Origin of the sequence: Halopseudomonas pachastrellae (assembly GCF_900114765.1) — a bacterium.
GTDB classification, from domain to species: domain Bacteria; phylum Pseudomonadota; class Gammaproteobacteria; order Pseudomonadales; family Pseudomonadaceae; genus Halopseudomonas; species Halopseudomonas pachastrellae.
Genome location: NZ_FOUD01000010.1, coordinates 1 through 55,751 on the forward strand (window position 1 = coordinate 1; position 55,751 = coordinate 55,751).

53 protein-coding genes, 4 tRNA genes and 1 pseudogene (1 of these 58 running past the window's edge) are annotated in these 55,751 nt (G+C 60.3%); 33 read left to right on the top strand and 25 right to left on the bottom strand.

Annotated elements, in window-relative coordinates:
* Window positions 1–201 (top strand): annotated as a pseudogene (locus BM116_RS09135) (hypothetical protein); the annotation flags it as partial.
* Window positions 202–591: 390 nt separating this feature from the next.
* Here the strand turns inward: BM116_RS09135 and BM116_RS09145 are convergent.
* The 4 genes from BM116_RS09145 to BM116_RS09160 all read right to left on the bottom strand — a co-directional run bounded on the left by BM116_RS09145 (window position 592) and on the right by BM116_RS09160 (window position 6,206).
* Entirely contained in the window at window positions 592–1,578 is a 987-nt protein-coding gene (locus BM116_RS09145) for an alpha/beta fold hydrolase (protein WP_083724103.1), read from the bottom strand.
* 98 nt (window positions 1,579–1,676) lie between these two features.
* Window positions 1,677–2,078, bottom strand: a complete 402-nt coding sequence (locus BM116_RS09150) for a PA2817 family protein (protein ID WP_083724105.1) — start codon at window positions 2,076–2,078, stop codon at window positions 1,677–1,679.
* A 102-nt stretch (window positions 2,079–2,180) separates the two neighbouring features.
* Complete coding sequence (locus tag BM116_RS09155) at window positions 2,181–4,649, bottom strand: acyl-CoA dehydrogenase (RefSeq protein ID WP_083724337.1); 2,469 nt, start codon at window positions 4,647–4,649, stop codon at window positions 2,181–2,183.
* Window positions 4,650–4,895: 246 nt separating this feature from the next.
* Window positions 4,896–6,206, bottom strand: coding sequence for a spinster family MFS transporter (locus BM116_RS09160; protein ID WP_083724107.1), 1,311 nt, complete (start codon window positions 6,204–6,206; stop codon window positions 4,896–4,898).
* A 228-nt stretch (window positions 6,207–6,434) separates the two neighbouring features.
* On the opposite strand from BM116_RS09160, the gene BM116_RS09165 reads away from it, so the two are divergent.
* From BM116_RS09165 to queF, 3 genes are read left to right on the top strand one after another with little or no spacing between them, the layout of a single operon-like run.
* The gene (locus tag BM116_RS09165; RefSeq protein ID WP_083724109.1) at window positions 6,435–7,367 is read left to right on the top strand and encodes an ABC transporter ATP-binding protein; all 933 of its coding nucleotides are present in this window, start codon (window positions 6,435–6,437) and stop codon (window positions 7,365–7,367) included.
* 1 nt (window position 7,368) lies between these two features.
* The gene (locus BM116_RS09170; protein ID WP_083724111.1) at window positions 7,369–8,145 is read left to right on the top strand and encodes an ABC transporter permease; all 777 of its coding nucleotides are present in this window, start codon (window positions 7,369–7,371) and stop codon (window positions 8,143–8,145) included.
* A 50-nt stretch (window positions 8,146–8,195) separates the two neighbouring features.
* Window positions 8,196–9,032 (top strand): NADPH-dependent 7-cyano-7-deazaguanine reductase QueF, encoded by an 837-nt coding sequence (gene queF / locus BM116_RS09175; protein ID WP_083724113.1) that lies wholly within the window; start codon window positions 8,196–8,198, stop codon window positions 9,030–9,032.
* Window positions 9,033–9,078: 46 nt separating this feature from the next.
* Here queF and BM116_RS09180 read toward each other — a convergent pair whose 3' ends face one another.
* The 3 genes from BM116_RS09180 to BM116_RS09190 all read right to left on the bottom strand — a co-directional run bounded on the left by BM116_RS09180 (window position 9,079) and on the right by BM116_RS09190 (window position 10,537).
* Window positions 9,079–9,357: a DUF4404 family protein gene (locus BM116_RS09180; protein WP_083724115.1), complete on the bottom strand. Its 279-nt coding sequence runs from the start codon at window positions 9,355–9,357 to the stop codon at window positions 9,079–9,081.
* 65 nt (window positions 9,358–9,422) lie between these two features.
* Window positions 9,423–9,986 carry a hypothetical protein gene (locus tag BM116_RS09185; RefSeq protein ID WP_083724117.1) on the bottom strand — a complete coding sequence of 188 codons (564 nt, stop codon included), beginning with the start codon at window positions 9,984–9,986 and terminating at the stop codon, window positions 9,423–9,425.
* A 122-nt stretch (window positions 9,987–10,108) separates the two neighbouring features.
* Entirely contained in the window at window positions 10,109–10,537 is a 429-nt protein-coding gene (locus BM116_RS09190; RefSeq protein ID WP_083724119.1) for an acyl-CoA thioesterase, read from the bottom strand.
* 103 nt (window positions 10,538–10,640) lie between these two features.
* On the opposite strand from BM116_RS09190, the gene BM116_RS09195 reads away from it, so the two are divergent.
* On the top strand, window positions 10,641–11,369 hold the full coding sequence (locus BM116_RS09195) for an MlaA family lipoprotein (RefSeq protein ID WP_083724121.1): 729 nt from the start codon (window positions 10,641–10,643) through the stop codon (window positions 11,367–11,369).
* 76 nt (window positions 11,370–11,445) lie between these two features.
* Here the strand turns inward: BM116_RS09195 and BM116_RS09200 are convergent, their stop codons facing one another.
* The gene (locus BM116_RS09200; RefSeq protein WP_083724123.1) at window positions 11,446–11,745 is read right to left on the bottom strand and encodes a PilZ domain-containing protein; all 300 of its coding nucleotides are present in this window, start codon (window positions 11,743–11,745) and stop codon (window positions 11,446–11,448) included.
* Window positions 11,746–11,973: 228 nt separating this feature from the next.
* Between BM116_RS09200 and BM116_RS09205 the strand changes: the two genes are divergently transcribed.
* Both BM116_RS09205 and rssC read left to right on the top strand, forming a co-directional pair.
* On the top strand, window positions 11,974–13,170 hold the full coding sequence (locus BM116_RS09205; protein ID WP_083724125.1) for a PP2C family protein-serine/threonine phosphatase: 1,197 nt from the start codon (window positions 11,974–11,976) through the stop codon (window positions 13,168–13,170).
* Window positions 13,170–13,655, top strand: a complete 486-nt coding sequence (gene rssC, locus BM116_RS09210) for an anti-sigma factor antagonist RssC (RefSeq protein ID WP_083724339.1) — start codon at window positions 13,170–13,172, stop codon at window positions 13,653–13,655. The genes BM116_RS09205 and rssC overlap by 1 nt, the downstream gene beginning before the upstream one ends.
* On the opposite strand, the gene tal is transcribed toward rssC, so the two are convergent.
* Together tal and dusA are read right to left on the bottom strand one after the other, a co-directional pair.
* Window positions 13,644–14,585: a transaldolase gene (gene tal / locus BM116_RS09215; protein WP_083724127.1), complete on the bottom strand. Its 942-nt coding sequence runs from the start codon at window positions 14,583–14,585 to the stop codon at window positions 13,644–13,646. The two genes, rssC and tal, sit on opposite strands and share 12 nt — an antisense overlap.
* A 75-nt stretch (window positions 14,586–14,660) precedes the next feature.
* Entirely contained in the window at window positions 14,661–15,683 is a 1,023-nt protein-coding gene (gene dusA, locus BM116_RS09220) for a tRNA dihydrouridine(20/20a) synthase DusA (RefSeq protein WP_083724129.1), read from the bottom strand.
* Between the two features lie 374 nt (window positions 15,684–16,057).
* Here dusA and BM116_RS09225 point away from each other — a divergent pair, with 374 nt between their 5' ends.
* The 3 genes from BM116_RS09225 (at window position 16,058) to BM116_RS09235 (ending at window position 18,077) form a co-directional block, all read left to right on the top strand.
* On the top strand, window positions 16,058–17,011 hold the full coding sequence (locus BM116_RS09225; RefSeq protein WP_083724131.1) for an endonuclease: 954 nt from the start codon (window positions 16,058–16,060) through the stop codon (window positions 17,009–17,011).
* 317 nt (window positions 17,012–17,328) lie between these two features.
* Complete coding sequence (locus tag BM116_RS09230; protein ID WP_083724133.1) at window positions 17,329–17,679, top strand: DUF7079 family protein; 351 nt, start codon at window positions 17,329–17,331, stop codon at window positions 17,677–17,679.
* Between the two features lie 35 nt (window positions 17,680–17,714).
* Window positions 17,715–18,077, top strand: a complete 363-nt coding sequence (locus tag BM116_RS09235) for a glyoxalase superfamily protein (protein WP_083724135.1) — start codon at window positions 17,715–17,717, stop codon at window positions 18,075–18,077.
* Window positions 18,078–18,095: 18 nt separating this feature from the next.
* Here the strand turns inward: BM116_RS09235 and BM116_RS09240 are convergent, their stop codons facing one another.
* Window positions 18,096–19,187, bottom strand: a complete 1,092-nt coding sequence (locus tag BM116_RS09240; RefSeq protein ID WP_407920311.1) for an NAD(P)H-dependent flavin oxidoreductase — start codon at window positions 19,185–19,187, stop codon at window positions 18,096–18,098.
* Between the two features lie 53 nt (window positions 19,188–19,240).
* Between BM116_RS09240 and BM116_RS09245 the strand changes: the two genes are divergently transcribed.
* Entirely contained in the window at window positions 19,241–20,128 is an 888-nt protein-coding gene (locus tag BM116_RS09245) for a LysR substrate-binding domain-containing protein (RefSeq protein ID WP_083724139.1), read from the top strand.
* Window positions 20,112–21,242, top strand: a complete 1,131-nt coding sequence (locus BM116_RS09250; RefSeq protein ID WP_083724141.1) for a YbfB/YjiJ family MFS transporter — start codon at window positions 20,112–20,114, stop codon at window positions 21,240–21,242. Before BM116_RS09245 ends, BM116_RS09250 begins: the two co-directional genes overlap by 17 nt.
* A gap of 13 nt (window positions 21,243–21,255) precedes the next feature.
* On the opposite strand, the gene BM116_RS19145 is transcribed toward BM116_RS09250, so the two are convergent.
* From BM116_RS19145 to BM116_RS19155, 3 genes are all read right to left on the bottom strand, one after another.
* Entirely contained in the window at window positions 21,256–21,465 is a 210-nt protein-coding gene (locus BM116_RS19145) for a hypothetical protein (RefSeq protein ID WP_235846724.1), read from the bottom strand.
* 15 nt (window positions 21,466–21,480) lie between these two features.
* Window positions 21,481–21,666 carry a hypothetical protein gene (locus BM116_RS19150; RefSeq protein ID WP_235846725.1) on the bottom strand — a complete coding sequence of 62 codons (186 nt, stop codon included), beginning with the start codon at window positions 21,664–21,666 and terminating at the stop codon, window positions 21,481–21,483.
* Between the two features lie 66 nt (window positions 21,667–21,732).
* Window positions 21,733–22,062, bottom strand: coding sequence for a hypothetical protein (locus tag BM116_RS19155; protein WP_235846726.1), 330 nt, complete (start codon window positions 22,060–22,062; stop codon window positions 21,733–21,735).
* A gap of 247 nt (window positions 22,063–22,309) precedes the next feature.
* On the opposite strand from BM116_RS19155, the gene BM116_RS09260 reads away from it, so the two are divergent.
* A complete protein-coding gene (locus BM116_RS09260) occupies window positions 22,310–23,668 on the top strand; it encodes a spinster family MFS transporter (protein WP_083724143.1) in 1,359 nt (452 codons plus the stop codon).
* Window positions 23,669–23,812: 144 nt separating this feature from the next.
* Here the strand turns inward: BM116_RS09260 and pabB are convergent, their stop codons facing one another.
* Genes pabB through rloB form a run of 3 tightly spaced genes read right to left on the bottom strand, consistent with a single transcriptional unit; the run spans window position 23,813 to window position 27,715 of the window.
* Window positions 23,813–25,153: an aminodeoxychorismate synthase component I gene (pabB, locus tag BM116_RS09265; RefSeq protein ID WP_083724145.1), complete on the bottom strand. Its 1,341-nt coding sequence runs from the start codon at window positions 25,151–25,153 to the stop codon at window positions 23,813–23,815.
* 15 nt (window positions 25,154–25,168) lie between these two features.
* Window positions 25,169–26,179 (bottom strand): alpha-L-glutamate ligase-like protein, encoded by a 1,011-nt coding sequence (locus BM116_RS09270; RefSeq protein WP_083724147.1) that lies wholly within the window; start codon window positions 26,177–26,179, stop codon window positions 25,169–25,171.
* Window positions 26,180–26,188: 9 nt separating this feature from the next.
* Window positions 26,189–27,715 carry an osmotic stress tolerance membrane protein RloB gene (gene rloB, locus BM116_RS09275; RefSeq protein WP_083724149.1) on the bottom strand — a complete coding sequence of 509 codons (1,527 nt, stop codon included), beginning with the start codon at window positions 27,713–27,715 and terminating at the stop codon, window positions 26,189–26,191.
* A gap of 303 nt (window positions 27,716–28,018) precedes the next feature.
* On the opposite strand from rloB, the gene BM116_RS09280 reads away from it, so the two are divergent.
* The 6 genes from BM116_RS09280 to BM116_RS09305 all read left to right on the top strand — a co-directional run bounded on the left by BM116_RS09280 (window position 28,019) and on the right by BM116_RS09305 (window position 35,555).
* Complete coding sequence (locus tag BM116_RS09280; protein WP_407920310.1) at window positions 28,019–28,726, top strand: GntR family transcriptional regulator; 708 nt, start codon at window positions 28,019–28,021, stop codon at window positions 28,724–28,726.
* Entirely contained in the window at window positions 28,726–29,610 is an 885-nt protein-coding gene (gene prpB, locus BM116_RS09285) for a methylisocitrate lyase (RefSeq protein WP_083724153.1), read from the top strand. Before BM116_RS09280 ends, prpB begins: the two co-directional genes overlap by 1 nt.
* Before the next feature lie 72 nt (window positions 29,611–29,682).
* Entirely contained in the window at window positions 29,683–30,840 is a 1,158-nt protein-coding gene (prpC, locus tag BM116_RS09290) for a bifunctional 2-methylcitrate synthase/citrate synthase (protein ID WP_083724155.1), read from the top strand.
* A gap of 2 nt (window positions 30,841–30,842) precedes the next feature.
* Complete coding sequence (acnD, locus tag BM116_RS09295; protein WP_083724157.1) at window positions 30,843–33,467, top strand: Fe/S-dependent 2-methylisocitrate dehydratase AcnD; 2,625 nt, start codon at window positions 30,843–30,845, stop codon at window positions 33,465–33,467.
* Between the two features lie 50 nt (window positions 33,468–33,517).
* Window positions 33,518–34,705, top strand: coding sequence for a 2-methylaconitate cis-trans isomerase PrpF (gene prpF, locus BM116_RS09300; protein ID WP_083724159.1), 1,188 nt, complete (start codon window positions 33,518–33,520; stop codon window positions 34,703–34,705).
* 61 nt (window positions 34,706–34,766) lie between these two features.
* Window positions 34,767–35,555: an SDR family oxidoreductase gene (locus tag BM116_RS09305; protein ID WP_083724161.1), complete on the top strand. Its 789-nt coding sequence runs from the start codon at window positions 34,767–34,769 to the stop codon at window positions 35,553–35,555.
* Window positions 35,556–35,617: 62 nt separating this feature from the next.
* Here BM116_RS09305 and folD read toward each other — a convergent pair whose 3' ends face one another.
* Window positions 35,618–36,472, bottom strand: a complete 855-nt coding sequence (gene folD / locus BM116_RS09310) for a bifunctional methylenetetrahydrofolate dehydrogenase/methenyltetrahydrofolate cyclohydrolase FolD (protein ID WP_083724163.1) — start codon at window positions 36,470–36,472, stop codon at window positions 35,618–35,620.
* Window positions 36,473–36,783: 311 nt separating this feature from the next.
* Between folD and BM116_RS09315 the strand changes: the two genes are divergently transcribed.
* The 9 genes from BM116_RS09315 (at window position 36,784) to BM116_RS09355 (ending at window position 45,992) form a co-directional block, all read left to right on the top strand.
* Window positions 36,784–36,860, top strand: a tRNA-Arg gene (locus BM116_RS09315).
* A 35-nt stretch (window positions 36,861–36,895) separates the two neighbouring features.
* Window positions 36,896–36,971 (top strand) — tRNA-His (locus tag BM116_RS09320).
* 54 nt (window positions 36,972–37,025) lie between these two features.
* A tRNA-Leu gene (locus BM116_RS09325) sits at window positions 37,026–37,110 on the top strand.
* A 194-nt stretch (window positions 37,111–37,304) separates the two neighbouring features.
* The gene (tig, locus tag BM116_RS09330; protein ID WP_083724165.1) at window positions 37,305–38,651 is read left to right on the top strand and encodes a trigger factor; all 1,347 of its coding nucleotides are present in this window, start codon (window positions 37,305–37,307) and stop codon (window positions 38,649–38,651) included.
* An 87-nt stretch (window positions 38,652–38,738) separates the two neighbouring features.
* Window positions 38,739–39,380 carry an ATP-dependent Clp endopeptidase proteolytic subunit ClpP gene (gene clpP, locus BM116_RS09335; protein ID WP_083724167.1) on the top strand — a complete coding sequence of 214 codons (642 nt, stop codon included), beginning with the start codon at window positions 38,739–38,741 and terminating at the stop codon, window positions 39,378–39,380.
* Between the two features lie 155 nt (window positions 39,381–39,535).
* A complete protein-coding gene (gene clpX / locus BM116_RS09340; protein WP_083724169.1) occupies window positions 39,536–40,819 on the top strand; it encodes an ATP-dependent Clp protease ATP-binding subunit ClpX in 1,284 nt (427 codons plus the stop codon).
* 176 nt (window positions 40,820–40,995) lie between these two features.
* Entirely contained in the window at window positions 40,996–43,395 is a 2,400-nt protein-coding gene (gene lon, locus BM116_RS09345) for an endopeptidase La (protein WP_083724171.1), read from the top strand.
* Window positions 43,396–43,607: 212 nt separating this feature from the next.
* On the top strand, window positions 43,608–43,880 hold the full coding sequence (hupB, locus tag BM116_RS09350) for a nucleoid-associated protein HU-beta (RefSeq protein WP_065336085.1): 273 nt from the start codon (window positions 43,608–43,610) through the stop codon (window positions 43,878–43,880).
* 222 nt (window positions 43,881–44,102) lie between these two features.
* A complete protein-coding gene (locus BM116_RS09355) occupies window positions 44,103–45,992 on the top strand; it encodes a SurA N-terminal domain-containing protein (protein WP_235846727.1) in 1,890 nt (629 codons plus the stop codon).
* Window positions 45,993–46,392: 400 nt separating this feature from the next.
* Here the strand turns inward: BM116_RS09355 and BM116_RS09360 are convergent, their stop codons facing one another.
* Window positions 46,393–47,610 carry an OprD family porin gene (locus tag BM116_RS09360; RefSeq protein WP_083724173.1) on the bottom strand — a complete coding sequence of 406 codons (1,218 nt, stop codon included), beginning with the start codon at window positions 47,608–47,610 and terminating at the stop codon, window positions 46,393–46,395.
* Window positions 47,611–47,830: 220 nt separating this feature from the next.
* Window positions 47,831–48,430 carry an NADPH-dependent FMN reductase gene (locus BM116_RS09365; RefSeq protein ID WP_083724175.1) on the bottom strand — a complete coding sequence of 200 codons (600 nt, stop codon included), beginning with the start codon at window positions 48,428–48,430 and terminating at the stop codon, window positions 47,831–47,833.
* Window positions 48,431–48,581: 151 nt separating this feature from the next.
* On the opposite strand from BM116_RS09365, the gene BM116_RS09370 reads away from it, so the two are divergent.
* Window positions 48,582–49,901, top strand: coding sequence for a Na+/H+ antiporter family protein (locus BM116_RS09370; protein ID WP_083724177.1), 1,320 nt, complete (start codon window positions 48,582–48,584; stop codon window positions 49,899–49,901).
* 67 nt (window positions 49,902–49,968) lie between these two features.
* On the opposite strand, the gene BM116_RS09375 is transcribed toward BM116_RS09370, so the two are convergent.
* Window positions 49,969–51,603 (bottom strand): methyl-accepting chemotaxis protein, encoded by a 1,635-nt coding sequence (locus BM116_RS09375; protein ID WP_083724179.1) that lies wholly within the window; start codon window positions 51,601–51,603, stop codon window positions 49,969–49,971.
* 300 nt (window positions 51,604–51,903) lie between these two features.
* Between BM116_RS09375 and rloA3 the strand changes: the two genes are divergently transcribed.
* A complete protein-coding gene (rloA3, locus tag BM116_RS09380) occupies window positions 51,904–52,509 on the top strand; it encodes a retropepsin-like aspartic peptidase RloA3 (protein WP_211276239.1) in 606 nt (201 codons plus the stop codon).
* Window positions 52,510–52,564: 55 nt separating this feature from the next.
* On the opposite strand, the gene BM116_RS09385 is transcribed toward rloA3, so the two are convergent.
* The 3 genes from BM116_RS09385 to BM116_RS09395 form a co-directional block, all read right to left on the bottom strand.
* Entirely contained in the window at window positions 52,565–53,092 is a 528-nt protein-coding gene (locus BM116_RS09385) for a DUF2058 domain-containing protein (RefSeq protein ID WP_083724181.1), read from the bottom strand.
* A 140-nt stretch (window positions 53,093–53,232) separates the two neighbouring features.
* Window positions 53,233–53,406 (bottom strand): DUF2897 family protein, encoded by a 174-nt coding sequence (locus tag BM116_RS09390; RefSeq protein ID WP_083724183.1) that lies wholly within the window; start codon window positions 53,404–53,406, stop codon window positions 53,233–53,235.
* Between the two features lie 87 nt (window positions 53,407–53,493).
* Window positions 53,494–54,126: a TetR/AcrR family transcriptional regulator gene (locus BM116_RS09395; RefSeq protein WP_083724185.1), complete on the bottom strand. Its 633-nt coding sequence runs from the start codon at window positions 54,124–54,126 to the stop codon at window positions 53,494–53,496.
* A gap of 104 nt (window positions 54,127–54,230) precedes the next feature.
* Here BM116_RS09395 and BM116_RS09400 point away from each other — a divergent pair, with 104 nt between their 5' ends.
* Window positions 54,231–54,788, top strand: a complete 558-nt coding sequence (locus BM116_RS09400; protein ID WP_217649001.1) for an efflux RND transporter permease subunit — start codon at window positions 54,231–54,233, stop codon at window positions 54,786–54,788.
* A gap of 108 nt (window positions 54,789–54,896) precedes the next feature.
* Window positions 54,897–54,973, top strand: a tRNA-Asp gene (locus tag BM116_RS09405).
* Window positions 54,974–55,032: 59 nt separating this feature from the next.
* Here the strand turns inward: BM116_RS09405 and BM116_RS09410 are convergent.
* Window positions 55,033–55,380 carry a DUF5064 family protein gene (locus BM116_RS09410; protein WP_083724189.1) on the bottom strand — a complete coding sequence of 116 codons (348 nt, stop codon included), beginning with the start codon at window positions 55,378–55,380 and terminating at the stop codon, window positions 55,033–55,035.
* 105 nt (window positions 55,381–55,485) lie between these two features.
* Here BM116_RS09410 and BM116_RS09415 point away from each other — a divergent pair, with 105 nt between their 5' ends.
* A protein-coding gene (locus BM116_RS09415; RefSeq protein ID WP_083724191.1) for a nitrate regulatory protein crosses the window boundary here: on the top strand, window positions 55,486–55,751 show its 5' end (the start). 1,003 nt of this gene lie beyond the right edge of the window; only the first 266 of its 1,269 coding nucleotides appear in the window; the start codon lies at window positions 55,486–55,488; its stop codon lies beyond the right edge, outside the window.

Below are 55,751 nucleotides of genomic sequence, written 5' to 3' on the forward strand. Positions count from 1 at the left end.
GACGCCAAGGAGCTGCACGGGCACCGTTATGCCCGATTCCGTGGACTGCGCAAGGTAATGAAACAGTGCCTGCTGGCAGCCGCCTGCCAAAACATGAAGAAGATTGCCCGCCTGCTGGCGATGCTTTTACGCCTGCAATCCGGGATAAGACGCGGCACTTGGCTGCGAGGCTGGAAATGGAGCTGCTCGGACGGTTTTTAGCGGTTAACAGGCTAAATTACCCGACACCTGCAAAATCATTACAAACACCCCAGAAAAACGAAACCCCGCGAAAACACGGGGTTCGTCAGCAGTCTGAAACCGTCCTTGAGACGGTTTTTTTGTGCCCGGGTTTCGGGCGCAAAAGGAATAGCTCAGTTGGTAGAGCACGACTTTGCCGAGGTAGGGGCTGGGCGGGGAGCCTCGCGAGTTCGAGTCTCGTTTCCCGCTCCAGTCGTAACAAAGAAACCGCTCTTGAGGCGGTTTTTTTGTGCCCGAATTTTTGGGCGAATTGGCTCAACTTTCTTGTGGCTCCGAAACCGCAGCGATGGCGGCTTCGGAGCTTTTCATTTCAGCGTTAGTGGTTAAGGCGTTTGCGCGGTTGCCGCTGAATCAATCTGTGCTCAGTTCTTTCAGCAGCGCCTGGTGAAACTGCTCGGGCGCCTCTACCTGCGGTGAGTGACCCAGCTCGGGGAATTCCACCAGGGTCGCATTGGGGATGGCCTCTGCTGTCTTCTGGCCCAACTCCGGGTAGTTGCCAAGTCGCTGGGCGACAGCCTCTGGCGCGCGATTGGCGCCGGGCGCTGTGCGATCCTTGCCGCCAATCAATAGCAGGGTCGGTGCCTGAATGTTGCCGAACTCGTGCACCACCGGCTGGGTAAACAGCATCTCTGCGGTCTGCGCCTGGTTCCAGGCGACGATTTCCTTGCCGGGGCCGGCGTACATGCCGTAGCTCATATCCACCCAGCGGTCATACTCAGGTTTCCACTCGCCGTTGTAATAAAACTTCAGCTGGTAGTTCTTGATGCCTTCGCGGGTGGTCTTGAGCTGGGCCTGGTAAAGCTGGTCGATGGTGGCGTAGGGCACGCCCTCAGCCTGCCAGTCTTCCAGGCCAATGGGGTTGACCAGCACCAGCTGTTCTACTCGTTCCGGATGGCTGAGTGCATAGCGTGCGGCCAGCATACCGCCCATTGAATGGCCGATGATGGTGGCCTTGTCGATGTTCAGCGAGGCAAGCAAGGCGTCGGTATTGTCGGCCAACTGGCCAAAGCTGAACTGGTATCCGCGTGGCTTGCTTGAGCTGCAAAAGCCCACCTGATCGGGTGCAATGACGCGGTAGCCGGCGTTGCTGAGGACCTTGATTGTTGTCTCCCAGGTGGCGCCGCAGAAGTTTTTGCCGTGCAGCAGAACGGCTGTTTTGCCGTTGGCAGCCTCGCTGGGCGGCACGTCCAGATAGCCCATCTCGAGTGCTTGCTGTTGCGAGCTGAAGCTATAGGTCTGCAACGGGTAGGGGTAGTCGAAGCCTTCGAGTTGGGGGCCATATTCGGCCTGGGCGGTACAGGTGGCCAGCAGCGTGGCGGTGGCGAGGGTCTTTTTCACGGACAGCTCCTTTCACGTGGCGATGCCCGACTATAGCAAGTGCTGCTTGTGCAGGCGGCGGCAGTCCTTTGCCGGATGTGACCGTGCGGTTGGGCTGCTCAGTCGGCCTGTAGCAGTTGCCTTGCCTGCACCCAGTCGAACACTTCGCCACGCTCCTCGGCAGCGGCGCGGTGCTCATCCAGCAACTGGAACTGGGCAATTTCCTCGTCCGGCATGAAGTGCAGGCAGTCGCCGCCGAAGTACCACAGCAGATCGCGTGGAATCAGGTGGGCGATTTGCGGGTAGCGGGCGATGATTTGGCAAAGGATGTCCTGGCCCTGGTAGAGGCTGTCGTGATCACCTTGCTGCAGTTGGGTCAGCAGCTCGGAAAAACGCTCCATGAAGAGTTCGTTGCTTTCCTCGGGGACCTGATCGAGCAGGACGGTTTGCGCCTTGATGGTATCAAACAGGCTCTGCAGCAGGGCGAGGTGGTATTCGTGGTAGCTGGGCGGGGTAGACATGGAAACTCCTGATAGGCCGGGCGTGTAGCAAGTGCCGAAACCCGGCGAGTCTATCAGGTTGTGCGCGTCAGGCCAGCCATCTCTGGCTGGCCTGACGGCTGCTCAGGCGTCGTCGGCCTTGGCTTTGGCCTTGGTTCGACGAGGTTTGGCGGGCGTCATCTCTTCCTTGGAGAAGTCATCCACCTTGATCACCGCGCTCCGGGCCTGGCGTGCATTGCGCACCTGCTCGGCCTCGGCGGCGGTAATCAGATCGCTCTCAACCGCGGCGGTGAGCGGGTCTGCACCCTCTGGCTTGAGCTCGCCACTGCGCAGGGCTTTTTGCAGGCGTGCTTCAATCGGTGCACTTTGCAGTACGGCTTCCAGCGTGGTGTTGAGCAGGCCGGTGACGTCCTGCGGGTCGTCGCTCTGGTAGCAACCGGCGATCAGCCGATCGCGAGCCGCGCCCGGGCGCATCAGGATGCGTGCGATCTCGGTTTCCAGCTCATCACTCGGCGGCGTCAGGCGACGGCCCAGCGGGAAGACCGCAACGCGCAGCAGGCAACCCATGCTCGGGTTCGGGAAGTTGAGCAGGATTTCATGCAGGCTGTTTTCGATGCGATAGAGCAGGTCTTCCAAGCCCCACTGCACGAACGGCAGGTCCTCTTCCGGGCGACCTTGATCATCAAAGTGCTTGAGTGTGGCGCTGGCCAGATACAGGTTGCTCATCACATCGCCAAGCCGTGCCGACAGGCGCTCGCGGCGTTTCAGCTCGCCGCCCAGCATCAACATGGTGCAGTCGGTCAGGGTGGCGAAGGCGGCTGCCAGGCGCGACAGCTGGTGATAGTAGCGACGCGTCTGCGGGTAGTCCGGCACGTTGGCCAAGCGGCCACCGGTCAGGCCCAGCAGCAGGCTGCCAGCGGCATTGCTCAGCGAGAAGCCGATATGCTCGAACAGCAGGCGGTCAAATTGCTTGAGCGACTCGTTTTCGTCATCCAGCGCTGCGGCCTGCATCTCGCGCAGTACATACGGATGGCAGCGGATTGCACCCTGACCAAAGATCATCATGTTGCGGGTGAGGATGTTGGCGCCTTCCACGGTGATGGAGATCGGCACCGACTGGTAGGCACGGCCCAGGTAGTTGTTGGGCCCCATGCAGATGCCTTTGCCGCCGTGTACGTCCATGGCGTCGTTGACGCACTGGCGCATGCGCTCGGTCAGGTGGTACTTCACTACCGCAGACAGCACAGATGGTTTCTCGCCCAGGTCAACGGCTCCTGCGGTCATCGTGCGCGCGGCGTCCATGACGTAGGTGTTGCCGCCGATGCGTGCGAGCGCTTCCTGAATGCCTTCAAACTCGCCAATCGGCAGGTTGAACTGCTCGCGGATGCGGGCGTAGGCGCCGGTGGTCATGCTGGCCATCTTGGCTGCGCCGATGCTACCGGCCGGCAGCGAGATGGAGCGGCCAACCGAGAGACAGTTCATCAGCATGATCCAGCCCTGACCGATGCGCTCCTGGCCGCCGATCAGGTAGCTCATCGGGATGAACACATCCTTGCCGGAGTTGGGGCCATTCATGAAGGCGGCGTTGAGCGGGAAGTGGCGACGGCCGATCTCGACGCCTTCGGTGTCGGTCGGAATCAGCGCCAGGGTAATGCCCAGCGACTCTTCATCGCCCAGCAGGTGGTCCGGGTCATAGGCCTTGAAGGCCAGGCCGAGCACGGTGGCAACCGGGCCCAGGGTGATGTAGCGCTTCTCCCAAGTGACGCGCAGGCCCAGCACTTCTTCGCCATTGAACTGCCCTTTGCAAACGATGCCCTTGTCGGGCATGGCGCCGGCATCAGAGCCGGCATCCGGCGCAGTCAGGGCAAAGCAGGGGACGTCTTCGCCCCGCGCCAGGCGCGGCAGATAGTGCTGTTTCTGCTCATCGGTACCGTAATGCATCAGCAGCTCGGCGGGCCCCAGGGAATTGGGGACCATCACTGTGGTGCCCAGATCACCGCTGCGGCTGGCCAGTTTCATGGCTACCTGGGAGTGGGCATAGGCAGAGAAGCCCTTGCCGCCAAACTCCTTGGGAATGATCAGGCCGAAGAAACCGTTGTCACGAATGAACTGCCAGACGTCCGGCGGCAAGTCCTGCAGGTGGGTGGTCAGCTCCCATTCGTTGGTCATGCGGCAGAGTTCTTCCACCGGACCATCAAGGAAGGCTTGTTCTTCCGCACTCAGGTGAGGCGTCGGGAAGCTGTGCAGCTTGCCCCAGTCCGGGCGGCCGCTGAACAGTTCGCCATCCCACCACACGGTACCTGCATCAAGCGCCTGCTGCTCGGTATCGGAGAGCGGCGGTAGAACCTTGCGGAACCAGGTGAGCAGCGGGGCACTGATGCTGCGTTGGCGCCATTCGGGCAAATTGAGGGGGATGGCAATGCCGAGGAACAGTGCCCACAGCAGAAGATCGATCAACCAGTGGACCGGGCCCAGCAGGGTCATCACGGCCAGGTAGGCAGCCACACCGAGGGTGGCATTGAGTAAGCTCGTTCGAATATAGGCCAAACCGCAAATACACAGCAGCAGGCCAACCAGCCATAGCAGGGTCATCATGTCGCGCACTCCTTGTTCGTCACAGTACTCCTGACCGCGCATGACGCCGAATAATTCCCCACTCTTGTTTGGTGGGTGGTGCTGTTTCGCCGATTCTGCTGACAAAATGGGGGCGTCGCAGTGATGTGAGCGGTCGGAAAGCCGATGAGCATCGGCATGCACGACTAAGCATAGTCGTTTGTGGCGGCAATGGAGAAGGGAGGGAGGAACCCCGGGTACCCTTGGGCACCCGGGGTAGAGCGCTTAGTTGTCTACGTTGTCGAGGTCGTGACGCAGGGTACGGCCGGCAAAATAGTAGTGTGCGCAGGCCCAGATATTGAGGAAGGCCGCGCCGATCAGTGCGTAGCGCAGGCTGTCGGTGCCGAAGGTGCCGCTGACCATGTCGCTGACGATACCAATCAACTGCGGGCCCAGACCCAGGCCGACCAGGTTCAGTACCAGCAGCATGATCGCTGATGCCAGTGCGCGGCTACGCAGCGGCGTCAGGCTCTGGATCATGGCAAAGCTGGGGCCGAGGTAGAAGGCGCCCAGGAAGACGGCAGGGCAATAGACGACCAGCGCCCAGAAGGTGCTGTCGATCATGTAGAAGGCGACAATAAAGGGAATCGCTATCAGCTTGGCCAGGCCAACGATCCAAGCGTTCCAACTGGCGTCACGGGCTGCCAGCTTGTCGGCCAGCATACCGCCGATCCAGGCGCCCAGGCCGCCCACAATACCCATCAGCGGGCCCAGGAACAGGCCGACCTGGCCGGGCGTCAGGCCGTGGCTGCGAATCAGGAAGGCAGGGTTCCAGACGATGGTGCCGTAGCCGACCAGCGCTGTCAGGCTGACGCCCAGTACCACGTGGCGGGTGGTGCGTACACGCCACAGGACAGCAAAACCGGCTTTGATGTTGACCTTGCCCAATGGCGGCGGCTTGACCCCGTCAGCGAAGCCGCGCGGCGGCTCTACCATGGTAAAACGCACCAGCAGGGCAATCAGAATACCGGGCAGGCCGACGACAAAGAAGGCTGCTCGCCAGCCCCACCACTGAGCGACAAAGCCACCAACGATAAAGCCGATCATGATGCCGAGGTAGACGCCCAGGGCATAGATGGACATGGCGCTGGAGCGCTTTTCCTTAGGGTAGAGGTCAGCGATCATCGAGTGCGACGGCGGGCTGGAGCCTGCCTCGCCGATACCCACGCCGATACGTGCCAGGGCCAGTTGCCAGAAATTGTTGGCCATACCGCACAGGGCAGTCATGGCACTCCAGATGGCGATGGACCAGGCGATGATGTTACGACGGTTGGAGCGGTCGGCAAAGATCGCGATCGGGATGCCGAGGGTGGCGTAGAACAGGGCGAAGGCAATACCGGAGAGAAAGCCCAACTGGGTGTCTGACAGCAGCAGATCGGCTTTAAGCGGCTCGATCAGGATACCGACGATGTTGCGGTCAACGTGGCTGGACGTATACGCCAGTACCAGGATGAACAGGGCATAGCGGCGGTAGGCTGGGGTTATGCGATGACTGACGTCATTCGGGTCCGTCGCGGTGTCAGGCGTTTGAGCCATTAGTGTCTCCGGTGTTTGTTGTTTTGTCCGGAGAATACGTTGTCCCGTTAATAGTCACAATCGACCGGCTGGCTGCTTTTGTTGCAATTTTGTAAGCCCGTTGTTTCGCTGTGCGGTATTTTCATTCGCTATATTTGTGCGTTTCCAATGTTGCTTGGGGCCAGGGGTTGATTCTTGCGGATATGACCACATAGTTAGCCCTCAACTTTGCAAGGCGTGAGGCATGGCATGAGCGCAGCTATTCGTATTCGGGGCCTGGAAAAGACCTATGGCACCGGAATGCGCGCCCTCAAGGGCATTGATCTGGAGGTGCGCGAGGGCGACTTCTTCGCCCTGCTAGGGCCTAACGGCGCCGGCAAGTCCACCACCATTGGCATTCTCTCTTCGCTGGTCAACAAGTCTGCCGGCGAGGTCAGCATCTTCGGTCACGACATTGATCGGGAGCTTTTGGCCGCCAAGCGCTGTATTGGCGTCGTGCCGCAAGAATTCAATTTCAGCCAGTTTGAAAAGGTCATGGATATCCTGGTCAGCCAGGCGGGTTATTACGGTATTCCGCTGGCGCGGGCCAAGGAGCGCGCCGAGCATTACCTAAAGCGTCTCGGTTTGTGGGACAAGCGGGACGTACCCTCGCGCATGCTCTCAGGCGGCATGAAGCGCCGCCTGATGATTGCCCGTGCTCTGATTCACGAGCCCAGACTGCTGATCCTGGACGAGCCGACCGCCGGGGTCGATATCGAGATTCGCCGCTCGATGTGGCAGTTCCTGCAGGAGATCAACGCCCAGGGCATCACCATCGTGCTGACCACGCATTACCTGGAAGAGGCGGAGCAGTTGTGCAAGCACATCGCGATCATCGACCAGGGCCGCATCATTCATAACACCAGCATGCGCGAGCTGCTCAAGGAGCTGCATGTCGAGACCTTCTTGCTGGATGTTCGACAGACTCTGGTTGAGGCGCCGTCACTCGGTGACTACCCGTGCAAGCGCGTGGATGAGCACACCCTGGAAGTTCAGGTGGACAAGTCCCAGAGCCTCAATGCGCTTTTTGCGGCGCTGAGCGAGGCTGGGCTTGAGGTCGCGAGCTTGCGCAACAAGAGTAACCGGCTGGAGGAGTTGTTCCTGGCGCTGGTCGATGAAAATGCCGAGAAGCGGGGAGCCTGACATGCAGTATTGGCAACAGAGCTGGGTTGCGTTCAGCACCATCCTGACCAAGGAAATTCGTCGTTTTACCCGTATCTGGCCGCAGACTTTGCTGCCGCCGGCGATCACCATGGCGCTGTACTTTGTGATCTTTGGCAACCTGATCGGCAGCCGTATTGGTGAGATGGGTGGCTTTCGCTACATCGATTACATCGTGCCGGGGCTGATCATGATGTCGGTGATCACCAACAGTTACTCCAACGTGGTCTCAAGCTTTTTCAGCACCAAGTTCCAGCGCTCCATCGAGGAGCTGATGGTGGCGCCAGTGTCGCCCCATGTGGTGCTACTGGGTTATACCTTTGGCGGCGTTGCGCGCGGGCTGATGGTCGGCTTTATCGTGACCCTCACATCGTTGTTCTTTACCCGGCTGCAGGTTCAGCATATCGGTCTTACCATCGCGGTGGTGTTCTTCACCTCGCTGGTTTTCTCGCTTGGCGGCTTCATCAATGCGGTGTTTGCCCGCACCTTCGATGATATCTCCATCGTGCCGACCTTTGTGCTCACGCCGCTGACCTATCTGGGCGGGGTGTTTTATTCGATCAGCCTGCTGCCGCCATTTTGGCAGGCGGTGTCGCAGGTCAACCCGATCCTGCACATGGTCAACGCGTTCCGTTACGGCATTCTCGGCGTCTCGGATATTCCGATTGCCACCGCGCTGGTCATCATGTCGCTGTTCACCCTGATTCTCTACAGCCTCAGCTACTGGCTGCTGGTCAGGGGCACCGGTCTGCGGCAATAATGGCGCCGGGCCGCCGTCCGGCAGCCTTCTGGTCAATTGAGGGTACACGCATGTTTGATCATCCAGCGACGGGATCTCCACTGGGCAAGTCCAGTGCTTACGTCAGCGTTTACACGCCATCGTTGCTGTTCCCGATCCCGCGTCAGCCTAAATGGCAGGAGTTGGGGCTGGATGCGCAGCAGTTGCCCTTTCACGGCGCTGACATCTGGAACTGCTTCGAGCTGTCCTGGCTGACGCCCTCCGGCAAGCCGGAGGTGGCGGCGGCGGAGTTTGTCTTCCCGATCAAGGCGGCGCGTATTGTTGAATCCAAATCCTTCAAACTCTATCTCAACTCATTGAATCAGACAGTTTTTCGAGACCGTCGAGAGCTGCTGGAGACATTGGAGTCCGACCTGTCGGTAGCCGCGCAGGGGCCTGTTGCGGTGCGCCTGTTCAACATGCAGCAGTTACATCAGCTGGGTATGCTGACGCTGCCCGGACGCTGCATTGACGACCTGGATGTGAGTGTCAGTCAGTATCACTACGACGCGTCGTTGCTGGCGCTGGACGCCAGTGGTGTTCAGGTCAACGAGACGCTGCATAGCCACTTGCTCAAGTCCAACTGCCCGGTCACCGGCCAGCCTGACTGGGGCTCGGTGCTGATCAGCTACAGCGGCCCGCGTATTGATGAGGCGGCGCTGGTCCGGTATCTGGTCTCGTTCCGCGAGCACTCGGATTTTCATGAGCAATGTGTTGAGCGGGTCTTTCTCGATCTGCTGACGCTGCTGGGCGAGGGTGCCAAGCTGACGGTGTATGCCCGCTATGTGCGCCGTGGCGGGTTGGATATCAACCCTTGGCGCTCTACCGAGCCGGGCATGCCGGAGAACCTGCGACTGGCGCGGCAGTAAGATGCAAAAACGCCCCGACTTGCGGGGCGTTTTTGTGTTGAAAGGGTTAGATACCCATGTCCGCCAGGCTTTGCATAACGCTGCGCAGGGTGCCAGCCAGGGTGGGGTGGCGCGCCTCAAATTGCTCGGCCATCAGATTGACGCCATCAACCAGGGTTGGATCTTCTTCGACATCAGCATCGCCGCGCTCTTTCAGCAGCCGGGCTTCCAGGCTGGTTGCCAGCGCCTGCAGGGCTTCTCGCTCCTCAACGGTCAGCTGTGAATCGCTTTCGTTGAGCGTCGCCTGCAGCGACTCCAGCTGTGATTTCAGACGCTCTGTGGGCATGTACTCTCTCCTGTCCTACGGGTTTGGTTCACTATACCCCTAGATAGACAACGCGTGCGTCCAAATTACGGCAATTGGGCTTTGCCTAATCGCACTTCGATGTCATCCAGGCAGCTACCCAGCTCGTCCACGCTGTCGATCACGTAGTGGGCCCCGGCGTTCATTAGTGCCATGGTGGCCTGTAGTCGCAGGCGATCATGCGTATCGCTGTCCTGCTCTTCCCACTGTTGCATCTGTTGCGCGTTCAGGGCGCCACTCAGGGCTGTGCCAACGGTCCAGAACCCAGCATTAAGCCCGGCGCTGACAGCATCGGCGCTACCGCACACCAGCACGCAGCGGCGCAGCGCCGCGGCCTTCATCCGCACTGCCAGCGTGGCGACGCGATCGGGGGCGGGAAAGGGGCGCAGTGCCTCGCAGTCATCCAGCACCTCATCGAGCAGGGGGCGCAGCTGCTTGCTGTCACGGTTCTTGTGGTCCGGCAACAAGCCGGTGGGCAGGGCGCGCTCTGCCAAATCTTGCAGGCAAGGCATTGCTTGCGGCAGCAGGTTGAGGGTGTCAGGCGCGGGGTCGGCGGCGGTCAGGGTGCCGCCGAGATCGAAGAGTACGGCCTCGATCCGGTGTGCGGTCATGGTCCGGGGTCCTTGTCGGAAACGGTGTTGACCGCACATCATCTTGCAATTGCTTTGCAGTTTTATGACTGCGAGCGGGGTTGGACGCTCCTTACAACTAATGGAGTCCGCGAACAGGTGCCTCAGTCCGCCGCCAGCAACTCGGCCCCCATGGCCGCGCGAACGCTGTCGGGTACCGGGATCGGGCGCTGGCTGGCGACATCAATCCAGACCATTTTTACGTCGCCATGACCAACCAGGTCCGGCGAACCTTTGCTGTACATCTTGTGCTCCAGCGTCAGGCTGGTGCGGCCAACCACGCCAGCGTACAGCTCTACGATAACGGTGCCAGGGTGAAACAGTGGCTTGAGGAAGTGGTGGGTGCAGGTCAGCAGGACCAGGCCCTGGCCAACCTGGCGGCGGTGCGCTCCCAGACCATCCAGCCACTCAATGCGCGCTTCTTCGAGGTACTGATAGTAGCGGGTGTTGTTGACGTGCTGATTGCTGTCCATGTCGCCATAGCGAATGGGGAGTTCGGTGCTATAAATCAAGGGGCCTTTGGTATCGGTCATGGGCAATTTTCCACTGAAATCAAATCGGGTTTTGCATTACACTGCGGGCCTGCGTCGGTATTGCCTGACTGACGAAACCAAGCCAGAACTGGAGAGGCCGCTGATGAGCTCGCTGAAGACAGGAGCAGTGGTTGCACTGCTATCGGCACTGTCGTTGACCTGCATTACACCTGTTTTTGCCGCAGATGACTACGACGATTACGAGTCCGACTACGTTAACCCTGACCCTTGGGAGCGCGTTAACCGGGTTACCTTTCGATTCAACGACACCCTTGATCGTTATGCGCTGAAGCCTGTTGCCAAAGGCTATAAGGCGGTGACGCCCGAGTTCATGCGTGACGGCATCGGTAACGCTTTCCACAACCTGCAAGAGCCGATGAACTTCGTCAACAACACCCTGCAGGGCAAGTTCAACGAAGCCGGCGTAGACATGTCGCGTTTTCTGTTCAATACCTTGCTGGGCGGACTGGGCGCAGTAGACGTTGCCACGCGTATGGGGCTGGAGCGTAACGACGAGGATCTGGGGCAGACTCTGGGTTACTGGGGTGTGGAAAGCGGTCCTTACCTGATGTTGCCTTTTATCGGCCCCAATACGCTGCGCGATACGGCATCCAAGCTGCCGGAAAACTTCTTCAATTACACCTACACCGGTTATATAAACGACATTCGTGTGCGTAACCAGATGTTTGCCACCGAGGTGATCGATGCCCGTGCGGGCCTGCTGGATCAGGAACGTCTGATTACCGGCGATCGTTACACCTTTATTCGCAACGCCTATCTGCAAAATCGCGAATTCAAGGTGCGTGACGGTAACGTGCCAGACGAGTTCTAGATACGCGTCAGCGGCAAGCGAGCGCCCGGCCGTAAGGCCGGGCGTTTTGCTGTGTGGCGCCTGATAGGGCTGCCGGTCAGCTCAGACTGTCGAAGCGCAGGCCGATGCTGAACTGGCCATTGTCCTCGGGCTCGCAGCGCACCACGTCGCCCTTGGCCTGCAGGCCCTGCAGACCGGGAGTGGGGGAGGATATGGTCAGGCCGACGGTTGCCCCTTCCGTCACCGGTTGCTGGCTGATGACCAGGGCTCCCTGGTTGGACAGGTCTCGGCACACGACGTCCAGCTCAAGATCGCCAGTGCTCAGGCGGGCGCTGGTGTCCATGGTCATGCGCATGAAATCGCGTTTTTCACTGTACTGCTGGTCATGAAATGACATCGGCGGCTCCCGCTGCAAACAGGTACATTTTATTGCGGCATTTCGCAGTTAATCCTAGTGCTGCCGGGGCTTGCAGACAAGCACCCGAATGCGGCCGGGCAACGGTTGCGAGATAGAACGGATGGGAGTAGTGTTTCCACCTTGAAAACGCCGGGGTACTGCCGGCCCGATTCAGCCACCCTGTGGTCTCCGCGCAAACGCGCAGCGAGACGTTGACGTAGGGACTCTATGCAGCCTTCAGGCACAACATTGCTGGTGATTGACGATGACGATCAGGTTCGCCAGCGTCTGACCGCCTACCTGGAAGAGCTTGGTTGCGACGTGTTGCAGGCCGCCACTGCCGCAGACGGCGTGGCACTGTTTCATGATGCGCGCCCCGAGCTGGTGCTCTGCGATCTGCATCTGGGCAGCGGGCAGGGGTTTGAGGTAGTTCGTCAGATCACTGAAGCCGGGCTCGAAGTGCCGGTGATTGTCATGTGCGCTGACGGCGCGATGACGGACGCCGTGGAAGCACTGCGTCTGGGGGCAAGCGACTTCCTGCTTAACCCCTTGCATGATCCTGAAGTGCTGTCCCACGCGGTGCGTCGTGCGCTAGATCGCGCCCGTCTGCGGCTTGAGAACCAGCGTATTCGCGAGCGACTGGAGCGTGCCAATCGCGAGCTGGAGGTTCACCTCAAAGAGCTTCGTGACGATCAGGCCGCCGGCCACCAGGTGCAGCTCAACATGCTGCCGCAGTCGCCGTGGGTTAGTGGCGAATATCGTCTGGAGCACCGGCTGATCCCCTCGCTGTACCTGTCTGGCGACTTTGTCGACTATTTCCGTATCTCCGATACACAGCTCGGCTTTTATCTGGCGGATGTGTCGGGGCACGGGTCCTCTTCTGCCTTTGTAACGGTGTTGCTCAAGTTCATGACCACGCGTTTGATGTATGAGCAGCGCAAGAGTGAGGCGCGGGCGACCGGGCGGATCGAGTTTAAACCCTCGGACGTGCTTGGGCACATTAATCGCAGCCTGATCAACTGCAACCTCGGCAAGCACGTCACCATGCTGGGCGGAGTAATTGACGAGCAGGCGCGAACGCTTACTTACAGTATCGGTGGGCACCTGCCGTTGCCGGTCATCTATACTGATGGTCAGGCGCGCTACCTCACCGGCAAGGGGCGCCCGGTCGGCCTGTTTGAAGATGCCGAGTATCAGAACGAAACCATCGAGCTACCCGAGCGCTTTAGCCTGACGCTTTGCTCCGATGGTGTGCTGGATTGCCTGGAAGGCTCTACGCTGAAGGATAAGGAAGCCCGCTTGCCGGCATTAATTGCCGAGCATGGCGGGACGATGCAGGGTATTATGGCGGCCCTGGGGCTGGACCCCAATAAAACCATGCCTGATGACATTTCCGTGTTGGTGTTGAGCAGGAACGCAGAATGATGACCACTGGCAAGATCCAGTTTGCCGAAGAGCAGGGCACGTTCGTGCTCAAGTTCATTGGCGATGTTCGCCTTACGCTGTGTGCGGCGCTGGATTCTTATATCGAAAAAATCTTCAGCGTGCTGAGTTTCGAGTCGATCGTCATTGATCTGACCGAAACCGAGTGCATCGACAGCACCTCTCTAGGCCTGCTGGCGAAGCTGTCTATCCTCTCGCGGCAAAAGGTCGGCTTTCTGCCGACGCTGGTTTCCAATCACGATGACATGAACCGTCTACTGCAAAGCATGGGCTTTGATCAGGTGTTCAATATCGTGCCAGAAAGCACGCCCAGCTGCGAAGAGTTGCAGGATCTGCCCGCGCAGATGCTGTCAGAAGAGAAGGTCAAGCGTAAGGTGCTGGAAGCACACCGTATCCTGATGAATCTCAACGACAGCAACCGCGAAGCCTTTCGTGATTTGGTCAGCGCCCTGGAATCAGGCGCCTGACCCCGCTATCAGGCGCTCCAGCTTGATTTGATCCGCGGCAAAGGCCCGAATCCCCTCCGCCAGTTTTTCCGTCGCCATAGCGTCCTCGTTGTGCGCCCAGCGGAAGGCCTTCTCGTCCAGCTGCTGGCGCGCGTCGGCTGCGCCTGTGCTCAGCAGGGGCGAGACCTGCAGCTTTCCCGCCTGCTCAGCCAGGCTTTCCAGCAGCTGCGGGCTGATCGTCAGGCGGTCACAGCCGGTCAGCGCTTCAATCTGCCCGGTATTGCGGAAGCTCGCTCCCATCACCACGGTGCCGTACATGTGCTGCTTGTAGTAGCGGAAGATGCGCGCCACCGATTGTACGCCCGGGTCTTCCAGGCCTGTGAAGTCGCGGCCCTCATGTGCCTTGTACCAGTCATAGATGCGACCGACAAACGGCGAGATCAGATAGACCCCGGCATCAGCGCAGGCCTGGGCCTGCGCGAAGGAAAACAGCAACGTCAGGTTGCATTGAATGCCCTCGCGCTCTAGCGCGGCGGCGGCCTGGATGCCTTCCCAGGTGGCAGCAATCTTGATCAGCACGCGGTCACGGGTAACGCCGGCGCGCTCGTACAGTTCGATTAGCTCGACTGCCTTGCGCAAAGTCGCGTCGCCGTCAAAGGACAGGCGCGCGTCGACCTCAGTGGAGATACGGCCCGGGATCAACTGCAGGATCTCGCGGCCAATGGCCACGGCGAAGCGGTCACACGCGTTGGTAATAGGATCGCTGCTGCCCTTGGCATCGGCGATTGCCTGTTCCAGCAAGGGCTGGCAGCGCGGTAGCGAGGCGGCTTTGAGCAGCAGGGACGGGTTGGTCGTGGCGTCGGTCGGTTGCAGTTTGGCGATGGCGTCGATGTCGCCAGTGTCGGCAACGATCTGGGTGTGCTGTTTCAGGCTGTCGAGTTTCGAGGTCATGATGCAAGGCAGATTCCATGGGGCTTTGCCTGACCTTACCCTATGCGCTTTGACAGCCGCAATCGTCAACAGGTCTTATGCTCTTTCGAGTCTGGCCTGCATCTGCTCAAACAGCTGATCGAACAGGGCCAGCGGCTGCTCGGTACGGTGGATGGTGGTGCTCAACTCGCGGCGAAAATGCCGCGCACCCGGCAGGCCCTGGAACAGGCCGAGCATATGGCGCGTGATGTGATGCATCTGACCGCCGGCCGCCAGATGCTGCTCGATATACGGGCGCATCTGTGCCAAGACCTGCAAGCGGGTCGGTTGCGGGTGTGCGTCGTTGAACAGTACTTGATCGACATCGGCCAGCAGCCAGGGGTTGTGGTAGGCCTCGCGGCCCACCATCACACCGTCGACGTGGGCCAGCTCGGCCTGCATCACGGCGAGATCGGTCAGACCTCCGTTGAGGATGATCTCCAGCTGCGGAAAGTCCTGCTTCAGCTGGTGTACCACTTCGTATTTGAGTGGCGGGATCTCGCGGTTTTCCTTGGGCGATAAGCCTTCCAGAATGGCGATGCGCGCATGCACGGTAAAGCTGGTGCAGCCGGCTGCGTGTACCGTGCTGACAAAGTCAGACAATTGCTCGTAGCTGTCGCGACCGTTAATGCCGATGCGGTGCTTCACCGTGACCGGCACAGCGCAGGCGTCGCGCATGGCGCGCACGCAATCGGCCACCAGCTCGGGGTGAGCCATGAGGCAGGCGCCAATCATGTTGTTCTGCACCCGATCACTGGGGCATCCCACGTTGAGGTTAACCTCTGCGTAGCCGGCAGCCTCGGCCAGCGCCGCGCATTCTGCCAACTCCTGAGGATTGCTGCCGCCCAGCTGCAGGGCCAGCGGCTGCTCGGCGACGTCATAGCCCAGATAGCGCGCCCGGTCACCGTGCAGGATTGCCCCGGTGGTGACCATCTCGGTGTACAGCAGCGCGTGGCGGCTGATCAGCCGGGCAAAATACCGGTAGTGACGGTCAGTCCAGTCCATCATCGGCGCAACGCTGAAGCGGCGATTGGGCTCTGGGCGCGTGGTGTGGTTGGGCGAGGAGGCTTGCGGGTTCATGGCGGCTGTCTGTGAGGTTCGTTCTATAGCGGCTGGCCGCAGGGCGTGGCTGCGGTGTTGCGCGGCGAGTGAGGTAACACCGTTGTCGCTCGGACAGAGTCGAAAGCCGGGCGGCGCGCAGCAGGGGCCGGAGCGCCTCACTGGGGCGGTATTTTATCAGGAAACCGGGGTTTTCGAACCGGGGCGTGATAAAGCGCTTGATGAGCCCGGCTGACAACGGTATCGGCGTGTTTTTCGTCCCATGACAGCTTGCCGGCGAACCGCGCGAAAGTCTCTTGCATACCGCTGTAAGCGCTGTTCTTGAGCCTCTGGCGCTATCGGATGACGGCGCACATCCTTACAATGCGCGGTTTTTGCCGAGAAAGCTCCGCGTTATGAAGTCGCTGGCTGATCTGTTTGTTGCCGTACTGCTGTGCCTGTTTGTTTCCATCTCCTTTGCTGATGCGCCGACCAGTTTCTCCGCCGCCAAGGCGACAGCCAAGCGCGAGGTGTTTCTGGATGAGCGGGCCGTTAGCCAGGGAGACCTGTATTGCGGGTGTCGCTGGGATTGGGTTGGGCGCTCCGGTGGCCGGGTTGACGCCAGCTCTTGTGGTTATGAGACGCGCGCCCAGCAGACGCGGGCAGAGCGGATCGAGTGGGAGCATATTGTCCCGGCCTGGGTGTTTGGCCATCAGCGTCAGTGCTGGCAGAACGGCGGGCGGCGCAATTGTGTGATGAACGATCCGGTGTTCCGGGTGATGGAGGCCGATCTGTTTAACCTCTACCCGTCTGTGGGGGAGGTCAACGGCGATCGCAGCAACTTTCAGTATGCAATGATCGGTAGAGCGCCCGCGCAATATGGTGCCTGCACGTCAAAGGTGGATTTTCAGCAGCGGGTGGCTGAGCCTCGGGACGACGTTAAGGGGCTGGTCGCGCGGGTTCACTTCTATATGTATGACCGTTACGGCCTGTCGATGTCTCGTCAGCAGCAACAGCTGCTGATGGCCTGGAGCCGTCAGTATCCGGTTACCGAGTGGGAGCAGGAGTGGAGCAACCGCACGGCGCGGGTCATGGGGCACAGCAATCCTTTTGTCACAGGGGACAGGGTCTGGTCGCTTGGATACAGGCCAACGCGCGATGGCGTTGTATCGCCAGGTCCGGTTGCGACGCCTGCGCAGGGGGCGAGCAGCACCGGCGGCATCATCGGTAACCGCAACAGCAAGGTATACCACTTGCCCTCAGGCTGCCCGAGCTACGACCGGGTCGCGCCGCGCAACCAGGTGCATTTTGACACTGAGGCGGCTGCAGTGGCTGCCGGGTTCAGGAAAGCGGGCAACTGCAGCGATTGACCCGGCGATATGCTGGATTCGCTTGCTGGGCGCAGCCCGGCTGACTGGGTAGACTCGCTGGGGCGTGCCCTTGCCGTCGGTTGCGATGGTTGGTCAACCGGCAAGGGCAGCACCGTTGTTGCGACAGACTGACGGGAAATAGGCGCTACGCCGGTGATATTTGATCAGGCGCAGCAGGCGGATCGGGCGCGTTTTGATCAGGTGCTCGGCTGGGGTGGTGAGCCCGATCTGGTTATCTCTGGCTTGAGGCAGGGGGCGAATTGTTTATGCTGAATATCTTTAGACAAAGACGCTCCCCCGCTGCAGCGCCAGTGAGCATGCCGCCGGTGGATGAGTGGCGGGTAGCGCTCTGGCGCGCGTTGTCGGAGCTGTTTCTGGACACTGAGCCCGATACGCTCACCTTTGATTATGTGGCTCGGGTGGTGCTTGAAAGCGGCTATCGCCCGGAGCAGGTACGACAGGTCTTGTGGGCTGAGCTGTATCCGGTGCTGGCGGCTAATCTTGCGTCGGTGGCCGGGGAGTGGGCCGGCTGGTCCGATGCCTGGTTGCTTGAGCATATTCGGCCCGCCAGTGAGCCGGCCAGACAGGGCGGCCATGGCAGTACGGCGCGGGAGATTCGTCGTTGCTGGGCCGAGATTGCCGCTCGTTTGCCGACGGGTTTCAGTTAGGATGCATGCCTGATCCAAAGCCCGAGGATAACTGCGTGGACTTTCAAACCATTCCTGTTGTGCGCATTTTCGACGAGCAGAAAGCGCGTGAGTTTTACCTTGGCTTTTTGGGGATGCAGGTTGATTGGGAGCACCGCTATGAGGCGGGTTTTCCGCTCTACCTTCAGGTATCCAGAGGCTCGCTGGTCTTGCATTTGAGTGAGCATTCGGGTGATTGCAGCCCCGGCAGCAAGTTGTTCGTGAATGTCAGTGACGCGTCAGCCTTGCTGGCAGAGCTACAGGGGCGGGATTATGCCTACTGCCGCCCGGTGATGGAGCTGGCGCCCTGGGGCGACCAGGGCTTCAGCGTGACCGACCCGTTTTCCAACCGGATCTGGTTCAACCAGCCGGGCGACTGACCTGGCAAGTCCCCTCTATTACTCGTTGTATTTGCGTAGCTCATCAGCCAGCAGGGCCACCAACTCGGCTGCCGGTAGCTCCCGCGCCAGTGTCGCACCTTGTCCTGCCCAGTGGGCGGCGAAGGCGTGATTGCCCTGTGCGCTGGCGGCGGCGTGCAGCTGCTTGGCGGCGTCATAGGCAAGCGGGTAGTCCGGTACCTCCGGGCTGCCCGGAGTCTCGCAAAAGCGGATGAAATCATTGACGATGCCGCGCGCTGGTCGCCCGGAGAAGCTGGCGGTCAGGCAGGTATCGCCGGCCTGCTCGCTTTTCAGGTTGGCACGGTAGGCGGGGGCGGCACTGGACTCTGGGCAGAGTACAAAGGCGGTTCCCAGTTGCGCCGCTGATGCGCCCAGCTCGAGCATGCGGGCAACGCCCTGGCCGTCCATGATGCCGCCTGCGGCGATGATGGGCAGGCTGCACTGTTTGGCGAGCTTTGATACCAACGCTGCCGTACTCAGCTGCTCGTCATGGGCACTGGGGTCAAAAATGCCGCGATGACCGCCCGCCTCAATACCTTGCGCGACCACTGCATCCACCCCCGCCTGCTCAATTGCTGCTGCCTCCTCAACGCTGGTCGCGGTCGCCAGAGTGTACATTCCCGCGCGGCGCAGGGCGTCGATGTGTTCGGCTGGCGGCAGCCCAAAATGAAAGCTGACCACGGCGGGGCGCTGTTCAAGCAGCAGAGCAAGGGTGTCGCTGTCGCCTACAAAGCTGCGATAAATCTCCTCCAGCGTGGCAGGTGTAGGCGCAGCGGCGGCTTCGAATAAGGGGCTGAGGTGGGCGAGCCACGCCTGGGCGCGCTGGGTGTCAGGCTGAGGTGGTGCGTGGCAGAACAGGTTGACGTTGAAGGGGCGTGTCGTCAGTGCGCGGGTTTTGTTGAGGGCATAACGGGCCTGATTCAAAGTGCCTGCGCCGATAGCAATGGAGCCCAGTGCCCCGGCGTTGGAGACGGCTGCCGCGAGTTCGGGAGTGGATACGCCAGCCATCGGCGCCTGAATGATGGGTATTTCTATACCCAGGCGTTCGAGCAAAGGGTGGGTGGATCTCATGCGCTCTCCTTGGGTGTTGATGTATTCTTTTTTGGAGAATAGTATTTAATAAATATTCTTTCAATGAGAATTATATGGATTCGGAAACGCTTCGAATATTTGCCGCTGTAGCGGCGGAGCTGAGTATCACGCGCGCTGCGGCGCGGCTGGGCAGGGCGCCGTCCAACGTCACCACACGGATACAGCAGCTGGAGATCGATCTGGGCACGGAGTTGTTCGTGCGAACGGGTAAGCGCCTGTCCCTGTCGCCGGCCGGAGAACGTCTGGTCGACTACGGTGCCCGAATGTTGGCACTGGAGGACGAGGCGCGGCAGGTGGTGAGCGGCGGCGGCCATGCGGGCGTATTGCGCCTTGGCAGCATGGAAAGTACGGCGGCGGCGCGGCTGCCGGCCATATTGGCGGCCTTTCACCAACGGCAGCCAGCCACGCGCATGCAGCTGCAGACTGGTCCATCGATGCCGCTGCTGGAGCAGGTGCGTAACGGGCAACTCGACTGCGCCTTTGTTGCTCTGCCGGCTGATTTTGGCGGTGTTGAAGCCTTGGCTGACCTGGGCCTGCAGGCGCGGGCTGTCTGGCGTGAACAGCTCCTGCTGGCGATGCCGTCTGGAGCATTGGCAGGCGGTGATATTGATCATCTGGCCATTCGTTCGCTCGCGGCGTTTCCTCAGGGGTGCACCTACCGGGGTGTCGCCGAAGCGTTGTTGGGGCTGCACGGGTCGACCGAGTGGCGCGTGCAGGAGATGGCGTCCTATCACGCGATGATCGCCTGCGTGGCAGCCGGGGGCTGCGTAACGTTACTGCCCGAGAGCGTGCTGAATCTGAGCCCTGCGCGGGAGCAACTGCAGACATGGCCAGCGGGGCCGGCTGATACGCTGCTGGTGTGGCGTGAGCGCTCCTTCACGCCCGCCCTTGAGCATCTGTTGGCGTTGCTGCCGGAGGTCGCTGATGGCGCGGATGCTTGATCTGCGCTCGGCAACGGAGGCGGCGCTGATCCTGGTCATCGGCATGGGGTTTGGGCGCTTTGCCTTTACCGCCATTTATCCGCTTATGGTGGAAGAGGGCGTTATCACGCTGCAGGGCGGCAGTATCGCGGCCTCTGCCAACTACGCCGGTTATCTGCTGGGCGCTCTGCTTTTGATGTGGGCTCGCAGTCATCGGGCAAACCTGCTCTGCGTGGTAGCTACGCTGGGCACGGCGGCCTGCCTGGCGGTGCTGGCCATGCTGACATCTGTCTGGGCGATTGTTGTGGTACGCCTGCTGGCGGGCGTGCTCAGCGCTGTGGCTATGGTGGCCGGGTCGTTGTGGCTGTTTGAGCACCGAGCGCAGTTTGCTGGTGCGCCGCTGTTGTACGCCGGCGTGGGCGTGGGTATCGCCATGTCTGCCGAGCTGTTGGTGCTGGGCGGACAGTTTGGTTTGCATAGCGGCGGGATGTGGCTGCTGCTCGGCGCCGCTGCGTTTGCGCTGAGCCTGCTTGCGCTGCCCGGTTTGTTGTTCACTCCGGCTGTGGCGGCAGGCTTGTCAGCAGATAGCGCCAGGAGCCGTGCGCCGTCTGTTGCGGCAGTGCCGCTGGTCCTTCTTTATGGTCTGGCCGGGCTCGGCTATATCGTTACGGCAACCTATCTGCCGGTGCTGGTTCGCGACAGCTTTCCAGATCTGAACGCAGCCCATGTCTGGGCGGTATTTGGGGTGGGGGCTGCGCCCTCGTGTTTTCTCTGGCATCAGGTGCATGAGCGGCTCGGCACCCGCGCAGCCTTGCGGCTCAACCTGCTGGTTCAGGCCTGCGGTGTGGCGTTGCCGGTGTTGCTGCCATCAACCATCGGATTCACTCTGAGTGCCTTGCTGGTTGGTGGCACCTTTATGGGGACCGTGACCATCGCCATGCCTGCGGCGCAGCGCGCTGCGCGGCAAGGCGGTGCCAACCTTATGGCTATCATGACACTGGCTTACGGGGTGGGGCAGATTCTTGGTCCGCTGATGGCTGATCGGCTGCACGCGGTGTTTCTGAGTTTTAACAGCGCGCTGCTGGCCGCTGCCGCGGCGTTGCTGTTGGCAGCGGCCTTGTCGTTGCGTCTTTAGCCTCGCAGCAGGGTTATTTGGGGAGCAGGGCGGTGATGATCAGGCGCGCACCAAAGCCCTCTGGGCCGTTCTCGGTGCTGTCTACCCAGTAGCGCAGGCCGCCACCGATACTGAACAACTGGCCGCCAACCGGCACCACCTTGGATACGACAAAGTTGATGGGCACCGCGCTGTCGTGGTTTTCCCAGTCGTGGGTGGCTTCGCTGTTGAGGGTGTAGGTCACGGCCGACGGTGTGGTCTAGCTGCCGAACGGTTGAATGAAGGTGCTGTTGATATCGGTGCGCCGCTCGGCGTCTGCCACATCAACCAGATGATTGAACAGCAGGCCGACGGTCCACGGGCCGCTTTGGCGCAGGGCGACACCGGTCGGGCCAGCGGCCCAGGTGTCGGTGGTCAACTCGTCTTCCGAGCCGGTGGGCAGCATGACGATGGGCCCGGCACCCCAGATCCAGCCGCTTGCTGTTAGCTCTTTGGGTGAGAAGAACAGACTCTATACGGTATCGCCCGTACCGGTCTGGCTGCCAGCGCCGGGGAAGACGGCACTTTGGTGGGAGACCGGCAAGATGGTGCGTGAGATAAGGTTCCAGTCTTCGCTGATCGAGATGGCGATGACCGGCTGGATGTTCAGCGTGTGCCGGTCGCCATTGTTGCCGGGGCCAATGTTGTGATCGTAGTTGTACTGAAACGGCACGCTGATCAATGCCGCCACCGGGTTGCTGAGTGACTTGGCGAGGTCGGCGGCGGCCTGGTCGGCGCTGGCGCTGAGTGTGTGCAGGGCGGCGAGCATCGCCAGTGCGCTGATGGGGATAATCCGAGGCATGAGGCTGGTCCTTTCCTTGGCGTCAGGGTGGTCTTGGTTGTGTCGGTGTAGTCACGCTGCTAGTGGTTGCATGGGCCTAATGGGCGACCTGTCGCAGAAATTGCCATTCAGCTCATTGATAGCGCTGCGATCATGACATGCCTAGTGGTTTCGGTTGCCTGGTCTATCGGTGAGACTCCTTGAAACGCCCGTTCCAGAGGTGTTTGTCTTGCTTTCGGCAAGGCTGGATAACAAGAGAGGTCAGCTCATGCAACAGCCACAACAGGCAAAGAACGCCTGGCGGGTCCTTTTTCTGCTGTTCCTGGCGAACATGTTCAACTTTTTCGACCGCACCATCCCGGCCATCATCATCGAGCCGCTGCGCATGGAGTGGGATCTGAGTGATTTCCAACTGGGCCTGGGCGGCACTGCCTTCACGGTTGTTTATGCGCTGGCTGGTATTCAGCTGGGGCGCATGGCTGACGTTGGTTCGCGCCGCAAGATCATGGGCTGGGGCCTGGCGGTGTGGAGTGGCTTTACCGCGCTGACCGGTGCGGCCTGGAACTTCTGGAGCTTCCTGATCATTCGCATGGGTGTTGGCGTGGGCGAGGCCAGCTATGCGCCGGCGGCCAACTCCTTGATCGGCGACCTGTTCCCGGCGCACAAGCGCGCACGGGCAATGGGCATCTTCATGCTCGGTTTGCCGCTTGGCCTGCTGCTGGCCTTCTTCACGGTCGGCGCGATGGTCGAGGCTTTCGACAGCTGGCGTGCGCCGTTCTATATCGCCGCAGTGCCGGGGCTGCTGCTCGCAGTGTTCGTCTTCATGATCAAGGAGCCTGCACGGGGCGCCGCAGAGGTCGTTAAGACCAGTGCCGCGCCGGTGGACAAGCCGATGCGCAAGATCTTTGCCGTGCGCACCTTCTGGTGGCTGACGCTGGCCGGCCTGGCGTACAACTTCGCTTCCTACGCCTGTAACTCCTTTATGGTGCCGATGCTGCAGCGCTACTTCCATCTGTCACTGCAGGAAGCGGCGGTCTCTACCGGTGTTATCGTCGGTGTGACCGGCCTGGTTGGCCTCACCACTGGCGGCTGGATTGCTGACAAGGTACACCAGCGCTGGGCAACCGGGCGGCTGATGTTTGGTGCCATCAGTATGCTGGTCGCCGCCCTGGCGACGGGCTATGCATTGTTGCAGGAAGAAATCGAGATTGGTCTGTTCATCGCAGTGTTCTCGATCGGCTGGCTGTTCTCCTACAACTACTTCACCAGCGTTTACACCGCGATTCAGGATGTCATCGAGCCGCGTCTGCGCGGCACCGCTGTGGCGCTGTTCTTCGCCTGCCTGTACCTGCTGGGTGGCGGCATGGGGCCGGTGGTCGTGGGGCTGATGTCTGATCACTTTGCCGAGGCGGCGCGGGTGGCTGCCGGTGCTGCTGAGATGAACGAAGTGTTCAAGGCGCAAGGTCTGCATGATGCAATGATCTCCATCCCGGTTGCGCTGCTGGCTGCCATGGCGGCGCTGCTGATGGGCGCGCGTTATTTCGTTGCTGATTCCAAGAGAATGGAAGCGGCGATGGCGGCAGATGAGCCTGAAGACGCATCGGACCAGGCGGCTGCGACGGCGTGAGTTGATCACTGCTCGACAAGAAAACCGGCGCTGGCCGGTTTTTTTGTGCATGTAGCCGGCAGGCTGCTGCCGGATGTTCTCATGGCCTGGGGCGCCAGTTTTGACCGGCACAGCGACGCTGGGCTGGGTAGGGAGCCGGCGTGCTCAGAAAGGGCAGGCAGGTTGCAGGGTATTGAGCAGATTGCCGACCTTGGTCAAGGTTTCCTGGTACTCAAGCTCCATGACCGAGTCGGCAACGATACCGCCGCCGCCCCAGCAATGGATGCGCTTGCCATGGCAGATCAAGCTGCGAATGGCGATGTTGAAGTCCATCTGACCCTCACAGCCCAGGTAGCCGACGCTGCCGCAATACAGGCTGCGACGTACCGGCTCCAGCTCCTCGATGATCTGCATCGCGCGGATTTTGGGGGCGCCGGTGATGGAGCCGCCGGGGAAGGCGCGCATCAGCAGGTCAATGGCATCGCAGTCGTCGCGTAGTTGGCCGGTCACGCTGCTGACCAGGTGGTGCACGTTGGGGTAGCTCTCCAGGCTGAACAGCTCCGGCACGCGAATGCTGCCGGGTTTGCAGCTACGGCCAAGATCGTTGCGTAGCAGGTCGACAATCATCAGGTTTTCTGCCCGATCCTTGTTGCAATCAAGCAGCTCCTGGGCCAGCGCCCGATCCTCGTCAATTGATTGGCCTCGCGGGCGGGTGCCCTTGATAGGTCGGGTCTCTACGCGCCCCTCACGTACCTCGATAAAGCGTTCAGGCGACAGGCTGAGCAGGGCGCCGCCGGGTACTTCCAGATAGGCAGAAAAGGGTGTCGGGCTGCGCTCGCGCAGGCGGGTGTAGGCCTCCAGCGGGTCGCCGCTGAACGTTGCGCTGAAACGCTGGGCCAGGTTGATCTGGTAGCAGTCGCCGGCATGAATGTACTGCTGGATGCGCTCGAAGGCTGCGGCGTATTGGCTCTTGCTTTGGTCTGCGCCAAAGGGCGCGGTCAGGCTGAATGTGCTCGCCGGCTCGGCCGGCTGCTCAAGCGCAGCCAGGAGCTGGGCTTGCCGCGCCGGCGAAACGCTGGGGTGGCATACCAGCCAGCAACGCTGCTGCTGGTGGTCGCTGACCAAGCTCCAGTCGTATAGCCCGAAGGCCAGGTCCGGCAAGGGAATGTCGTGCCGCGCCTGCTCGGGCAGCGCTTCGAGTTGGCGGCCGTAGTCGTAGGCGAGATAGCCCGCCAGGCCGGCACCAAAGGGCAGGGTGATGCCGTCAGGCCAACTGGCCGGGCCGAGCTGCTGCAAGGCTGCGCGCAGGTGTTGCTGGTCTGTTGCAGGGTTGCCGCTGCTTGTGAGCTGACGTAGCGGGCCCGCGCAGAGCATGCTGAAGCGCCCCAGTTGACTGCGCTGGTCGGCGGAATCGAGCAGGATAGGGGCGCCCAGGCTGCGCACGGCGTTCAGCCGTGGCAGCGGGTCTGCCTGGTAGGCCAGCTCGTGGAGCTGGTAGTCAGGCATGGAGTCGCTCTTTGGTCATGCGCTGGTGGCGTTGGCTTCGTCACTCGACAGCGGTGCGTCCGGCAGCTTGGCGAAGTGCTTCTGGGAGAAGGCCACGCGCTCCTCGGCGCTTTCCTCGCGGCCTTCCTTCTTGAGCTGTGCCAGGTGGTGCTCGACCATGTGGCAGCGCTTGGTCAGGCCGGCGTCGTTGGCAATCTGGATGTTCAGACCCGGCCGGGCGTTGAGCTCCAGGATCAGCGGGCCCTGATCCTGGTCCAGAACCAGGTCAACGCCGATGTAGCCCAGGCCCGACAGCTCGTAGCAGGAGGCGGCCAGATGCATAAAACCGTTCCAGTCAGGCAGCTGCACGCCGTCTACCGGGTTGGTGGTATCCGGGTGCTTGCTGATGATCTTGTTCAGCCAGGTGCCCTTGAGGGTGATGCCGGTGGCCAAGTCTACACCGACGCCAATGGCGCCCTGGTGCAGGTTGGCCTTGCCGCCGGACTGGCGCGTCGGCAGACGCAGCATGGCCATGACCGGGTAGCCCATTAGGCAGATGATGCGGATATCCGGCACGCCTTCATAGCTGATGCTTTTGAAGATCTGGTCCGGGGTCACGCGGTATTCGATCAGCACCCGGTCACGGTGGCCGCCGAGTGAGTAGAGGCCGGACAGGATGCTGGAGATGTGGTGACCAATCTCGTCGCGGCTGATGATCTTGCCGCCCACGGTCTTGTACATGCCTTCAAAGCGGTCGGCGATGACGATGATGCCGTCACCGCCGGCGCCCTGCGCCGGCTTGATTACAAAGTCGCGGTGTTCGGCAACGATGCTGTCGAACTTGTCGAAGTCCTTCTCGGTATCGATGATGCCGTACAGCTGCGGCACATGGATGCCGGCGGCGATGGCGCGCTCCTTGGTCAGGATTTTGTCATCGACCACAGGGTACAAGTGACGCTTGTTGTACTTGAGCACGTAGTCCGCATTGCGGCGGTTGATGCCCATGACGCCGGCCTCGGACAGCGCCCTCCAGGTTTTCCAGAACATGCAGCCTCCTCAGCTCTTGGTCAGCGCCTTGAAGCGCATCAGCTCGGTGAGGCGGTAGCCGCGGTAACGACCCATCGCCAGCATGAAGGCCACCAGAATCAGCAGCACGGCCGGGAAGGTGAACACGAAGTAGGTCAGCTCCGGAATGGTCATCAGCAGGTGTGCCAATGTTGCGGCAACCAGCGTGCCCAGGGCGGTTTTCAGCGACTGGGCGCCGCCACGCTCTTCCCAGGTGATCGACAGGCGCTCAATGGTCATGGTCAGAATCACCATCGGGAACAGCGATACCGACAGCGCCTTCTCCAGCCCAAGTTTGTGGCTGAACAGGCTGATGGCGGCAATCACCAGTACAACAAAGGTCAGCACGATGGACAGGCGCGGCAGCATCTGCAACTTGAGGTGTTCAAGGTAGGAGCGCAGCGACAGGCCCAGAGCGGTGATCACGGTGAACAGCGCAATACCCCAGCCCAACTCCGTCTCGCGGAAGGCGAGGGCGATCAGCACCGGAGTGAAGGTACCCAGTGTCTGCATGCCAATCAGGTTGCGCAGGATCAGAATGACCAGTACCCCGACCGGGATCATGATCATTACCTGATACACGCGCTGGGCCTGCAGGGGCAGACCGTACAGGGAGTATTCCAGCAGCGCGGAGGCACTGTTCTGGGTGGTCAGCTTGGCCAGACGCAGGGCGTTCATTTCGCTGTTGCTGACAGTCAGGGTCACGCTGGCCTGACGGCCGCCTTCGAGCGACAGCATCGGGTTGCTGCCGGTCCACCAGACCAGACGGTTATCAGGGATGCCCTGTTGGCCAGTCTCCGGATGGAAATACAGCCAGCGCTCTCCGTTGTAGCTGCGCAACCAGAGTTCGGGCGTCTGGGCGTCGGTGTTTTCCAGGCGAATGGTGTGCACCAGCTCCAGCGGAATGCGGGCGTTGGACAGCAGCAGTTCAATCACGCGTGCTTTGTCCATGGCGCTGGTGCCGCCGGCCAGCAGCAGTTTGACGTTATCGTCGGTGATGTCGTTGACCCGGCGAATGGTCTCGCTGATAAAGGTTTCGATATCAGCCGAGTGCTGGCGGATAGGGTTGATCAGGGCGTCGGCGGCTACCTGCTCGGGGCCTTCGAGCTGCACCGGTTGCGGCGCGGGCGGCGGCGCGGATTTGGCCTGCTCTTCGCTATAACGCTGGGTCAGTACCAGGCGGTAGTAGAGCGTCTGGGTGCCACTCGCACGGCGTGAAGACCAGGTCACGCGGCGGTTGCCGGCCTGGTTGTTGATGTTCACACCGTAGTTGTTGGAGATAAAGCTCTCGTTCAGGCTGACGTAGTCCTGATTGAGCGGAGGAATAAAGAACTGCGCCTTAATTGGTGTACCGGGTACCGCGCGAAACTCGACTTTGGCATCCAGGCTCCAGATGTCATCGGTTTCGTCTTCGGTTACGGGGATATCAAGGAAGTAGATCTGGTAGCCGGTGATGAGTACGCCAAGGCTGACCAGCACGGCGATCAGGATCTTCAGGTGCAGATTTATTGATTGCATAGTTATCTCAACAACTGTTGTAGGTCCGCCTGACCTTTTACCGTCCTGGCAGGCGCAGCGAGCTGGCCGCATCTTAGCATGCGCACAGGGCGCCTCGTAGAGGTTGCGTACAGCATTTATCGAGCCCTCCGGCAGACAGCCTGTCGCGGGTACGGTTCCCCGCGCGGTGCCGGGAGGGGCATTAAGCGGGGTTCCTTATCAGCATAGTCCAAGCGTTGCTACTTATGGATTGTTGACAATCGTCGGTAGCGGGGCGCAGAATTTCGCTGTTTTCTGCTATCGGCTGCTGAGGATTGTAGACAATTGATAGAAGCGACTCTGGATGGGCCAACGCAAACCCTGTCTGACGGCGCCTTTGAGCGTATTCAGGCCGCCATCGTCAAAGGCGAGATCGCACCGGGTACGCGTATCAGCGAACAATACCTGTCGACCACCTTCGGTATTGGTCGCGGCCCGCTGCGCGAGGCGATTCGCCGCCTCGAGGGTCGCCGCCTGGTGGTGCGCATCCCTCATGCCGGCGTGCGGGTGGTGTCGCTGGACTACGCTGAATTGATCGAGCTGTATCACGTTCGTGAAGCATTGGAAGGCATGGCCTGTCGGCTGGCTGCGCAGAACATGACCGAGGACGAGATCGCCGCGCTGCGTGACGTACTCGCCATGCACGAGCAGCACAGCGGACTGAAAGCCAACAAGTCCTACTACCAGCAGGAAGGCGATCTGGATATCCACTATCTGATCGTGCAGGGCAGCAAGAACCGCACCCTGAGTCACATGCTCTGCGACGAGCTCTATCAGCTGGTGCGCATGTACCGCTATCGCTTTTCTACTACCCCCAAACGGCCGAAGCAGGCCTTTGCCGAACACCACAATATTATTCAGGCCATCGCCGACCGCGATGGTGAACTGGCGGAAATGCTGATGCGCCGACATATCAGCGCATCACGCCGCAACATCGAGCGTCGACTGCAGGAGCAGGGCGATGCTGTCACTTCCCAAGGAGGAACAGTCTGATGTCGAAAACCCCGGGTAAACGTTTCCGCGAAGCACTGGCAGCCGAAAATCCGTTACAGGTCATTGGTGCCATCAACGCCAACCACGCGCTGCTGGCCAAGCGTGCCGGCTTCCAGGCTATCTACCTGTCTGGCGGCGGCGTTGCTGCCGGCTCTCTGGGGCTGCCGGACCTGGGTATCAACACCCTGGAAGACGTGCTGATCGATGTGCGTCGTATCACCGACGTGTGCGACCTGCCGCTGATGGTCGACATCGACACCGGCTTTGGTCCGAGCGCGTTCAATATCGAGCGTACCGTGAAGAGCCTGATCAAGGCCGGCGCTGCTGCTGCCCACATTGAAGATCAGGTGGGTGCCAAGCGTTGTGGTCACCGTCCGGGTAAGGAAATTGTCTCCACCGAGGAGATGGCTGACCGGGTGCGCGCGGCTGCTGACGCCAAGACCGATCCGGACTTCTTCCTGATTGCCCGTACCGATGCCATTCAGGCTGAAGGCGTGGACGCCGCCATTGAACGCTGCAAGGCCTATGTTGAAGCCGGTGCTGACGGCATTTTTGCGGAAGCGGCCTACGACCTGCCGACCTACGAGCGCTTTGTTAAAGAGTTGAACGTGCCGATTCTGGCCAACATCACCGAGTTTGGTGCGACGCCGCTGTTCACCCGTGAAGAGCTGGCCTCGGTTGGCGTTGCCATTCAGCTGTATCCGCTGTCTGCCTTCCGCGCCGCCAACAAGGCTGCTGAAAACGTCTATACCGCCATTCGCACCGAAGGCCATCAGCAGAGCGTGGTTGACAGCATGCAGACACGTGCCGAGCTGTACGATCGCATTGGTTACCACGCGTTTGAGCAAAAGCTGGACGCGCTGTTCGCCGCCGGCAAAAAGTAATTATTGGCTCCGGCCCCGCCCAGGCGGGGCCGTCATCTATCTAAAAGAATGATCCGTGAGGAGACACTCGCCATGACGTCCAACACCGAGACCCCGACTTTCAAGCCGAAGAAATCCGTTGCCCTGAGCGGCACTGCTGCCGGCAACACCGCACTGTGCACCGTTGGCCGCAGCGGTAATGATCTGCACTACCGCGGCTATGACATCCTGGATGTTGCCACCACCTGCGAATTTGAAGAAATCGCCCACCTGCTGGTGCATGGCAAGCTGCCGACTGTTGCCGAGCTGGCCGGTTACAAAGCCAAGTTGAAGGCGCTGCGTGGTCTGCCCGCGGCAGTGAAAGCTGCCCTTGAGCAACTGCCGCCGTCTGCCCACCCGATGGATGTGATGCGTACCGGCGTTTCTGTTCTGGGCTGCGTTTCCCCGGAGAAAGACGATCACAACCACCCGGGTGCCCGTGACATCGCTGACAAGCTGATGGCCTCGTTCGGCTCCATGCTGCTGTACTGGTACCACTTCAGCCACAACGGCAAGCGCATCGATGTGGAAACCGACGATGACTCCATCGGCGGCCACTTCCTGCATCTGCTGCACGGCGAAGCGCCGCGCGCATCCTGGGTTCGTGCCATGCACACCAGTCTCAACCTGTACGCCGAGCACGAGTTCAACGCATCGACCTTCACTAGCCGCGTGATCGCCGGTACCGGCTCTGACATGCACTCCTGCATCGCGGGTGCCATCGGCGCTCTGCGTGGCCCGAAGCACGGTGGCGCCAACGAAGTCGCTTTCGAGATTCAGAAACGCTACGACAATCCGGAAGAGGCAGAGGCCGACATCCGCGCCCGCGTCGAGAAGAAAGAAGTCGTCATCGGCTTTGGTCACCCGGTCTACACCGTCTCCGACCCGCGCAACAAGGTGATCAAGGAAGTGGCTCGCGAGCTGTCTGACGAGCAGAGCAACACCAAGATGTATGACATCGCCGAGCGGCTGGAAAGCGTTATGTGGGAAATCAAGAAGATGTTCCCCAACCTCGACTGGTTCAGCGCCGTGAGCTACCACATGATGGGCGTGCCCACCGCGATGTTCACTCCGCTGTTTGTGATTGCCCGTACTGCTGGCTGGTCCAGCCATGTGATCGAGCAACGCATCGACGGCAAGATCATTCGTCCGAGCGCCAACTATGTCGGCCCAGAAGATGTGCCGTTTGTAGCGCTCAAGGATCGTAAATAACAATGACTACTACCGTGAATAGCCAATACCGTGAACGCCTGGCCGGTACCGATCTGGATTACTTCAACGCCCCCGCGGCGGTGGATGCGATCCAGCCCGGTGCCTGGGCCAAGCTGCCCTATACCTCCCGTGTGCTGGCCGAACAGCTGGTGCGCTGCTGTGATCCGGCGAGCCTGACGGCGTCGCTGGAGCAGCTGATTTACCGCAAGCGCGATCTGGACTTCCCCTGGTATCCGGCGCGCGTGGTGTGTCACGACATTCTGGGTCAGACCGCGCTGGTCGACCTGGCAGGTCTGCGTGACGCCATCGCCGAGAAGGGTGGTGACCCGTCCAAGGTTAACCCGGTGGTGCCGACGCAACTGATCGTTGACCACTCGCTGGCAGTTGAAGCGCCCGGGTTTGACCCGGATGCGTTCGAGAAGAACCGCGCCATCGAAGATCGTCGCAACGAAGACCGCTTCCACTTTATCGAGTGGACCAAGACCGCGTTCAAGAACGTCGACGTGATCCCGGCCGGCAACGGCATCATGCACCAGATCAACCTGGAGAAGATGAGTCCGGTGGTTCAGGCGCGCGGCGGCATTGCCTTCCCTGACACCTGCGTCGGAACCGACTCGCATACCCCGCACGTTGATGCCCTGGGTGTTATCGCTGTGGGCGTCGGCGGTCTGGAAGCCGAGACCGTGATGCTGGGTCATCCGTCGATGATGCGCCTGCCTGATATCGTCGGTGTCGAGCTGACCGGCAAACGTCAGCCTAGTATTACCGCGACCGACATTGTGCTGGCGATTACCGAGTTCCTGCGTCAGGAGCGTGTGGTCGGTGCTTACGTTGAGTTCTTTGGCGAGGGTGCGGACAGCCTGACCATCGGCGACCGCGCCACCATCTCCAACATGTGCCCGGAATACGGCGCAACCGCTTCGATGTTCTACATCGACGGCCAGACCATCGATTACCTCAAGCTGACTGGTCGTGAGCCGGAGCAGGTTGCGCTGGTTGAGACCTACGCCAAAGAACTGGGCCTGTGGAGTGATGCGCTTAAGAGCGCCGAGTACGAGCGCGTGCTGAGCTTTGATCTGGGCAGCGTTGTGCGCAATATGGCTGGACCAAGCAACCCGCACCGCCGCTTGCCGACCTCGGCGCTGGCTGAGCGTGGCATCTCCGACGAGGCCAAGTGGGAATCCGGCAAGGGTGAAGAAGCGCAGGGCCTGATGCCTGATGGCGCAGTGATCATCGCTGCGATCACCAGCTGCACCAACACCTCCAACCCGCGCAACGTGGTGGCGGCAGGTCTGTTGGCCAAAAAGGCCAACGATCTGGGCCTGGTGCGCAAGCCGTGGGTGAAAACCTCTTTCGCACCGGGCTCTAAAGTCGCCAAGCTGTATCTGGAGGAGGCGGGCCTGCTGCCGGAGCTGGAGAAGTTGGGCTTCGGCATCGTTGCCTACGCCTGCACTACCTGTAACGGTATGTCCGGTGCGCTGGATCCGAAGATTCAGCAAGAAATCATCGACCGTGACCTGTACTCGACAGCCGTGCTGTCCGGTAACCGCAACTTCGATGGTCGTATCCATCCGTACGCCAAGCAGGCGTTTCTGGCCTCGCCGCCGCTGGTTGTGGCTTACGCCATTGCCGGTACCATGCGCTTCGATATCGAACAGGACGTGCTGGGCCTTGATGCGAACGGCAATCCGGTCACGCTGAAAGACCTGTGGCCGAGCGACGAAGAGATCGACGCTATCGTTGCCTCCAGCGTCAAGCCGGAGCAGTTCCGTCAGATCTACATCCCGATGTTCGATCTGGGCAGCGTGCAGGAGGCGGAAAGCCCGCTGTACGACTGGCGCCCGATGTCTACCTACATCCGTCGTCCGCCGTATTGGGAGGGCGCGCTGGCCAATAAGCCGGCACTCAAGGGTATGCGTCCGCTGGCGATCCTGCCGGACAACATCACTACTGACCACCTGTCGCCGTCCAACGCAATTCTGATGGATAGCGCCGCTGGTGAGTATCTGCACAAGATGGGCCTGCCGGAGGAGGACTTTAACTCCTACGCGACTCACCGTGGTGATCACCTGACCGCCCAGCGCGCCACCCTGGCCAACCCCAAGCTGTTCAACGAGATGGTGTTGAACGACGACGGTAGCGTGCGCCAAGGTTCGCTGGCCCGGGTTGAGCCGGAAGGCAAGGTCATGCGCATGTGGGAGGCCATCGAGACCTACATGGAGCGCAAGCAGCCGCTGATCATTGTGGCTGGCGCTGACTACGGTCAGGGCTCGTCGCGCGACTGGGCGGCCAAGGGCGTGCGCTTGGCGGGTGTTGAAGTGATCGTGGCTGAAGGCTTCGAGCGCATTCACCGCACCAACCTGGTGGGCATGGGTGTGCTGCCGGTTGAGTTCAAGCCGGGCACCACCCGCCTGACGCTGGGCCTGGACGGCACCGAGACCTACGACATCAAAGGGGAGGTGTCGCCGCGTAGCGAGCTGACGCTGGTGATCAACCGCCGCAATGGCGACGTCGTCGAGGTGCCGGTGACCTGTCGCCTGGATACTGCTGCCGATGTCAGCGTGTATAAGGCCGGCGGCGTGCTGCAGCGCTTCGCCAAGGACTTCCTTGAGTCAGAGCAAGGTTGATCCACTACCGGGGCGCTTGCGCCCCGGTGTTCTTTTCAGGAGAGGTTTTCATGGCTCACGTAAGCCAAGTCAAAATTCCCGCTACCTATATGCGTGGCGGTACCAGCAAAGGCGTGTTCTTCCGCCTGCAGGATCTGCCCGAGCGTTGTCAGGTGCCGGGCGAGGCGCGCGACAAGCTGTTCATGCGCGTGATCGGCAGCCCCGATCCGTACAGTGCGCATATCGACGGCATGGGTGGTGCCACCTCGTCGACTTCCAAGTGCGTGATTCTGTCGAAAAGCAGCCAGCCCGAGCACGACGTTGATTACCTGTACGGTCAGGTCTCGATCGACAGCGCGTTTGTGGACTGGAGCGGCAACTGCGGCAACCTGTCGACCGGCGCGGGCGCCTTCGCCATTCACGCGGGTCTGGTTGATCCGTCGCGGATTCCGGACAACGGCGTCTGCACTGTGCGCATCTGGCAGGCGAATATCGGCAAGACCATCATCGCCCATGTACCGATCACCAATGGTGAAGTGCAGGAGACCGGTGACTTTGAGCTCGATGGTGTGACCTTCCCAGCGGCTGAAATCGTGCTGGAGTTCCTTGATCCGTCCGACGACGGCGAAGAGGGCGGCTCCATGTTCCCCACTGGCAATCTGGTCGACGACCTGGACGTGCCCGGTGTCGGCACCTTCAAGGCGACCATGATCACCGCGGGTATCCCGACTGTGTTCGTCAATGCCGAAGATATCGGCTACCAGGGCACCGAGCTGCGCGAAGACATCAACAGCGATTCGGCCCAGCTGGCACGCTTTGAGCAGATTCGCGTTGCCGGCGCGCTGCGCATGGGGCTGATCAAAACCCCGGAAGAAGCCGCCAAGCGTCAACACACACCCAAGATTGCCTTTGTCTCGGCGCCCAAGACCTATAAGGCCTCCAGCGGCAAGCAGATTGAAGCGTCTGACGTTGACCTGCTGGTGCGTGCGCTGTCCATGGGCAAGCTACACCACGCCATGATGGGCACCTGCGCGGTCGCTATTGGTACGGCAGCGGCGATTCCAGGCACGCTGGTGAATCTGGCTGCCGGTGGTGGCGGGCCGGAGGCAGTGCGTTTTGGTCACCCGTCCGGGTCGCTGCGCGTGGGTGCCGAGGCCAAGCAGGTTGACGGTCAGTGGGCTGTCACCAAGGCCATCATGAGCCGCAGCGCGCGCATCCTGATGGAAGGCAACGTAAGGGTGCCGGGCGACGCGTTCTGATGTGCTGCTACCCACCGCGTGTTAGGCTCGGGCGAGCTTAACAACGCGGTGAGGATGCGATATGAATCTGGATTTGTCTGGTCGGCGTGCGCTGATCTGTGGTGGCAGTCAGGGATTGGGCGAGGCCTGTGCTCGTCAGTTGGCGGAGCAGGGCGCTGAGGTGGTGCTGCTGGCGCGCTCGCTCGATAAGCTGCAGGCGGTGCGCGACAGTCTTACTACCAATCAGGGACAGCAGCACGCCGTGCTGTCGGTCGATGCAAGCGATCGGGCTGCGCTGACGCTGGCGCTGGTGAATGAGTTGGAGCGGGGCGGCCCCATCCATATTTGGCTGAATAACACCGGTGGCCCTGCGCCAGGGCGCGCCTGTGACGCCTCGCCAGACGCCTATGCTGATGCGCTGACCCAGCACGTGGTCAATGCGCAGGCCATCCTCACGCTGTTATTGCCCGGTATGCGCAGTGCAGGCTTCGGGCGCATCCTCAACGTGCTCTCTACCTCGGTCAAAGAGCCCATTCGCAATCTTGGCGTCTCCAATACCGTGCGTGCAGCGGTGGCTAACTGGGCCAAGACCTTGTCGACCGAGCTGGCGGCCGACGGCATTACGGTTAACAACGTGCTGCCGGGGCTGACCCAAACGCCAAGGCTGGACAGCTTGATTGCCGGCGGCGCTAAGAACAGTGGCCGGAGTGTAGAGCAGGTGGCGGAGGGTATGGCCAACAGCATTCCGGTTGGCCGCTTTGCTGAGCCTGCGGAGTTTGCCAATGCGGTCGGTTTTCTGGCGTCGCCGGCGGCGGCCTATATCAACGGCATCAACCTGCCGGTAGATGGTGGTCGCACCGGCAACCTCTGATTGTTGAGGTAGAAACGAAAACGCCCGGCTTTTGCCAGGCGTTCTTGTTTGCGCTGCTGCGTTTATTTGTGCAGGTGCTCGCAGGCGTGCAGGGTGTTTTCCAGCAGGCAGGCGCGGGTCATTGGGCCAACGCCGCCGGGCACCGGGGTGATCCAGCTGGCGCGCTCGGCAGCGGGGCCAAACTCCACATCGCCAACCAAGCGGCCGTCTTCCATGCGGTTGATGCCCACGTCGATGACGATGGCGCCCGGCTTGATCCACTCGCCCTTGACCAGGCCCGGTTTACCCGCGGCAACCACAACCAGATCGGAGCGGCGTACGTGTTCTTCCAGGCTCTTGGTGAAGCGGTGGGTGACAGTAGTGGTGCAGCCAGCCAGCAGCAGCTCCAGCGCCATCGGGCGGCCCACGATGTTGGACGCGCCAACAACGGTGGCGTCCAGGCCGTAGAGGTCAACGCCGGTGCTGTTGAGCAGGCGGACGATACCCATCGGCGTGCAGGGGCGCAGCAGCGGCATGCGCTGGGCCAGACGACCAATGTTGTAGGGGTGGAAGCCGTCAACGTCTTTGTCAGGGCGGATGCGCTCCAGCAGCTGGGAGGCGTCCAGGTGCGCCGGCAGCGGCAGTTGCACCAGAATGCCGTCGATCTCGGCATCCTCGTTGAGGCTGTCGATCAGATCGAGCAGCTCCTGCTGGCTGGTGGTGGCCGGCAGGTCATGCGAGCGGGACAGGAACCCGACTTCTTCGCAATCCTTGCGCTTGTGCGAGACATACACCTGGGAGGCAGGGTCGCTGCCGACCAGAATCACTGCCAGGCCCGGCAGGCGCAGGCCGTTATTCTTGCGTTCGGTGACTTTACTGGCGATGTCCTTGCGGAGGTTGGCGGCAATTTGCTTGCCATCGATGAGTTTGGCGTTCATGGGGTTCCTGACGCAGAAAAAAGTGGCGCTATTGTGGCACGCCGGCCCCCGCGGAAAAAGGGCATGCGGGGCAGGTTGTCGGAAAACTGCATCCGGGCGGCGGGCTACCGGCGTTTTAGCCTATGAGATGCTTAACTTGCTCTTGTGATTAAATTTTTTTGAATGTGGCGTTGACGTGGGCGGGCGTGCTCAGTATTATTCGCCCCGCTTCACAAACACAGCGATACCGGTTTGGAAGGCGACCAGGCAGCATCGATTACACGTCACAAGGTGATCGGATACGCCACCCGCAAGGGCGGAGTATGCAGAGGGCGCCCGTAGCTCAGCTGGATAGAGCATCCGCCTTCTAAGCGGATGGTCGCAGGTTCGAGTCCTGCCGGGCGTGCCATTTGGCAAGGCTGTGTGGTCGAGAAGCATGTAGTGGTGGGCGTAGCTCAGTTGGTAGAGCACAGGATTGTGACTCCTGTTGTCGTGGGTTCGATCCCCATCGTCCACCCCACTATTCTGTAAAAATGCCAGGCCCAGCCTGGCGTTTTTGTTTCAAGCTCCGAATGCGGACGTGGTGAAATTGGTAGACACACCAGATTTAGGTTCTGGCGCCGCGAGGTGTGGGAGTTCGAGTCTCCCCGTCCGCACCATCTTTCAAGCCCTTTGGCTTTCTTGATTTGCTTCCTTATATAACAGTTGTCTGTCGCCTCTCGCTTGCTTGTGAGGGTGGCTGTTTTTCTGTTTGTCGCGGCGGTGATGACTTCTGCAAGTCAAGCGACTAGAATGTCGACCCTTTGGAATTCGCCAAATAACATTTTCTTTGTCTGTTGAACGAGGACTATCCATGCAAGTTTCGGTTGAAACCACTTCCGGCCTCGAGCGCCGCATGACCGTAGGCATTCCTGCCGATCGTATTCAAAACGAGGTCAACAAGCGTCTGCAGCAGACCGCCAAGCGTGCCCGCGTTGATGGTTTCCGTCCTGGCAAGGTGCCTATGAGCGTTATCCGCAAGCGCTTTGGTGCTTCCGCTCATCAGGAAGTGATCGGCGAAGTTATCCAGTCCTCCTTCTACGAAGCAGTCATGCAGGAAAAGCTGAACCCGGCCGGTGCGCCGAGCGTTGAGCCCAAGTCCATGGAAGAGGGCAAGGATTTCGAGTACATCGCTACTTTCGAAGTCTACCCAGAAGTTGCTCTGGCTGGTTTTGAAAGCATCAGCGTTGAGCGTCCCGAGTCTGAAGTGACCGACGCCGACGTCGACACCATGCTGGACACTCTGCGCAAGCAGAACACCCGCTTTGAAGCGGTTGAGCGCGCTGCCGAGAACGGCGATCAGGTCACCATCGACTTCGTTGGCAAGATCGACGGTGAAGCATTCCAGGGCGGCACTGCCAACGGCACCAACCTGGTACTGGGTTCTGGTCGTATGATTCCGGGCTTTGAAGAGGGTCTGGTCGGCGCCAAGGCGGGCGACAGCCTGACGTTGAACGTGACCTTCCCTGAGGATTATCAGAACCTGGATCTGGCTGGTAAGGCCGCCGAGTTCGAAACCACCGTGCAGGCTGTTGCCGCGCCGGTTCTGCCGGAACTGGACGACGAGTTCTTCGCCCAGTTTGGTGTGACCGAAGGTGGTCTGGACGGTTTCCGCGCCGAAGTTCGCAAGAACATGGAGCGTGAGCTGCGTCAGGCAATCAAGACCAAGGTCAAGGCTCAGGTCATGGACGGTCTGCTGGAAAGCAACACCGTTGAAGTGCCCAAAGCACTGATCAGCAGCGAAATCGATCGTCTGCGTGAGCAGGCTGGTCAACAGTTTGGTGGCGCCAACTTTGACGTCAGCCAGCTGCCGGCAGAACTGTTCGAAGAGCAGGCCAAGCGCCGCGTTAGCCTGGGTCTGATTGTTGCCGAAGTGGTCAAGCAGAACGACATCAAGCCTGACAACGATCGCGTTCGCGCCATGGTTGAAGAGCTGGCCTCTGCCTACCAGGAGCCGGAGCAGGTTGTTAACTGGTACTACCAGAACGAGCAGCAACTGGGCGAGATCCAGTCGGTTGTGCTGGAAGAACAAGTCGTGGATACTGTGCTGCAGAAGGCGCAAGTGACTGATAAGAAAGTTGCTTATGAAGAGGCCGTGAAGCCGGCGCAACCTGTTCAGGTTGCTGCTGACGAGGCCGAGGAAGCCACTGCAGCCGAGTAATCAGCTGCAGCTTTCCGTCAACGCAAGCCAGCCTTCGGGCTGGCTTGCGCGTTTTTGCGACACGCATATTCGGAGTTACAGAGATCCATGACCCAAAACAGCTTTATGCAGTTGCCCCCAGAAGTGCAGGCCGCCGGCGGCCTGGTCCCGATGGTGATCGAGCAGTCTGCCCGTGGGGAGCGCTCCTACGATATCTACTCTCGACTGCTGAAAGAGCGCGTGATCTTCCTCGTGGGTCAGGTGGAAGACTACATGGCCAATCTGGTCGTGGCGCAGCTCCTGTTCCTTGAGTCGGAAAATCCCGACAAGGACATTCACCTGTATATCAACTCGCCGGGTGGCTCGGTGACCGCTGGTATGGCGATCTACGACACCATGCAGTTCATCAAGCCCAACGTCAGCACCCTGTGCATTGGTCAGGCTTGCAGCATGGGCGCCTTGCTGCTGGCTGGCGGTGCCGAGGGCAAGCGTTTTTGTCTGCCGCACGCACGCATGATGATCCACCAGCCGCTGGGCGGCTTCCAGGGTCAGGCTTCGGACATCGAGATTCACGCTCGTGAAATCCTCTTCATCCGTGAGCGCCTGAACAAGGTGCTGGCTGACCATACCGGGCAGCCGCTGGACGTGATTGCGCGAGACACTGATCGTGATCGCTTCATGAGCGGCACCGAAGCAGTGGAATATGGTCTGATCGACAAGGTGCTGGAGTCGCGCACCAGCGCCGAGTAAGGCCGCAGAGACCGGAGCACGCGCCTTTCTGGCTGCTGACGTGCAACTCGTCGTGGCCAGATGCCGCCGGTACAAGTTTGATCGGGTCGCACTTGCAATGTGGGCATGTTGCCCCCATCTTTGTTACAAGAGCGATTCTAGAGTAGGGGTTTTCGATGACCGATATGACTGGGAAGGGTGACGACAACGGCAAGCTGCTGTATTGCTCCTTCTGCGGCAAGAGCCAGCATGAAGTGCGCAAGCTGATTGCCGGCCCCTCCGTGTTTATCTGCGATGAGTGCGTTGATCTGTGCAACGACATCATTCGCGAAGAAGTACAGGAAAGCCAGGCTGAAAGCAGCCAGCAAAAGCTGCCGACGCCGGTAGAAATCTGCTCGATCCTTGATCAATACGTGATTGGTCAGCAACGCGCCAAGAAGGTGCTGTCGGTAGCGGTCTACAACCACTACAAGCGCCTCAATCAGCGCCAGGGCAAAGACGAAGTCGAGCTGGGCAAGAGCAACATCCTGCTGATCGGCCCGACCGGTTCCGGTAAGACGCTGCTGGCCGAAACCCTGGCCCGTCTGCTGAATGTGCCCTTTACCATTGCTGACGCCACCACCCTGACCGAAGCCGGTTACGTGGGTGAAGACGTCGAGAACATCATTCAGAAGCTGCTGCAGAAGTGCGATTACGATGTCGAGAAGGCCCAAATGGGTATCGTCTACATCGACGAGATCGACAAAATTTCGCGCAAGTCCGATAACCCGTCCATCACCCGCGATGTATCCGGTGAAGGCGTTCAGCAGGCGCTGCTCAAGCTGATCGAGGGTACGGTTGCTTCGGTGCCGCCGCAGGGTGGTCGCAAGCATCCGCAGCAGGAGTTCTTGCAGGTCGATACCCGCAATATCCTGTTCATCTGTGGCGGTGCTTTTGCCGGTCTGGAAAAGGTTATCCGTGATCGCTCCGAGAAGAGTGGTATCGGTTTCAACGCCAGCGTACGCAGCAAAGACGCCGGCAAGAAGGTCGGTGACACCCTGAAAGACGTCGAGCCGGATGACCTGGTGCGTTTTGGTCTGATTCCCGAGTTTGTCGGTCGTCTGCCGGTCATCGCTACCCTCAACGAACTGGACGAGGACGCGCTGATCCAGATTCTGACCGAACCGAAGAACGCACTGACCAAGCAGTACGCTCGTCTGTTCGATATGGAAGAAGTGGAGCTGGAATTCCGCACTGATGCGCTCAAGGCGATTGCTGGCCGCGCATTGGAGCGCAAGACCGGTGCCCGTGGCCTGCGTTCCATTCTGGAAAGCGTGCTGCTGGAAACCATGTACGAGATCCCGTCTGCCGAGAACGTCAGCAAGGTGGTCATTGATGAGAACGTCATCAATGGCGACGCCCAACCGCTGCTGATCTATCAGACGCCGGAGCAACCGCCCAAAGCTGTGCCGGAAGACTGATCTGCGTTAATAGAACGCCGCCGCCAGGCGGCGTTTTGCTTTTTGTGGCAATTGTGTTGCGTTAATCGATTGCCCCGAGCTTGTAATTTCCTGGGGCTGCCCCCATCTTGAAAGCATGAACCCGTCCTGTTTCGGTGCTGCCGTTACGGCCACCCCTCTTCAAGCGAGCCTCTGCCATGACGACTCCCGCTGAATATCCGCTTCTACCGCTGCGCGACGTAGTGGTCTATCCGCACATGGTCATCCCGCTGTTTGTCGGGCGTGACAAATCCATCCAGGCCCTTGAAGCCTCCATGGCCGGGAACAAACAGGTGCTGCTGGTGGCGCAGCGTGACGCCAGTGACGACGATCCGGGCCGCGACGCGCTTTACGACGTTGGTACCCTGGCAACCATCCTGCAGCTGCTGAAACTGCCTGACGGCACCGTCAAGGTGCTGGTTGAGGGCGAGCGGCGTGCTCGGCTGGTTGAGCTGGAAGAGGTTGAGGGCTACCAGAGCGCCGAGATCGAACTGCTGGAGGAGGGCGTGCTGGACGAGCGCGAATCCGAAGTGCTGGTGCGCAGCCTGATGAGCCAGTTCGAGCAGTTTGTGCAGCTGGGTAAAAAAGTACCCGCCGAGGTGGTGTCTTCGCTGTCCAGCATCGATGAGCCGGGCCGCCTGGTCGACACCATGGTGGCGCATCTGTCGCTCAAGCTGGACGAGAAGCAGAAGATTCTCGAGATTCTGCCGCTGCGCGACCGCGTTGAGCATGTGCTCGGTGTGCTGGATGGCGAGATCGATCTGCTGCAGGTCGAGAAACGCATCCGTGGGCGCGTCAAAAAGCAGATGGAGCGCAGCCAGCGCGAGTACTACCTGAACGAACAGATGAAGGCCATCCAGAAGGAGATGGGCAATCTGGACGAAGGCGAGGGCGAGTTTGACGAGCTGCGCCGCAAGATCGACAACGCCGGCATGCCCGAAGAGGCCCTGAGCAAGGCCAATGCCGAGTTGAATAAGCTGAAGATGATGTCACCGATGTCGGCCGAGGCCACCGTCGTGCGCTCCTACATTGATTGGCTGACGGCCGTGCCGTGGAAAAAGGCCAGCAAAGTACGGCACGACATTGCGCGCGCCGAGAAGGTGCTGGAGAACGATCACTATGGCCTGGAAGAGGTCAAGGAGCGCATTCTCGAGTATCTGGCGGTACAGAAGCGCGTACGCAAGCTGAAAGGCCCTGTGCTTTGTCTGGTAGGCCCTCCGGGCGTAGGTAAGACATCGCTTGGTGAGTCCCTGGCGCGAGCCACCAACCGCGAGTTTGTTCGTATGGCGCTGGGCGGCGTGCGTGACGAAGCCGAGATCCGTGGTCACCGTCGGACCTATATCGGTTCGCTGCCGGGCAAACTGATTCAAAAGATGACCAAGGCAGGGGTGAAAAACCCGCTGTTCCTGCTCGATGAAATCGACAAGATGGGGCAGGACATGCGCGGTGACCCTGCCTCGGCACTGCTGGAGGTGCTGGACCCCGAGCAGAATCACGCCTTTAACGATCACTATCTGGAGGTCGACTACGACCTGTCGGATGTGATGTTCATTTGCACCTCAAACTCGATGAATATCCCGGCGCCGCTGATGGACCGGATGGAGATCATCCGCATCCCGGGTTACACCGAGGATGAAAAGATCAACATCGCCCAGCGTTACCTGGTGCCCAAGCAGATCAAGAACAACGGTCTGAAAAAGGACGAGCTGACCTTCACGCCGGAGTCCCTGCGCGACCTGATTCGCTACTACACCCGCGAGGCCGGTGTACGTGGCCTGGAGCGTCAGATCGCCAAGGTGTGCCGCAAGGTCGTCAAGGAGCAGGCAGGAGAGCGCAAACCCAAGCCGGTGGTGCTCGACGAGGCGCTGCTTGAGCACTATCTGGGCGTGCGCAAGTTCAAGTACGGGCTGGCCGAAGAGGCCGATCAGGTGGGTCAGGTAACCGGTCTGGCCTGGACTCAGGTGGGCGGTGAGCTGCTCAGTCTCGAGGCCGTAGTGGTGCCAGGCAAGGGCCGTCAGATCAAGACCGGCTCGCTGGGTGACGTCATGCAGGAGTCGATCAGCGCAGCGCTCACCGTGGTGCGCAGCCGCGCTGCTAGTCTGGGTATTGCCGCGGATTTTCATGAGAAGCAGGACATCCATATTCACGTGCCGGAAGGGGCGACGCCCAAGGATGGCCCTAGTGCCGGTATCGGCATGTGTACCGCGTTGGTGTCGGCCCTGACGGGCATTCCGGTGCGCGCCGATGTGGCCATGACCGGTGAAATTACCCTGCGTGGTCAGGTGCTGCCCATTGGTGGTTTGAAGGAAAAACTGCTGGCTGCTCACCGCGGTGGCATCCGCACCGTAGTGATTCCCCATGACAACGTGCGTGATCTGAAAGAGATTCCTGAGAAAATTCGCCAAAACATTGATATCAAGCCGGTAAAATGGATTGACGAGGTGTTGCAGATTGCGCTGCAATACCAGCCGGAGCCCTTAAAAGAAGGGGTTGAAGAGATGGTTGCAAAGGATGACAATCGCGAGACTGATGAACAGGGACGCATCAGTACTCATTGATCTTATCCGGGTCGAGTGGCGGTTCGCTTCCCTCAGGAAGCATCGCCAATCGGCCTAGGGTCGCCGCAGGCACACTCCTTGACATGGTTTTTGACCGCTTGCTATAAAGCGGCTTCGACCTAAAGCAGGTATGCTGACTGGCCACAGCTTTGCTAAGACCAAAAGCTTACATAATGACTAACTACTCGTTGAACTAGATAAGGGGACTTAGAGTGAACAAGTCTGAACTGATTGATGCCATCGCTGCATCCGCCGATATTCCTAAAGCTGCTGCCGGTCGTGCTCTGGACGCCGTCATCGATTCCGTTACCGGTGCACTGAAGGATGGTGACTCCGTGGTATTGGTAGGTTTCGGTACTTTCGCCGTTAAAGAGCGCGCTGCTCGCACTGGTCGTAACCCGCAGACTGGTCAGCCGATCGAAATCAGCGCAGCCAAGATTCCCAGCTTCAAGGCTGGCAAGGCTCTCAAGGACGCCGTTAACTAATAGCGTCCCTGATCTGATGGCATGTCCGCGCTTGCGTTGACGTGCATGCGGGACCGGTGACCTGGCGGCCTGAGACGGCATCACAATCCGGTTCCGACAGTTAGCAGAAAGGCGCATCACCTCGATGCGCCTTTTTTGTTGGGCAAAACAAAAAAGACGACGCCGATTTCGGTGGCAATCCTGGGCCTTAAAGTCGCAGCTAGCAGACAAGATTTCGGGGGAATGATGCTGCAAACAATGAGGGACAATGCGCAAAGCTGGGTCGCTAAGGTGATCGTAGGCGTCATTGTGCTGATTTTCGCGTTGACCGGATGGGAGTCCATCAGCCGTTTCACCAGTGATGCGGAGACGGCGGCCGAGGTCAACGGGCAGGCCATTTCCAAGCTTGAGCTGGAACAGGCCGTGGCGCTGCAGAAGCGTCAGCTGATTCAGCAGTTGCAACAGATGGGCAACCAGTTTGACCCCAGCATGATCGATGACGCCTTCCTGCGCACGTCTGTGCTCGACGGCTTGATTGAGCGCGCCGTGCTGCTGCAGGGCGCTGAAGAGGCCGGTTTCCAGGTTTCCGATCAGATGATCGATCAACTGATTCTGTCCACGCCGGACTTTCAGGTTGACGGCAAGTTTGACGCCAACCGCTTTGACGTTGTGATCCGCAATATGGGTATGCCCTCGCGTATGGCGTTCCGCGATCTGGTCCGTCAGCAATTGATGATTACCCAGTATCGCAACGGCTATGAAGCGACTGCGTTCGCCACGCCGCAAGAGCGTCAACAGCTGGTCGCGCTGGAAAACCAGACCCGTGACTTTGCGGTCATCGAGATCCCGGTGGGCGATGTTAACGCCGAGGTGAGCGATGCTGAGATTGAGGCTTTCTACAACGAGAACGCCAGCCAGTTCATGACACCGGAGCAGGTGGTGCTGGAAACGCTGACACTCAAGCGTGCCAGCTTCTTTGATCAGGTGCAGATTGACGAGCAGGCCGTTGAAGAAATGTATCAGCGCGAAATTGGCAACCTGGCCGAACAGCGCCGCGCTTCGCACATTCTGGTCGAAGTGGCTGATGACGACGCGGCAGCCAAGGAGAAGATCGAGTCCGCTGCTGCGCGTATTGCAGCCGGCGAAGACTTTGCCACTGTCGCTGCGGATGTGTCTGATGACTCTGGTAGCTCGCGTGAAGGCGGTGATTTGGGTTACATCGTCAAGGGCAGCTTTGATGATGCCTTTGATGAGGCGCTGTTCGCGCTGCAGCCGGGTGAAGTATCTGCGCCGGTACGCAGCAGCTACGGTTACCACCTGATCAAGCTGACAGACCTGAAAGCGCCGGAAGTGCCTACGCTGGATTCCATGCGTGAAGAGCTGGTGCAGGAGCTGAAGGTCGAACAAGTCGAGCGCAGCTTTGTTGAGGCATCCCAGGAGCTGGCTAACCTGGCCCATGAGGCGCCTGACCTTGCTGAGCCCGCTGCCGCGCTGGGTCTGACTGTGGAAACCCTGGGCCCGGTTGAGCGCCTTGGTGGTGACGGCCTGGCCGCTAACCCCAAAGTAATGAATGCGGCTTTCAGCGACGATGTCCTGAAAAATGGCTTCAACAGCGAGCTGATTGAGCTGGATGCCGATACCGTTGCCGTTGTGCGCGTCAAGGAGCATCTGGAGCCCGCCCAGCGTCCGCTGGCGGATGTCAGCACCGAGATTCGCGAGCAGCTGGCCTTCAACAAGGCTGAGCAGGCAGCAGCCGAGCGTGCCGAGGCGCTGGCTGGTGAGCTGCGTGATCAGGCGACTGACGCCGACGCGGTAGCAGAGCGCCTGGCGGCAGAGTGGCAGGTGCATGAGGCAGCCAGCCGCGCTGAACGCGATATCGAGCCGGCGTTGCTGCGTCAGGTCTTCGCGCTGCCCAAGCCCACCGCCGAGCAGCCGGTTTATACCAGCATCAAGAAGCCGGCTGGCGGTTACTGGCTGGTCTCGCTGCGTGGTGTTGCCACGGCTGAAGACGTTCAGTCAGCGGCGGGCGCACCGGACCAGTACGCTCTGTTTGTTGCCGGTCAGACAGGTGAGCAGGACTTTGCTGCTGCCCAGCAGCAACTGCGCACTGAGGCGGACATTGAACGCCATTGATGTTGAGTGCGTTAACGGAAAAAGGCGCTTCGGCGCCTTTTTTTGTGTCTGACGCACGGTGGTTTGGGATCGAGAGCACGCCGCAGGCTGCCTGAAACGTCGCTGGTGATCCGGCCTGGCTACACAGGTGGGAGTGCGCATGTTCTGTTGGTTGGGGCAAAGCTTGCTGTAATGGCGCTCAAGCGGTGCGGCGCGGACATGCCTTTGGCTTGGCCCGCTCTACAGGTTGGCGTGCTTGGCGGTGGTAGGCGGTGTTGTTTGGTGTGACATGGCGATCGGCCGCGTGTTTCCCGGCCGGCTGGGTGATGCGCCATAAAAAAAGCCGACACCGCATCGGGGCGCGGTGCCGGCTCAAATCCAGGCTGTCTCTGGGGGGGGGGCTTGCCTGGATGGAGCGGAGCTATTTCAGCGCAAAGCTGTAGCTGAGGATCAGGCGGTTTTCGTCGATGTCGCGGGTCGCGTCGGAGCGGACCATGGCGTTACGCCAACGCACGGCCAGGTTTTTGAAGGTGCCGGTCTGAACGGTGTAGCTGACGTCGATATCACGTTCCCATTCGCTGCCTTCGCTGCCGCCAACATCAAAGTTGTCACCGCTGACGTAACGGGTGAAGGCGCTCAGGCCAGGGATACCCAGTGAGGCAAAGTTGATGTCGTAGCGCGCTTGCCAGGACTTCTCGTTGGCACGGGTAAAGTCGAGGATCTGCACATAGTTGACGACGTAGGGGTCGGTCTCGGCCAGGTAGGGGAAGGCGGTATCGCCATCGCTGTGTTGGTAACCAACGCGGAAGGTATGTGCACCGGTGGCCGCAGACAGGGTGATCGATGTCAGCTCGTTGTCGATGTCCAGCGGCTGGTTGCCGTCGTCGCTGGTGTCAAACCAGGCCAGATTGGCGCCCAGCTTCCAGTCGCCGACGGGTTGGCTGTGAATCAGGTTGATCAGGTTTTGGCCGTAAACGTCCTGCAGCTCTGCACGCCACAGACCCACCGTGGTGTTCTTGCTGTTGAACGCGTAGGTGCCGCCCAGGAAGTTGAAGCGGTCTGAGGCGCCCCCGACGGTGGAGCGAATGTCTTCGCGGTTGCTGCTGTTGCGGTAGTTGACCTCACGCAGCTGACCGGCCTGAATGTCCAGGTTCTCGATCTCGCTGACCGAGAGGCTGGCACCGGTAAAGCTCTGTGGCAGCAGGCGTGAGTCACCGGAACTAACCACGGGCAGTTTGGGCATCAAGCCGCCGACCTTGAGCACGGTGTTGGACATCCGCGCCTTGACTGCGGCGGTAGCCTCGCTGTAGCTGTCTTTGCCTTCGTCGCCAAAACTGTTTGGCAGCAGACCGGAGCCTGCGCGTTGATCATCGGAATCCAGCTTGACGCCGAGACCGGCGTAGACATCGACACCAAAGCCGATAAAGCCTTCGGTGTAACCGGATTCGGCCTTGAAGATAAAGCCCTGGGCCCATTCTTCGGCTTTGGACTGGGCGCCGGGATCGCGGAAGTCGCGGTTGAAGTAGAAGTTGCGCAGCTGCAGTGAGGCGCTGGCGTCATCGGCAAAGCCAGCCGCCTGGGTGTGTCCACAGGCGAGCGCTGCCGCGACGGCGAGCGCAAGGGGCGTCACATGCTTCATTGTTATTCTCCTGATGTGATTTGGGTGGCGCGGAGAAAATAAAGCATGCGGCTCGTTCCTTGGCCTTACGACCATGGTCGAACTGTCATCAAACTGTCTTGTCGCGTTCAGCGGGGAGGGGGCTGCAAAGCCTTGATCTTGAGCTGTGGCGCCGCCGTGTGGCGGCGGCGCCTGACTTTAGTCTAATAGGCCGTCAGTAACGGGCTGGCGAACCAAACCTTTAGGACATGCCGTTGGTGAACGCCGGGATGCTCATGTCGATCTGGTCGCGTATGCCGGCCAGTGCCTGGCTGTAGCCCAGCAGAATATCCAGGTTGTAAGCCAGGCGGTCGCGCAGGCGCTGATCAGCCTCGGACTCGGCTTCTACCCCGTTGAGTACGTGGTTTACGTCGCGCACGATCAGGTGTTCAGGGATATAGCACAGGCGGCAATTCTTGTAGCTGGATGCACGCAGCTCGCTGATCGGGAAGGCACCGCCAACGCCTGCCGAGATGCTGCCCAGCATCGCCGGCTTGTGGGCCAGCTGCGCCTTGCTGGCATACAGGAAGAAGTTCTTGATGGCCGGGCAGGCCATGCCGTGCCACTCCGGCGCAAGGATAATGACGGCGTCGGCTGCGCTAAGGAGCTGCTCGTGTGCGGGCCAGGCATCTGCGTTGTCATCGGGCCACAACGGGAGCGGTTGTTTGCCCAGGTCAATGACTGATACGGCGTTTGCGTCCAGGCCGTGGTGGCTGGTCAGTGTCTGCTTGATGAAATGAGCAACCTTGCTGGTTTGGCTATCGCTGCGGCTGCTGCCGGCGACAATCGCGACGTTCTGCATGGGGAGTCCTGTTGGTTGACGGGATGCTACTGTACAACGTGTTGGCGGCCTTTGGTCAGCGGCTTTTGACAGGGCCGGGCGAGTGGGGCAGAGTACGCGGCCTTCGGGGCGCCGAATCGGTGCCAACGCCTGTTTTCTGGGAGAGTCCACAATGAATGCTGTGGTGGCGGCGGTAGCCGTGATGCTGGTTCTGAGCCTGTGCCGGGTGCATGTGGTTGTCGCGTTGATCATTGGAGCGCTGACCGGCGGTTTGCTGGGCGGGCTGGGGCTGGAGGCCACGCTGAGTACCTTCCAGGCGGGCCTGGGCAAGGGCGCCAATATTGCGCTGAGCTATGCACTGCTGGGTGCCTTTGCGGTGGCTATTGCCAAGTCCGGGCTGGCCCATGCGCTTGCCGATAAGGGCCTGTCTCTGGTCGACAGTCGACGCGACAGCAGTGGCGGCTTGCTCAAGCTGATGATGCTGCTGGTGTTGCTGGCGGTGGCTATTTCGTCGCAGAACATCTTGCCGATCCACATTGCGTTCATCCCGTTGCTGGTGCCGCCGCTGCTGTTTGTCATGGCGCGTCTGCGACTGGATCGCCGGGCGGTGGCCTGTGTGCTGACCTTCGGCCTGATTACGCCCTACATGTTCTTGCCGGTCGGCTTTGGTGGCATCTTCCTGAATGACATTCTGCTGGCCAACGTAGCTGAAAGCGGTGCCTCCATCGAAGGTGTCAACGTCATGCACGCCATGGCGCTGCCTGCGCTGGGCATGCTGGCCGGTCTGCTGGTAGCGGTGCTGATCAGCTACCGTAAGCCACGCGACTACGATCAAAGCCTGATCAGCGAGGTAGAGCGCACCGGCACCCGCTATAACAGTCTGTCACTGCTGGTGGCGCTGGTTGCAGTGGCTGCGGCCTTTATCATCCAGCTGTGGCTGGATTCGATGATCATGGGCGCACTAGCGGGGTTCGTTATCTTCTCGCTGTCTGGTGTGGTGCGCTGGCGAGAAGCAGATGATGTCTTCACCGAAGGCATGAAGATGATGGCTATGATCGGCTTTATCATGATCGCCGCCGCCGGCTTTGCCGAGGTCATGCGTGAGACGGGAGCCATCAAGACGCTGGTCGACAGTTCTGCCGCCATGATTGGTGACAACCGCGCGCTGGCGGCGCTGTTGATGCTGCTGGTGGGTTTGCTTATCACCATGGGCATCGGCTCATCGTTTTCGACCATTCCGATTGTTGCCGCGATTTACGTGCCGCTGGCCATGCAACTGGGCTTCAGCCCAGCCGCCATTGTTGCTCTGGTGGGTACCGCCGCGGCATTGGGCGATGCGGGCTCACCTGCTTCCGACTCTACTCTGGGGCCGACTGCGGGCCTGAATGTGGACGGGCAGCACAACCACATTTGGGACACCGTGGTGCCGACGTTCCTGCATTACAACTTGCCGTTGATTGCCTTTGGCTGGTTGGCGGTGCTGGTGCTCTGATCGCCGTCCCGGAATGAAAAAGCCCCGAGTAGCCAAGGCTGCTCGGGGCTTTTTTGTCGGGCGCTGATTACACCCGGAAGCGCTTGATCAACTCGTCAATCTGGCGGCCAAGGCTTGCCAGGTGTTGGCCGGCCTGGGCGGTTTCACGGGCGCCGTCGGTGGTTTCGCGGGCCAGCTCGGCAGCTTCGGTCACGTTGCGGTTAACGTCTTCCACCACGGTGGACTGCTGAGTCGTGGCGCTGGCAATGGAGGCATTCAGGGCCACCAGTTGCTGCATGGACTGGGCAATCTGCTCCAGCGCGGCGCCTGCTTCATTGACTTGTTCAACGCTGGCCTGCGAGTGACGGCTGCTCTCGTTGATCACGCTGACCACCGTCTGGGTGTTGGTCTGCAGCTTGCTGATCATGTTGTGGATTTCTTCGGTCGACTGCTGGGTACGCTGCGCCAGGTTGCGCACCTCATCGGCCACCACGGCAAAGCCGCGGCCCATCTCACCTGCACGGGCTGCCTCAATGGCGGCGTTCAGAGCGAGCAGGTTGGTCTGTTCGGCAATGTTGCGGATCACATCCAGTACCGAGGTGATCTCCTGCGCATCGCTGGACAGGGTTTCCATGTGCTCGACCGCAGTGCTGACGCTGCTCGACAGCTGCTTGATTTCACCGATGGTGCGATCAACCTGGGCGCGGCCGTTGTCTGCCCCCTGATTGGCCTTTTCAACTTCTCCGGCTGCGGCGTTGGCGTTCTGCGCAACATCCTGTACGCCGTAGGTGATTTCATTGATGGCGGTGGCCATCAGTTCCATGCGCTCGGATTGACGGGTCATGTCACGTAGGCTGTTGTTGCTGATCTCGTCAAGCTGGTGGCTGGAGCTGATCAGTTGGCGTGCGCTGTCACCGAGTTGCTGAATGATCTCGCTCAGATTGCGGTTGAAGCGGTTGAAGTAGTGCGCAATCTGCGACAGCTCGTCCTTGGCGTTGTCATCCAGGCGGCGGGTCAGGTCTGCCTCGCCGCTGGCCACATCACGCATTGCGTTGACGATCTTGTCCAGCGGTTGCGAGATGCTGCGACCAATAATGAACAGCAGCAGGAACATGGCCAGCACCACCACCGCGCTGAGTATGACCGAGCTGATCACGGCGGTGCGGAGCTTGGCCTGCATGGCGTCGACATAGATGCCTGTGCCGATCATGTAATCCCAGGGTTTGAAGTGCTTGAAGGCGGCGATCTTGGCGGAGCCGTCTTCTTCACCGGGCTTGGGCCAGGAATATTCAAAACTGGCGGTACCCTTGCTGCGCGCAAGCTGGACCATTTCCGATATGACGTTGACGCCTTCGGTGTTGCGCATGGTGGTCAGGTCGGTACCAACGGTTTGCGGCGCCAGCGGGTGCATGATCATGATGTTGTTCATGTCATTGACCCAGTAGTACTCGTTGCCGCCGTAGCGGACTGCGGCCAGCGCGGCGAGCGCCTGCTGACGGGCCTGCTCGCCGGTCAGTTCGCCGTTCAGCTCTTTCTGGTGATAGAAGGCCATGAGGTCGTGGGCCACCTCGACCAGGTGGGTCGCCTTGGTGATTTCCGCTTGGCGGATTTCCTTGTGCAGGTGGGAGAGAGACAGCCCTTCGGCAGTGAGCGTACTGACCAGTGCAATAATCAGGATCAGCCAGATCCGCTGGCTGATACGAATGTTGCGCAACAGCTTCATTTACAACCTCCACCCGCTGAGTGAAATATTTCTTGTTATGCCTGCGACCGCGCTGGCAAGGTCCTTCGAGCGCGTTACAGTGTTATCAGTGTGTCGGCTGCATACGTCAAAACCTGAGCGGTAATTTTCCGTCACCTGTGATGGCGATTTGACTCTAAGCGGGCAGGGGTTGCAACCCACAATGCATTTCTGTGATCTTTTCTCATAAAACAAAGCGCGTGTTTTACCGGCTACGCTGGTATAAACGCGCTGCGCCATCGCTGATGGTCTATTCGCTGATTTTGTTTATAAGGGTTTCTCATGCGGTCAATGTTCAAGGTGGTTGGTCTGTGCGCAGGTCTGCTGTGCACGGTTACGGCAGGCTCAATGGCGCAGGCCGATGAACCGCGGGTGGTTGGCTGGATTGAAAAGGGCTTGATCCTGCCAGAGTACACGGCGGTCAAGATCAAGGTCGACTCGGGTGCGCTTACCTCGTCGATGCACGCAGTCAACATGGAAGAGTTCAGCCATCGCGGTAACGACTGGGTGCGGTATGACGTGCCGGTCGAGGATGTGGACACCGGCGAGCAGGTAACCCTGCATTTTGAGCGCCCGGTATTTCGGCGCATCCTGGTACGCGGTGCAGGCGGCTCCGAGCGTCGGCCGGTGGTCAAGATGTCCATCTGCATGGGCGACCAGGTGTACGAGGAGCAATTTTCCCTGCGTGACCGGGGAGAGATGAATTACCCGGTACTGATTGGCCGCCGCACCATCGCGCACATCGGCCTGATCGATGTCTCCGAGACCTTCATGCACAAGCCCAACTGCTCGCAGGAGCAGATTGATGAAGAGCGTCGCCGCCAGCAGCAGCGCGAAGAAGAGGGCGCTGACAACGAGACAGGCGAGACAGACGACTCTCAGGCCTGACAGAAAAAAGGGGCTGCCCGCTCAGGCAGCCCCTTTTTTATCGCGCTTTGCTCGCTTACCACATCAGATCATCGGGGATCTGATACGCGGCATAAGGGTCATCCTCAGCCACGGGCTGCTTGCTGACCTCGGCCACATGCACCGGCCAGTGCGGCGCGCGTTCGCGTACCTTCTCAGCCACTTCTACCGGGATCAGGACAAAGCCGCCTGACAGGCGCGTGATGCCCAGACGGCCCCGGCTGAGCAGGCCAAACTGCTCTTCGGTGACGTGAATCTTCTTGATCTTGTTCTTGGCGACGAACTGGTAGGGTGTTTCGCCTCCGGTGCGCTCGACCACCGCCTGTTCAATCATCTGCTTGGCCTGGGCTTCAGCTGCCTTGCGCGCCGACTCGGCCTCGCGCTGCTGATTCAGCTCACGGTCGCGGGCCGCTTTCTGCTCGCGGGCCTGTTGTGCGGTATTGGGCGCTTTCTCGCCGGCTGGCTGCGCCTTGGCCTGCTTTTTCTTGGCGCGCTGCGCCTGCTTGAGTTTCTTCTCGTCGACCAGTCCGGCCTTGAGCAGTTGGGCTTGCAGTGAGTTGACCATGAGTTGCCACAATCATCGTGATGAGGCGCGCGGTGACGCACCGGGTTGACAGCATGCCAGCGGGCTGGCGTTGAGAGGCGCCTAGTCTAGGGTCTGTTGCCGTTTCGCTCAACCGCAACAGGGCGAGGCGTACGCGCTGTTCAGCGTGCGTCGTTTTCGGCATCTTCGCGTTTGAGCTGCGCCTCGCGGGCTTTCACCTTGGCGATGGTTTCGGGGCTTACCCGGTTGCTGCCGGCGTTGTCGCGCAGCAGCAACAGGCTGCCAACGATACTGCCAAGCGCCAGGGCCATGAACAGCCAGCCGTACCAGGGCATGGTGTCACTCCTTGTTGAGCATGTGACTTCATCATGCGTGCCCCCTGCAGCGATGGCAAGTGCGCACAGATGGTTGGTGCCTTGTGGTCAGGCACGCAGCGACTGGTTGAACATCATGATGGTGTACTCGAACAGCGCGGCCGGGTCGGGCTGACCGGCGACGCAGACGCCTTGCTCCCGTGTTTGCAGAATGATGCCGTGCAGTGCGCCACGCAGATAGTAGGCGGTGACCATCGGGTCGCTGATGCGCTCGCGGCTGAGGCTGCCGTCGGTCACGCCGGCTTCCAGTGAGTCGACCATGCAGCCCATGGTCAGGGCGCTGCAGGTTTCCATATCCTCTGTCTGCTCATCCGATTCCATCAGGTGGGCAAAGGTACTGGCGTTGGTCAGCACGTCGAAGTAATCGGGCTGCTCCAGGCTGAAACGGTAATAGCTTTGGCCCATGCGTTCCAGTTGTTGCAGGCCGCTGCCGCCGGCATCTCTGGCTGCGCGAAACTCATTCAGCAGTGCGTAGCCGGCGCGCAGCATGACGCCGCGCATGATGGCGGCCTTGTCCTTGAAATAGACATAGAGCAGGGCGCGGCTCAGCTGGGCGCCCTTGGCAATGTCGTCCATGGACGTGCGGTCATAGCCCTTGCCGAAGAAGCTTTGCTCGGCACTGTTCAGGATGCTCTCGCGGCGCTCCTGTTTTTCCTTCTCTCGGCGTTCAGCGGAACTCATCTGGTCTCCCGTTGATGGTGCATTAAAAACATTTTGCCAGTTATTGACAGAGTGTCAGTGTCTGACAGGGTGTTAATAAGGCGATTCACTTCAGGAGCAGGATGATGTTCAGCGCATCGATTTGGCAAGGTTTACCGGCGCGGTATAAGGCCGGGGTGCTGGCGGTTGCAGTGCTGGGGCTGGTTGGTTGCCGTACCAACGCGCCTGAGAGCGGCGCAGCCTCGCAGGCGGTGCCGATACGGGTTGCAGCTGCAGGCGTGCTGCCGGGGCTGGTGCTGTCGGGTGCGCCATTCGGCTTTCAGTCATTGCTTGGGGTGATCGCGCTGGTGGGTATCGTGGTTAATAACGCAATTGTGTTGATTGACGTGGTGGATCAGCGCCTGACCAGCGGCTTGGATATCGATGCTGCGGTGTCCGAGGCAGTGCTGCGGCGTACCCGGCCGATCCTGTTGACCACGGCGACCACTATTGCCGGATTGCTGCCCCTGGCGCTGTCCAGCTCGACCCTCTGGCCGCCGATGGCCTGGGCGACTATCTCCGGTTTGCTGGCCTCAACCGTGTTGACGCTGCTGGTGGTGCCGGCGGTATGTCGTTTGGCGTTGCGCCCAAGGCAACAGCCGACAGGGGAGGTGACGCAGGTGCCTGCAGATATTTTTAAATAAACGCACGCAAGTGCTTGACTCCGTTGGCGGAATCGATAAAATGCGCCCCAGTTCAGACGGACAGGGCGCTAGCCCAAACCCCTAAACAGGTTGTTCTCTGATCTATGCGCAGCGGTAGTTCAGTTGGTTAGAATACCGGCCTGTCACGCCGGGGGTCGCGGGTTCGAGTCCCGTCCGCTGCGCCATTTCGCAAAAGCCCTGATTCGCAAGAGTCAGGGCTTTTTTGCTTTTGTCTTGCGGATGCTCAGGCGAGGTGATCCGGGTCAATTGCCTCGCCGTTCCAAGCGTCCAGCCGGGCGCGAATATCCTCAAACATCGCGTCATACTCCTGGTGCGCCGACAGTGACATGAATTCCCGTGTGAGCACGCCGTGACGGCGCAGCAGATGATCAATGTTGCTGGCAAAGTTAAAGGCGGTATCGCGTGGCAGGCTGAAGTTTTCGTGCACTGCCTGCTGGTTTATCTCCCCCTCGACAACAAAGTCTACGCCGCTGCGCTGGGTATCGACGCTGTAACGAATGTCCAGACTGTAGCCCGTGTCGGTAGGCAGCAGTTGAACTCGGCTGATATGCAGATGACCTGGCTCGAACATGAGGTGTCCTCCTTGCAGTCAGCCTAGACCGGTTGCGTTGGCAGTCAACGCGGCTGCTGGCATGCCTCTTGCTGAATCTCACAGGTGATTGGCAGAGGATGGACTATGACATCGGCGTTGGACTTTATGCTGGCGGCGCGGCGCAGCGAAATGCAGGCGTTGCAGGCGCTATCGGTCACCTGTGCCCTGGTGGTCCAGGTAAGTCGGCTGGTCCATGCGTTGCAGCGCGAGCGCGGATACTCCAATTTCTGCCTCGGCGGGCAGGCGGCGACTCACGTGAAGATGCTGGATGAGCTCAGCCAGCAGGCGCGCGAGCAGGAACAGGTTGTGCGCGGTGCCTTGGGCCAGATTGATCTGGAAGACAGTACCAG

Bases quoted from the DNA above. Each gene is read 5' to 3' on its own strand.
- BM116_RS09150 (WP_083724105.1), bottom strand. From the start codon at position 2,078: ATGTCTACCCCGCCCAGCTACCACGAATACCACCTCGCCCTGCTGCAG.
- BM116_RS09155 (WP_083724337.1), bottom strand. From the start codon at position 4,649: ATGACCCTGCTATGGCTGGTTGGCCTGCTGCTGTGTATTTGCGGTTTG.
- BM116_RS09160 (WP_083724107.1), bottom strand. From the start codon at position 6,206: ATGGCTCAAACGCCTGACACCGCGACGGACCCGAATGACGTCAGTCAT.
- BM116_RS09165 (WP_083724109.1), top strand. From the start codon at position 6,435: ATGAGCGCAGCTATTCGTATTCGGGGCCTGGAAAAGACCTATGGCACC.
- BM116_RS09170 (WP_083724111.1), top strand. From the start codon at position 7,369: ATGCAGTATTGGCAACAGAGCTGGGTTGCGTTCAGCACCATCCTGACC.
- queF (WP_083724113.1), top strand. From the start codon at position 8,196: ATGTTTGATCATCCAGCGACGGGATCTCCACTGGGCAAGTCCAGTGCT.
- BM116_RS09180 (WP_083724115.1), bottom strand. From the start codon at position 9,357: ATGCCCACAGAGCGTCTGAAATCACAGCTGGAGTCGCTGCAGGCGACG.
- BM116_RS09185 (WP_083724117.1), bottom strand. From the start codon at position 9,986: ATGACCGCACACCGGATCGAGGCCGTACTCTTCGATCTCGGCGGCACC.
- BM116_RS09190 (WP_083724119.1), bottom strand. From the start codon at position 10,537: ATGACCGATACCAAAGGCCCCTTGATTTATAGCACCGAACTCCCCATT.
- BM116_RS09195 (WP_083724121.1), top strand. From the start codon at position 10,641: ATGAGCTCGCTGAAGACAGGAGCAGTGGTTGCACTGCTATCGGCACTG.
- BM116_RS09200 (WP_083724123.1), bottom strand. From the start codon at position 11,745: ATGTCATTTCATGACCAGCAGTACAGTGAAAAACGCGATTTCATGCGC.
- BM116_RS09205 (WP_083724125.1), top strand. From the start codon at position 11,974: ATGCAGCCTTCAGGCACAACATTGCTGGTGATTGACGATGACGATCAG.
- rssC (WP_083724339.1), top strand. From the start codon at position 13,170: ATGACCACTGGCAAGATCCAGTTTGCCGAAGAGCAGGGCACGTTCGTG.
- tal (WP_083724127.1), bottom strand. From the start codon at position 14,585: ATGACCTCGAAACTCGACAGCCTGAAACAGCACACCCAGATCGTTGCC.
- dusA (WP_083724129.1), bottom strand. From the start codon at position 15,683: ATGAACCCGCAAGCCTCCTCGCCCAACCACACCACGCGCCCAGAGCCC.
- BM116_RS09225 (WP_083724131.1), top strand. From the start codon at position 16,058: ATGAAGTCGCTGGCTGATCTGTTTGTTGCCGTACTGCTGTGCCTGTTT.
- BM116_RS09230 (WP_083724133.1), top strand. From the start codon at position 17,329: ATGCCGCCGGTGGATGAGTGGCGGGTAGCGCTCTGGCGCGCGTTGTCG.
- BM116_RS09245 (WP_083724139.1), top strand. From the start codon at position 19,241: ATGGATTCGGAAACGCTTCGAATATTTGCCGCTGTAGCGGCGGAGCTG.
- BM116_RS09250 (WP_083724141.1), top strand. From the start codon at position 20,112: ATGGCGCGGATGCTTGATCTGCGCTCGGCAACGGAGGCGGCGCTGATC.
- BM116_RS19150 (WP_235846725.1), bottom strand. From the start codon at position 21,666: ATGCTGCCCACCGGCTCGGAAGACGAGTTGACCACCGACACCTGGGCC.
- BM116_RS19155 (WP_235846726.1), bottom strand. From the start codon at position 22,062: ATGCCTCGGATTATCCCCATCAGCGCACTGGCGATGCTCGCCGCCCTG.
- BM116_RS09260 (WP_083724143.1), top strand. From the start codon at position 22,310: ATGCAACAGCCACAACAGGCAAAGAACGCCTGGCGGGTCCTTTTTCTG.
- pabB (WP_083724145.1), bottom strand. From the start codon at position 25,153: ATGCCTGACTACCAGCTCCACGAGCTGGCCTACCAGGCAGACCCGCTG.
- BM116_RS09270 (WP_083724147.1), bottom strand. From the start codon at position 26,179: ATGTTCTGGAAAACCTGGAGGGCGCTGTCCGAGGCCGGCGTCATGGGC.
- rloB (WP_083724149.1), bottom strand. From the start codon at position 27,715: ATGCAATCAATAAATCTGCACCTGAAGATCCTGATCGCCGTGCTGGTC.
- prpB (WP_083724153.1), top strand. From the start codon at position 28,726: ATGTCGAAAACCCCGGGTAAACGTTTCCGCGAAGCACTGGCAGCCGAA.
- prpC (WP_083724155.1), top strand. From the start codon at position 29,683: ATGACGTCCAACACCGAGACCCCGACTTTCAAGCCGAAGAAATCCGTT.
- acnD (WP_083724157.1), top strand. From the start codon at position 30,843: ATGACTACTACCGTGAATAGCCAATACCGTGAACGCCTGGCCGGTACC.
- prpF (WP_083724159.1), top strand. From the start codon at position 33,518: ATGGCTCACGTAAGCCAAGTCAAAATTCCCGCTACCTATATGCGTGGC.
- BM116_RS09305 (WP_083724161.1), top strand. From the start codon at position 34,767: ATGAATCTGGATTTGTCTGGTCGGCGTGCGCTGATCTGTGGTGGCAGT.
- folD (WP_083724163.1), bottom strand. From the start codon at position 36,472: ATGAACGCCAAACTCATCGATGGCAAGCAAATTGCCGCCAACCTCCGC.
- tig (WP_083724165.1), top strand. From the start codon at position 37,305: ATGCAAGTTTCGGTTGAAACCACTTCCGGCCTCGAGCGCCGCATGACC.
- clpP (WP_083724167.1), top strand. From the start codon at position 38,739: ATGACCCAAAACAGCTTTATGCAGTTGCCCCCAGAAGTGCAGGCCGCC.
- clpX (WP_083724169.1), top strand. From the start codon at position 39,536: ATGACCGATATGACTGGGAAGGGTGACGACAACGGCAAGCTGCTGTAT.
- lon (WP_083724171.1), top strand. From the start codon at position 40,996: ATGACGACTCCCGCTGAATATCCGCTTCTACCGCTGCGCGACGTAGTG.
- BM116_RS09355 (WP_235846727.1), top strand. From the start codon at position 44,103: ATGATGCTGCAAACAATGAGGGACAATGCGCAAAGCTGGGTCGCTAAG.
- BM116_RS09360 (WP_083724173.1), bottom strand. From the start codon at position 47,610: ATGAAGCATGTGACGCCCCTTGCGCTCGCCGTCGCGGCAGCGCTCGCC.
- BM116_RS09365 (WP_083724175.1), bottom strand. From the start codon at position 48,430: ATGCAGAACGTCGCGATTGTCGCCGGCAGCAGCCGCAGCGATAGCCAA.
- BM116_RS09370 (WP_083724177.1), top strand. From the start codon at position 48,582: ATGAATGCTGTGGTGGCGGCGGTAGCCGTGATGCTGGTTCTGAGCCTG.
- BM116_RS09375 (WP_083724179.1), bottom strand. From the start codon at position 51,603: ATGAAGCTGTTGCGCAACATTCGTATCAGCCAGCGGATCTGGCTGATC.
- rloA3 (WP_211276239.1), top strand. From the start codon at position 51,904: ATGCGGTCAATGTTCAAGGTGGTTGGTCTGTGCGCAGGTCTGCTGTGC.
- BM116_RS09385 (WP_083724181.1), bottom strand. From the start codon at position 53,092: ATGGTCAACTCACTGCAAGCCCAACTGCTCAAGGCCGGACTGGTCGAC.
- BM116_RS09390 (WP_083724183.1), bottom strand. From the start codon at position 53,406: ATGCCCTGGTACGGCTGGCTGTTCATGGCCCTGGCGCTTGGCAGTATC.
- BM116_RS09395 (WP_083724185.1), bottom strand. From the start codon at position 54,126: ATGAGTTCCGCTGAACGCCGAGAGAAGGAAAAACAGGAGCGCCGCGAG.
- BM116_RS09400 (WP_217649001.1), top strand. From the start codon at position 54,231: ATGTTCAGCGCATCGATTTGGCAAGGTTTACCGGCGCGGTATAAGGCC.
- BM116_RS09410 (WP_083724189.1), bottom strand. From the start codon at position 55,380: ATGTTCGAGCCAGGTCATCTGCATATCAGCCGAGTTCAACTGCTGCCT.